Raw genomic sequence first — 46,595 nt, 5'->3', positions numbered from 1 at the left:
TAAAAGGTGGATGTGACTCTCGTGTGAACATAGAGTGAAAGATATGGGGATTTGAAAAAGGATACATATAAAATTACTGTTGCAAGGGTTGTAGAGTGAGAAGAATTATAATAGAAAGTTTCCTGTCATAAAATGAAATGAAGTCCGAATATAAATAAAAGTTGAAATCTATGAAAAAAAGGATTATGCTCAACTATATTATGAGAATATAAGGTTTATCCCACAATTTGAGGGCTCTTGAAAGCCTTTATGTATAAGGGGAAAGGTTCACTATATTAAGGGAGTTAGTGATATGGAAGTAACAAAAAAACAAAGGCTGTATAATCGTTTTATACGATTAAGCCCACCGCAAATATTAGCATTAGGTTTTTTCTGCTTAATTGTCATTGGTGGTTTGCTATTAAAGTTACCATTCGCAACGAAAGTACATATTAGTTGGGTAGATGCTTTCTTTACGGCAACGTCAGCAGCAACTGTAACGGGTTTAGGAGTAGTAGATACTGCAAGTACGTTTACGATGTTTGGCGAAATTGTTATTCTGTTTTTAATTCAAACAGGTGGCCTAGGTCTTATGACGATTGCCATTTTAATTGTTTGGGTATTAGGTAAAAAAATTGGCTTGCGTCACCGATTATTAATTGGAGAAGCATTTAATCAAACGAATATAGGTGGTCTTGTAAAGTTAGTAAAGCGTGTCTTTATATTTTCGATTTGTATTGAGCTTATTGGAGTCATCTTTTTATCGTTCCGCTTTATTCCAGAGTTCGGTTTTGGAAAAGGTTTATACTATAGTGTTTTCCATGTAATTGCATCCTATAATAATGCGGGATTTGCATTATGGCCAGATAATTTAACAAGGTATGTAGGAGATCCTATTATTAATATTGGAATTTGTTCCTTAATTGTAATAGGAGGCCTCGGATTTACGGTATTAATTGATATATGGTATAGTCGTAGTTTTCGAAAACTATCGCTTCACTCCAAAATTATGATTATTGGAACAGTAGCACTAAATGTTATAGCAATGATTGTGATTTTTGTATTGGAATATAATAATGTGAAAACGTTAGGGGATCTATCTTTAAGTGAAAAATTATGGGCTTCTTTCTTCCAAGGCATTACACCTCGGACAGCTGGATTTAATACAGTTGACTATGGAGGTATGGAAGAATCAACTATATTATTTACGATGGTTTTAATGTTTATTGGTGCAGGAAGTGTATCAACAGGTGGAGGGATTAAATTAACAACGTTTGTTATTTTAATTACATCTGTCCTTTCTTTCTTTAGAAAGAAGGAGGAAATCGTTTTATTTCAGCGTACAATTAAAATGGCGACAGTAACGAGAGCGTTAGCAATTGTCGTTGCCAGTCAAATACTCATTTTTACAGCGGTATTTGTATTAATGCTTACAGAAGACTTCAGTTTTATTCAGTTATTATTTGAGACAATTTCAGCTTTTGGTACAGTGGGATTAACAATGGGGATTACTGCGAAGTTATCGGCGTTTGGAAAATGTATTATTATGTTTGTTATGTTTTGCGGATTAATTGGACCATTAACACTTGTTTTTTCTTTAGCGCGACCAGCAAAACAAAAAATTAAATATCCATCGGAAGATGTATTTACAGGATAAGGTATCCCGCAAAAAGCGAGATACCTTTTTCTTTTTAAAAAAGGGAGAACAATAAACCGATAAGCGCTACGCGGAATAAAATCGCGATAAGTGCAGCAATACCACCGACAATCGCAGCAATACTACCAGTTACAGTAGCTCCGCGATTATAAGCGTAAATTCCTAGTAACACAGAAACAAGGCCAAATAGTGTTGGGAATGTGAAGAGTGATAATATAGATAAGGCAAGAGCGATAAAGCCAGCAGTTGATCCAGCAGCTGATGACCTTACATCGTCTTTATGATCTTTGTCATCGTAATCAATACGCTGTGGTGCAACCTCAGCAGCATATTCTTCACTATAGTCACTATAGTCACTATCTATTCTATCTCTTCTTTTATAATCATCAAATTTCTCAGTCAAAGTCATGACTCCTTTCGTAACAAGGTTCAATAGTAGTATGTGTTTATTTTTTATTTTTATCCCGTTATTTGCGGGCAGTAAGACTCCGACCTCATAATTCGATTTGGGAGAAAAAGTTAGGCAGGAGTCCGGCTGCCTGTAAACGCCCGATTGGTGAGGGTTAATAATCAGTGGGTGATGAACAAAGCCAAACATCCCCACTGATTAAAGTTTCACTTTATCCGAGCATGTACAGGGAGTAATGTTCATTTAGAAGATGGAATTTGTTTTTTTGAAATAGGAAAAGTTAGTATGACTTCCTCTATTTTGGAAAGTATAAAAAAGAATAATGAGGAAAGGGTGCAGTACATAATGGAACATCCAATTGAAAATTTAATGAAAACAGCAATGACAAATTTAAAAGAGATGGTAGATGTAAATACGATTGTTGGAAGTCCGGTTTCAACAGCTGACGGAAATGTAGTATTAACAGTATCTCAAGTTGCTTTTGGTTTTGGTGCTGGTGGAAGTGACTTTAAAGGGGATTTTACTTTCGAAAAACATAATAGTGGACAAGGTCAACATAAAGAGAACAAGCAAGGGCATCCATTTGGAGGCGGGAGTGGGGCTGGGGTTTCTATTAGCCCAGTTGCTTTTTTAGTGGTTGGTTCTAACGGTGTACAAGTATTGCATCTCAATAGTAGTACACATTTAATTGAAAAAGCTTTAAATACTGTACCGAGCACTGTGGATAAATTTGTAAATGGTCGCTAAAAGTGAACTTGCATTTTTTAGGAATTATGATATATTAGAAAAAGTGCGCTTTAAGATGATCGGAATAATTGACATGTAAATATATATGATGTGTGAAATAAGGGAGAGGAATTTATGATTAATATCAAAAACTTAGTAGTTGGCTTATTTATGTTAGTAAGCGGCTTTGTTGTATATGTAATAAAAGAAAAAGCTCCGTTCTAAAACAGACAAACCGTTACTGTCTGTTTTTAATTTGCAAAAAATATTGACGTGTTTCGGTATTGGTGTTATAATATTAATTCGTGTCTCGGTTACAGCTAGTGTAAAGTGAATATCTCTTATGAATACAATACGAAAAGTTTGCGAAAGATCGGGTAATTTTATCAACAACTTTTGTGAACAAACCCTATAAATTGTATTTGTAAGATTTATATGTATACTAGTGAATCAAGGAGCGGTCAGTGGAGCCGTAATGATGAGAGAGAGGTAGGGCTTTCATCCAGTATATGTTACTTTCCCGTTAGGTGAATATAAAAAAGAGGACTCCTTTTTAAAAGGAGTCCTCTTTCATTTTTTAAGTGCGGTTGTCAACTTGTTGACAAATTTCATCAGTTGTTAAACCATGGGCTGTAATTACTGATCCTTTTATTGATGCATCTGCAATACCCATCATATTAGAATCTTGCCCAGTTACAACACAACAATCGCACCCTTGTGCATCATGTTCTGAGTTAAGTGTAACGACTTCATGTCCCTGTTGCTGAAGAGCTTGTTGAACATCTGTTAATGAGTTTTCAACGCCAATTCTAGCCATAATTCTCACCTCCTACCATCTAGTTGCTAGTATGCGCAAGTCCATCGCATATATTTATGGAAAGATGGTAGGAAGTATATGTTTATTTAATCGTTATACACGCCAGTAAGCATTTGACTAACGAATTGATCGTTTAATGTATCTTGGGCAGAAGGAGTATTTGAATGAATGTCGATTGAAGCAATGAAGTTATTTTGTTCTTTCGTATTTGGTTCTACCTCTACATAATTATTGAATTTACAAAAACCTTTCGTATCCATTAGATCGAATAGTTGTAGCATTTCTACTACCTCTTGTCTTGTTCCTTTAATTTGTACACACGCCATATTTATTTCCTCCTTCATTTTGACAAATTGTTTTTTAAAAATAGGATTATGATTCCGGAATGAAAAATATGAATGTTATTTTTAAACAGTGTTCCTTTTTTTATTTTCCCCCTTTTTCAGCAAAATTCGTTATATATTCCCGAATTTGTAAAATCGGATGTCCGTTTATTGAATACAATAGATTCGTATTAATTGACGAAATTCCTTCTTTTACACAAATATTTTTTTTAGTGAAAATTGGCGAAAAAATTTTTTTGACTTTTTGTAACCGTTAACAATGTTGTTAAATCAATATAATCAAAGATGTACGTACGAATAAAAATTATAAATTTTCTAAAAATTCACTTGATTTATTTGGAAAGGAGAGTAAACTAGGAAACAATAAAAAATTCATAGAACATAGGGGGCGCTTTCCAGTGAACGAGCAATGGATTTTCTTAAATGGAGAATTTGTTCCAAAAGACGAAGCAAAAGTTTCAGTATATGATCATGGTTATTTATATGGCGATGGAGTGTTCGAAGGAATTAGGGTATATAGCGGTAATGTTTTCCGTTTGAGAGAACATCTTGTCCGGTTATATGAATCAGCGAAATCCATCATGTTAGAAATCCCATATACGTTAGAAGAAGCAACGAAAATCGTTGTTGAAACGATTCGACAAAACAAACTATCTAATGGATATATCCGCCTCGTTGTATCAAGAGGATCTGGGAATCTTGGATTAGATCCTGATTCTTGTAAGAAACCAAATGTAGTAGTAATCGCAGAACAATTATCTTTATTTCCACAAGAATATTACGAAAAAGGGATTCCGGTCGTAACAGTTGCAACGCGCCGAAATCGTCCAGATGTTTTATCACCTCAAGTAAAATCTTTAAATTACTTAAATAATATTTTAGTTCGCATCGAAGCGAAATTAGCTGGCGTGCAAGAAGCACTTATGTTAAATGATCAAGGGTACGTAGCTGAAGGATCAGGAGATAACGTATTTATTGTAAAAGGAAATAAATTAATTACACCACCAAGTTCTGCTGGAGCGTTAGAAGGTATTACTCGAAATGCGATTTTAGAAATCGGTGAAAAACTTGGATATGACGTTAGAGAAGAGTTATTTACAAGACATGATGTATATGTAGCTGATGAAGTCTTTTTAACAGGAACGGCTGCTGAAGTAATTGCTGTTACGACAGTAGATGGTAGAACGATTGGTTTAGGGCAAACGGGTCCACATACGAATCGCCTATTAGAAGAATTCCGAAAGTTAGTTGTAGCAGATGGAGAGAAAATTTACGAAGAAAATAAAGTTGGATAATAACTCTTTATAACATAAGAAAGCGTTGATAGGGAGGAGTAGTTGATTGTGAAGCCTCACAGAGAGTCGGTGGTTGCTGAAAACCGATGGTTCACGTCGACGAACATCGCCCTTGAGTGCTAAGCTGAAGCGTTTGTCTAGGCTTAGACGGTAGCTCCGTTATTAGCTAGACTCATCCCGAGTCACTGAGGCAAGAGTATTCTTGCAAAGAAGGGTGGTACCGCGAAATCTTTCGTCCCTTCAGCACATAGCTGGAGTGTGGACGTAGGATTTTTTTATTGTATAAAAGTGTGAAAAAGGGGGCTTATAAGAAAAATGTCTTCAAAAACGGAAGAGAAACTAGCAACTGGTGCACAGCTATTGTTAGAAGCGCTTGAAAAGGAAGGAGTAGAAGTGATTTTCGGTTATCCAGGAGGTGCGGTTTTACCTTTATATGATGCAATTTATGACTGTGAAATTCCGCATATTTTAACGAGGCATGAGCAAGGTGCGATTCATGCTGCTGAAGGATATGCCAGAATTACTGGAAATCCAGGAGTTGTCATTGCAACGAGCGGGCCTGGTGCTACAAATGTTATTACCGGTTTAGCTGACGCAATGATCGATTCCTTGCCACTTGTAGTATTTACAGGGCAAGTAGCAACAACGTTAATTGGAAGTGATGCTTTCCAAGAAGCAGATATTATGGGGCTTACGATGCCGGTGACAAAACATAATTACCAAGTACGAAAAGCATCCGACTTACCTCGAATTATTAAAGAAGCATTTCATATTGCTAGAACAGGACGACCAGGCCCAGTCGTTATTGACCTTCCGAAAGATATGGTAGTAGAGCAAGGGGAACGATGTAATGACGTACAAATGGATTTGCCAGGTTACAATCCTAATTATGAACCGAACTTACTTCAAGTAAACAAATTATTACAAGCAATTAAGGTTGCAAAAAAGCCGTTAATTTTAGCTGGAGCAGGTGTATTGCATGCGAAATCCTCAAAAGAATTAACAAGTTTTGCTCGGAAATATGAAATTCCTGTTGTGCATACATTACTTGGTCTTGGTGGTTTTCCACCAGATGATGAACTATTTTTAGGAATGGGAGGAATGCATGGTTCTTACACAGCGAATATGGCGTTATATGAATGTGACTTATTGATTAATATAGGTGCAAGATTTGATGATCGTCTTACTGGAAATTTAGCTTATTTTGCTAAAGAGGCGACTGTCGCACATATCGATATTGATCCAGCAGAAATAGGGAAAAATGTGCCGACTGAAATTCCTATTGTTGCAAGTGCTAAGCGGGCGCTGGAAGTATTACTTCAGTCAGAAAGAGAAAAAGAAAATCATCATGAATGGCTTTCTTTATTAAAGAGTAGAAAAGAAGAATATCCATTATCTTACAAGCGGAATTCTGAAAGTATTAAACCTCAATATGCGATTGATATGTTATATGAAATTACGAAAGGAGAAGCGATTGTAACAACAGACGTTGGGCAACATCAAATGTGGGCAGCGCAATATTATCTGTTGAAAGATCCAGATAAATGGGTAACTTCTGGAGGATTAGGAACGATGGGGTTTGGATTTCCAGCAGCAATTGGTGCACAAATTGCAAAGCCTGATGAACTAGTTATTGCAATTGTCGGTGATGCTGGATTTCAAATGACATTGCAAGAATTAAGTGTATTAAAAGAACATTCTTTGCCGGTTAAAGTGTTTATTTTAAATAATGAAGCTTTAGGAATGGTAAGGCAGTGGCAAGATGAGTTTTATAATCAAAGGTATTCACATTCTTTATTGCCATGTCAACCAGATTTCGTCGCTCTTGCGAATGCGTATGGTATAAAAGGGGTTCGTATTGATGATCCACTTCTTGCAAAGAAGCAATTGAAACATGCGATTGCATTACAAGAACCAGTCGTAATTGATTGCCGTGTACTTCAATCTGAGAAGGTTATGCCAATGGTTGCACCAGGGAAAGGTGTTCACCAAATGGAGGGAGTGGAAAAAAGGTGAAGAGAATTGTTACAGCGACAGTCCGAAATCAAAGTGGTGTGTTAAACCGAATTACAGGTGTTATGACAAGAAGGCATTTTAATATTGAAAGTATTTCAGTAGGGCATACGGAATCGTCGGACATTTCGCGGATGACAATTGTTGTACATGTTGAAAGTGAACAGCAAGTTGAGCAGTTAATTAAACAACTGCATAAGCAAATCGATGTTCTGAAAGTATCAGATATTACAGAAGAAGCGATGATTGCTAGAGAGCTTGCTCTTATTAAAGTAGCAACTTCTGTAGCAAGGGCGGAATTATATAGCTTAATTGAACCATTTCGAGCCACTGTAATAGATGTTGGGAAGGATTCCATAGTTGTGCAAGTAACAGGTACACAGGATAAAGTAGAAGCTTTAATTGAATTACTTCGACCATACGGTTTGAAAGAAATTGCTAGAACAGGTGTAACAGCCTTTACACGTAGTATGAAAAAACAAGATAAGCAAGTTATGTTAATTCAATAATCATTTAAATATAGGGGGAAAAGAAAATGGCAAAAGTTTATTATGAAAAAGACGTAACGGTAAATGTATTAAAGGAAAAGAAAGTAGCAATTATCGGATATGGTTCACAAGGTCATGCGCATGCGCAAAACTTACGTGATAACGGATTTGATGTAGTAGTAGGTTTAAGAAAAGGGAAGTCTTGGGATAAAGCAAAAGAAGATGGGTTTTCTGTATATACAGTAGCAGAAGCGGCGGAAAAAGCTGATGTAGTAATGATCTTACTACCAGATGAACTGCAGCCGGAAGTATATGAAGCGGAAATTGCACCAAATTTACAGGCAGGAAATTCCCTCGTTTTCGCACACGGATTTAATGTTCACTTTGATCAAGTAAAGCCACCAGCGAATGTAGATGTATTTCTAGTGGCGCCGAAAGGTCCAGGACATTTAGTGCGCCGTACGTTTGTTGAGGGCGGAGCTGTTCCAGCACTATTTGCAGTATATCAAGATGCAACAGGAGTTGCGACTGAAAAGGCACTTTCTTATGCTGATGGAATTGGAGCGACGAGAGCTGGTGTATTAGAAACGACGTTTAAAGAAGAAACAGAAACAGACTTATTTGGAGAGCAAGCTGTACTTTGCGGTGGGGTAACTGCACTTGTAAAAGCAGGATTTGAAACGTTAGTCGATGCAGGATATCAGCCTGAACTGGCATATTTTGAATGTTTACATGAGCTGAAACTCATTGTTGACCTTATGTATGAAGGTGGGCTTGAAAATATGAGATATTCAGTTTCAGATACAGCGCAGTGGGGAGACTTCGTATCAGGACCACGTGTTGTGACTGAAGATACGAAGAAAGCGATGGGTGAGGTACTAGCAGAAATTCAAGATGGTACATTTGCAAAAGGCTGGATTGCAGAGCATAAAGCAGGAAGACCAAATTTCCAGGCGACAAATGAGAAAGAAAATGAACATGAAATCGAAGTAGTTGGACGTAAATTACGTGAAATGATGCCTTTCGTACAACCGCGAGTAAAGGTAGGGATTAAATAATATGAAGCAGATTTTGTTCATGGATACGACGCTTCGTGATGGCGAACAATCACCAGGAGTTAATTTAAATGAACAAGAGAAATTACAGATTGCAAGGCAACTAGAGAGACTTGGTATTAATGTAATGGAGGCCGGATTCGCAGCAGCTTCTGAAGGAGATTTTCAGTCAGTAAAACGAATTGCGAATACTATTCAAAATGCTACAGTTATGAGTTTAGCTAGAGCGAAAGAAAGTGATATTCGAAGAGCATATGAAGCTGTGAAAGGTGCTGTATCTCCTCGTCTACACGTATTTTTAGCTACGAGTGATATTCATATGAAGTATAAACTTTGTATGTCGAAAGAAGATGTGTTAGATACCATTTATCGCTCGGTTACGCTTGGGAAATCATTATTTCCAACTGTACAATTTTCAGCAGAAGATGCGACAAGAACTTCAAGAGCATTTTTAGCTGAAGCAGTAGAAGTTGCAATTGGAGCAGGAGCGAATGTAATCAATATTCCAGATACAGTGGGATATACGAATCCAGAAGAATACTATTCTCTATTTAAATATTTACAAGAATCTGTTCCGTCCTATGAAAAAGCAATTTTCTCTTGTCATTGTCATGATGATCTTGGAATGGCGGTAGCAAATTCGTTAGCTGCGGTTGAAGGTGGAGCATTGCAAGTAGAAGGAACAATTAACGGAATTGGAGAAAGAGCAGGGAATGCGGCGCTAGAAGAGGTCGCAGTTGCTCTTCATATTAGAAAAGATTTCTATAAAGCGGAGTCTTCTATGACACTAAAAGAAATTAAATCGACGAGTACGTTAGTAAGTCGTTTAACAGGTATGGTTGTACCGAAAAATAAAGCAATCGTTGGAGCGAACGCATTTGCTCACGAATCAGGTATTCATCAAGATGGTGTTTTAAAGGAAGTAACGACATATGAAATTATTGAGCCGTCACTTATAGGAGAATCTCAAAACTTATTTGTACTTGGTAAACATTCTGGGCGTCATGCGTTTACGGAAAAAATGAAAGAACTTGGTTATGAGTTTACAAATGAAGAGCGCGATACGGTATTTGAAGCATTTAAAACATTAGCAGATCGCAAAAAGGAAATTACGGAAGAAGATTTACGTGCACTTATGCTTGGTGAAACAGCATTTGCGGCGCAGCAATATAACATTAAACAATTGCAAGTACATTTCGTCTCAAATAGTACACAATGCGCGACAGTCGTACTAAAAGATGAGGAAGGAAATGTATACGAAGATGCAGCTACTGGTTCTGGTAGTATTGAGGCAATTTATAATGCAATCCAAAGAATTTTAGGGTTAGAATGTGAATTGGCGGATTATCGCATACAATCTATTACACAAGGTCAAGACGCACTGGCTCATGTTCATGTTGAATTAAAAGAAGGAACTCATCAAGTATCAGGTTTTGGAGTTGCACAAGACGTATTGGAAGCGTCGGCGAGAGCTTATGTCCATGCAGCAGGGAAATTAAAATCTTATATATCACTTGTAAAGTAAGTGTTTGATAGGTGAGGGGAACTTTCCTCATCTATCAAATTAAAGTTCTGAAAATTCAGTTAAAAGGAGTGTTTACATTGAAAAAACGTATTGTTTGTTTAGCTGGTGATGGTGTTGGTCCGGAAATTATGGAAAGTGCGAAGGCAGTATTGCATATGGTAGAAAGGCTATATGGACATCAATTTCATTTGCAAGAGGAGTACTTTGGCGGTGCTGCTATCGATTTGACCGGTCAGCCACTACCACAGCGGACGCTTGCCGCCTGTTTAGCGAGTGATGCGGTTTTACTTGGAGCAGTTGGTGGACCTCGTTGGGATAGTGCGAAAGAAAGGCCGGAGAAAGGATTATTAGCTTTAAGAAAAGGACTTGGTGTATTTGCGAATGTTCGACCTGTAACGGTAGAAAGCGCAACTGCACATTTATCGCCATTAAAAAATGCTGACGAAATTGATTTCGTTGTCGTTCGTGAATTAACAGGTGGTATTTATTTTTCTTATCCGAAAGAACGAACGGACGAAGTAGCAACAGATACACTTACGTATCATCGCCATGAAATTGAACGTATCGTTTCTTATGCTTTTCAATTAGCGAGTAAGAGAGAGAAAAAAGTAACGTCTATTGATAAGGCGAATGTTTTAGAATCTAGTAAATTATGGAGAACTGTTACGGAAGAAGTAGCTCTTCGTTATCCTCATGTTGAATTAGAGCATATTTTAGTAGATGCAGCTGCTATGGAGTTAATTCGTAATCCTGGACGTTTTGATGTAATTGTAACCGAAAATTTATTTGGTGATATTTTAAGTGATGAAGCTTCTGTATTAGCTGGATCACTAGGGATGTTACCATCAGCAAGTCATGCTGAAAATGGCCCTTCATTATACGAGCCTATTCACGGATCAGCACCGGATATTGCTGGGAAAAATAAAGCAAATCCAATTGCGATGATGCGTTCTGTTGCAATGATGCTTGGGCAATCATTTGGATTAACGCGAGAAGGGTATGCGATTGAGGAGGCAATTTCTGCAGTTCTTAAATCAGGAAAATGTACAGCAGATATCGGGGGAGATGAGACGACAACTTCATTTACGAAGGCGGTTATGCAAGAAATGGAAGAGCAAGCACTAGTAGGGAGAGGACGATAATGGGGAAAAGGTTACTAGATAAGCTTTGGGAAAGACACGTAGTTGCGACAAACGAAAATGGATTGGATTTATTATATATAGATCTTCATCTCGTTCATGAAGTAACGTCACCGCAGGCCTTTGAAGGCCTGCGGCTTGCAAATAGAGCTGTTCGGAGACCGGAATTAACGTTTGCAACGATGGATCATAATATTCCAACGAAAGATGTTTGGAATATTACAGATCATATTGCGAAGCAGCAATTAGATACACTCCGTGAAAACTGTAAACAATTTCAGGTGCCATTAGCGGATATTGGTGATGAAGAGCAGGGGATTGTTCATGTTATTGGGCCGGAACTTGGACTTACACAACCTGGGAAAACGATTGTTTGTGGCGATAGTCATACAGCAACGCATGGTGCTTTCGGCGCGCTAGCATTTGGTATTGGTACGAGTGAAGTGGAACATGTATTAGCAACGCAAACGCTGTGGCAACGAAAGCCGAAAGCAATGGGCATTGAGTTAAAAGGAAAGTTACCGCAAGGTGTTTATGCTAAAGATATTATTTTGCACCTCCTTTCAAAGCACGGTGTAGCAGTTGGAACAGGTTACGTAATGGAATTTTACGGAGAGACCATTCATGCTATGGATATGGAAGAAAGGATGACACTTTGCAATATGGCAATTGAAGGGGGCGCAAAGGCTGGCATTATTGCCCCAGATGAAAAAACATTTTCTTACGTAAAAGGACGTAAATATGCGCCGAAAAACTATGAATCTATTAAGAAAAAATGGTCGGAACTTTATACAGATTCAGATGCGACTTATGATTTACATATTTTGATAGACGTGACGGATTTAGCGCCATACGTTACGTGGGGAACAAATCCGAGTATGGGTGTTCGTATTGATGAAAAATTGCCAGAAAAACATGATGCAAATGATGAAAGAGCATTTTCTTATATGGGATTAAGTCCGGGACAAAGTACGTATGACATTCCAGTTCAGCATGTTTTCATTGGATCTTGTACAAATTCCAGGCTTTCTGATTTAGAAATTGCCGCATCTGTCGTGAAAGGTAAAAAGGTAAAAGAAGGTGTGCGGGCACTCGTTGTACCTGGATCTCAAAGGGTAAGAGAAGCGGCGATGCATAAAGGATTACATCGCATATTTGAAGAGGCGGGATTTGAATGGAGAGAGCCAGGATGTTCAATGTGTCTAGGAATGAATCCAGATCAAGTACCTGAAGGAGAACATTGTGCATCTACTTCAAATCGTAATTTTGAAGGAAGACAAGGAAAAGGAGCGCGAACGCATTTAGTTAGCCCAGCAATGGCGGCAGCGGCTGCTTTATACGGTCATTTTGTTGATATTAGGAAGGAGAGTTATGATGGAGCCATTTCGTATTCATAGGGGGACTGCTGCAGTACTGATGAATGATAATATTGATACAGATCAAATTATTCCGAAGCAATATTTAAAGAGGATTGAAAGAACCGGGTTTGGAAAGTTTTTATTTGATGAATGGCGATATGATAATAACCGTCATGAAAACCCTAATTTTCCGCTTAATGCACAAGAAAGAAAAGGAGCTAGTATATTAATTACTGGGGATAATTTCGGGTGTGGTTCTTCAAGAGAACATGCTCCGTGGGCACTTGCTGATTATGGTTTTCGTGTTATTATCGCGGGTGGATTTGCAGATATTTTTTATATGAATTGTATGAAGAATGGCATGTTACCGATTGTGATGGATAAAGATATGCGTGAACAACTTGCTAAGACGGATGCGAGAGAGCAAATAGAGATTGATTTAGAGAATGAAGTAATTATTACGAACACACACAGATTCCATTTTAAGATTGAGAAAATGTGGAAAGAAAAATTAGTAAATGGCTTAGATGAAATCAGCATTACAATGCAATACGGACAAGAAATTGAAGAGTATGAAAGAAAAATAGCTGTATATTAAGAGATAACGGAATATTAAAAATGTATTTACATTCAGAATTAACTGTTATATACTATGTGAAAATCAGAGGAGAAAGGGAGTAAGTATTATGAATATCGTGCAATCTATTAAAATGCTTACACAACTACATCATCATACATGAAACCCTTGAACCTAGCGTGAAAACGTGTAGGTACAAGGGTTATTCCCATTGTACCTACACTCTACTAAAAGAGTCTTGTAGGTATTTTGTCTACAAGACTCTTTTTATTTTCGGTTTAGGTGAATGAAATAGGCATACATTAAAAAGGGAAAGGTGTGAGAATTTAGATGACAAAGTGGAAGAGGGCAAATCCGAATGGAACGAGAGATTATTTATTTGAAGAGTGTACGTTAATCGAGGAAGTGGAACAAAATTTAAGGCGTACGTTTTTAGAGAGAGGCTATGAGGAAATAAGGACACCTACAATTGAGTTTTATGATGTGTTTGCTTTTCAAAATCGGCCGATAGATGAAGAGAAGATGTATAAATTTTTTGATGAAAAAGGAAGAATTATTGTTTTGCGCCCAGATATGACAATCCCTTTAGCGAGGGTAATTGGAACGCAGAGGTGGGACACTCCGCTTAAACTGACGTATAGTGGAAATGTATTTCGGGCGAATGAGTCTCTGTCTGGAAAATATAATGAAATTGTACAAAGTGGTATTGAAATTATCGGGATCGATAATGTAAGAGCTGAAATTGAATGTGTGATAAGCGTAATGCAAGCACTACAAAAATTGAAGGTACAATCTTTTACAATCGAAATCGGGCAAGTAGAGCTATATAAGTGTATTGTAAAAAAGCTCTCCATTTGTGATGAAGAAGAAAGAGTACTTAGAACATATATTGAGAGTAAAAATTATGCTGCCCTCTCAAATTTTATTAGAGAAAAGAAATTAAATCGGAGTGATGAAACGGTAAGATTACTTGAGAAGTTACCAAGGTTATTTGGGAATTTAGAGGTTATAGAGGAAGCAGAAAAACTTGCCTCAAGTCATGAAATGAAAATGGCCATTGCAAGAGTGAAAGAGATATATGAAGCGATTGAAAAATTAGGATATGGACCTTACATATCCATTGATTTAGGGATGATTCAACATTTGGATTATTATACGGGTGTTATTTTCAAAGGGTATATATATGAAATTGGAGAAGAAATTGTGAGTGGCGGAAGATACGATGAATTAATTGGCAATTTTGGAGAGATGGTGTCAGCAGTTGGACTCGCGGTGCAAGTAAATCAAATAGTTAAGGCATTGCAAGAGCAACAAGTATCGTATGAACGAGAGCGAATAGATATTATGATTCATTATGAGTTAAATAGATTAGCGGAAGCAGAAAGATTACGAACTTTACTTCGAAAGGATGGAAAGAATGCTAGGTTATCTCTATTTTCTAATTTAAACGACACCTTTCAATTTGCAAGAAAAAATAAAATCGTAACGGTCGTTGAGGCAAGGAATGAATCATTAGTGGAATATGTATGGAAAGAGAAATGGGTCGTTCAGAAAGAAGGGGAGACTTCATGCGTAACATTCAAATTGCGTTAACGAAAGGAAGACTAGAAAAGCATGTGATTCCATTGTTTGAGCAAATTGGAATTGATTGTTCAGAGCTTAAAGATAAAGGGCGAAAGCTTGTCTTTCAAAGTAAGAATACAAATATTTCCTTTATTTTAGTGAAAGCGGTAGATGTTGCTACGTATGTAGAACATGGCGTGGCTGATATTGGTGTTGTTGGAAAAGATATTTTAATGGAAAACGAGAAAGATATTTATGAAATGTTGGATTTAGGAGTGGGTGTATGTAAATTTTGTGTCGCTTCTATCCCTACATATAATCCGAAGAGTTACCGCAAGAAACGAATTGCTACGAAATACCCGAACCTTACCTCTACTTATTTTCATGGTAAAGGAGAAGATATAGAAATTATTAAAATAGAAGGCTCTGTAGAAATCGCTCCGCTTCTTGGTTTGGCAGACGCAATTGTGGATATTGTTGAAACAGGAAAAACATTACAAGAAAACGGGTTAATTGTATTTGAGGAAATGTGCACAATATCAGCTCGAATGATTGTAAATAAGGCAGCCTTAAAAACTAAAAAAGACGAAATATTCAGCATTATAAATATGATGGAGAAAGAAATTTTGTCAGAGAAATAGGAGGATTGAAATGGAAATCATTTATGAAGATTTCAAAGAGGCAGTAACCAAAATAAAAGTGCTAAGGGAAAGAGCTAATATAATAGAAGAAACTGTTCAAAGGAATGTTAGAGAAATTGTTCAAAACATAAGAGAGAGTAAAGATGAGGCTTTATCTTTATACACCAAAAAGTTTGACGATGTGGAGGTTACAAATTTTCGTGTAAGTGAGGAAGAAATAAAAAAAGCAAGTATGTTAGTGGAACAGTCTTTTTTAGAAGCGTTACAAGAAGCGAAGAGAAACATTGTTTCCTATCACGAAAAGCAAAAGAAGCAATCGACGTTTGACTGCGTGAGTGAAGGGATAATTAGAGGGCAGCTTCTTCGACCGTTAGAAAATGTAGGTGTATATGTGCCGGGCGGGACTGCTTCTTATCCTTCATCTGTACTAATGAATGTATTGCCAGCCAAAATCGCTGGTGTGAAAAAAATTATAATGGTAACACCGCCGAGAGAAGGTGGAATTGATCCACATATATTAGTTGCTGCAAACATTGCGGGGGTAGATGAAATTTATATGGCTGGTGGTGCCCAAGCGATCGCAGCTTTAGCATACGGAACGGAATCGATTCCGAAAGTAGATAAAATAGTTGGGCCGGGAAATTTGTATGTTGCTCTAGCGAAGCGAGAAGTATACGGAATAGTAAATATAGATATGATTGCTGGGCCATCAGAAATTGTAGTTATCGCTGATGAAACAGGAAACGCCAAATATATCGCTGCGGATTTATTATCGCAAGCAGAACATGACGTAAGAGCAACAGCAATTTGCATTACAACGAATATAGAGCTAGCAAAAGGAGTAGAAAGAGAGATTGAGAGACAGTTAGGGACATTACCAAGAAGTGAGATTGCTCGTGGGGCTATAAAAAGAAATGGAGCAATTTGTGTTGTTTCATCTTTAGAAAAGGCGTTCCAATTATCAAATGAAATTGCTCCCGAACATTTAGAGTTACACATAAAAGACCCGATAAATGCTCTAGCGTATGTAAAGCATGCGGGTTCTATTTTCCTTGGACCATATGCTCCTGAACCGCTCGGTGATTATTTGGCCGGACCGAATCACGTATTACCGACAAGTGGAACGGCAAGATTTTTTTCTCCGTTATCAGTCGATGATTTCGTGAAAAAGTCAAGCTTTGTTTCTTATACAGAAGAAGCGTTAAAGAGTGTACAACATCATATTGTAGAACTAGCAAATAAAGAAGGTTTACATGCGCATGCGAGAGCAATCCAAATTAGATTTGAGGAGGAAGAATAATGCGTGAGTCCAGTCAAGTACGTGAGACGACAGAAACAAAAATTAAACTAAGTTTGCAGCTTGATAAAAGCACGAATGTTTCTGTGCAAACGGGAGTGGGTTTCTTTGATCATATGCTAACTTTGTTTGCAAGGCATGGAAGATTTGGTTTGCAAGTTGAAGCGGAAGGGGATGTATTTGTTGACGCTCATCATACAGTTGAAGATGTTGGAATTGTACTTGGAACTTGTTTGAAAGAAGCATTGCAAAATAAAGAAGGGATTAATAGGTATGGATCGGCATATGTACCGATGGATGAGTCTTTAGGGTTTGTTGCAATTGATATAAGCGGGCGCTCCTATATCGTGTTTCAAGGAGAATTAACAAATCCAAAACTAGGCGATTTCGATACAGAATTAACAGAAGAATTTTTTAGGGCAGTTGCTCATGCTGCCAATATTACGTTACATGCTCGCATTTTATACGGAAGTAATACACATCACAAAATTGAAGCGTTATTTAAAGCGTTTGGTCGAGCGCTTAGAGAGGCAGTCGATAAAAATATCAATATTACTGGTGTAAATTCAACGAAGGGGATGTTGTAATTGATTGCCATTATAGATTATGGAATGGGAAATATTCGTAGTGTAGAACAAGCATTAAAATATGTTGGAGCAGAGTATGTCGTAACGAGTGATAAGGAAGAAATACTGAGAAGTGATGGAGTTATTTTGCCAGGAGTAGGTGCATTTCCGAAAGCGATGGACGTATTGGAAGAGAAAGATCTAGTACGTGTGTTAAGAGAAGTTGGAAATTCAGGAAAACCACTTCTGGGCATTTGCTTAGGAATGCAGCTTTTATTTGAAAAAAGTGAGGAATTAAAAGAATGTAGTGGGTTACATTTATTGCCTGGTGTTATTCGGAAGTTAAAAGTTCCTTATAAAATCCCGCATATGGGGTGGAATGAATTAACGAAAGAAAGGGAGTTTCCGCTTTGGAACGGGATAGAAGATAGTCCCTTCGTATATTATGTTCATTCTTACTATGCAGATTGTCCAGATGAAATTGTATGCGGGGCAAGTGAATATGGAGTGCGAGTACCTGGTTTTGTGGCGAAAGGAAATGTATTTGGTGCACAGTTTCACCCTGAAAAAAGTGGAGAAATTGGAATACGCATCTTAAAGAATTTTAAAGGAGTGGTAGAAGAATGGAAATTTTCCCAGCTATCGATTTAAAAGAAGGACGATGCGTTAGACTTTATCAAGGAGAGTTTAGTAAAGAAACTGTCATGAATGAAGATCCGGTTGCGCAAGCGATCATATTTGAAAAACTTGGAGCGAAAATGCTACACATTGTTGATTTAGATGGTGCAATTGCTGGAGAGTCATTAAATTTGTCCGTTATTGAAAGAATATGCAGGGCGATACGTATTCCTGTGCAAGTTGGAGGAGGGGTTCGATCACTCGCAGCAGTGGAGAAGTTATTAGTAGTCGGTGTAGATAAAGTTATTTTAGGAACAGCTGCTCTATATGATAAGTCATTTTTAGAAGAAGCAATTCGTCTATATGAAGAGAAAATCATCGTCGGAATTGATGCGAAAAATGGTTTCGTAGCAACGAGGGGCTGGCTCGATGTATCTGAAATTTCTTACATTGATTTAGCGAAACAGATGAAAAATTTGGGTGTTCAAACACTTGTATTTACGGATATTTCGAAAGACGGGACGCTTGCAGGACCGAATTTTGAGCAATTGGAGTCATTACAAAACAGTGTTGATATTCGTCTTATTGCTTCTGGAGGAGTGGCATCAATTCAAGATGTGAAAAAATTAAATGATATGAACATTTATGGCGTCATAATTGGAAAGGCACTTTATGAGAAAACGATTGATTTAGAAGAAGTGTTACAGGTAACGAAGTTATGTTAGCGAAACGAATTATTCCATGTCTAGATGTGAAAGAGGGGAGAGTCGTAAAGGGTGTGAATTTTATCGGATTACAAGACGTTGGTGATCCTGTCGAAATAGCCGCTTTATATAATGATGCGGGAGCAGATGAAATTGTATTTTTAGATATTACTGCGACGCACGAAGGAAGAAAAACGATTCTAGATGTGGTAGAAAAAACGGCCTCAAAAGTATTTATTCCTCTTACAGTCGGCGGAGGGATTTCTAATGTTCAAGATATATACAATTTGCTAAGATGTGGTGCTGATAAAATTTCAATTAATTCAGCAGCTGTACGAAATCCAAGGCTAATTCAGGAAGGGGCAGAACATTTTGGCTCACAATGTATTGTCACAGCAATTGATGCTAGAAAAGTAGCGGAAGATAGGTGGAATGTATACGTGAACGGAGGAAGAGTTGATACGGGAATGGATGCAATAGAGTGGGCGAAGCACGTTACCGATCTAGGAACAGGTGAAATTTTGTTAACGAGTATGGATGCAGATGGAACGAAAAATGGATATGATCTTCGTTTAACAGAAGAAATTTCAAAAAGTGTTTCCGTTCCAGTCATCGCATCAGGTGGATGCGGTCATACTGATCACATTATAGAAGTCTTTCAAAAGACAACAGTTGACGCAGCATTAGCGGCATCCATCTTTCACTATGGTGAGGAAACTGTACAGAGTGTAAAGAGAAAGTTAAAAGAAGCTAACGTTGAGGTGCGGCTATGAAACCTAACTTTTCAAAAGGATTACTACCAGCAGTTGTAATCGAAGAAGATACGAAAGAAGTTTTAATGCTAGCTTATATGAATGAAGAAGCGTATGAAAAGACACTAGAAACGAAAAAAACATGGTTTTATTCCCGTTCGAGACAATCGTTATGGAATAAAGGAGGTACATCCGGAAACGTCCAATATGTTCAATCCTTGTATTTAGACTGTGATCAAGATTCAATCGTTGTTGTCGTAAAGCAAGTAGGACCTGCTTGTCATACGGGAGAGAAAACGTGTTTTCATTACAAAATTATATAGGGGGATACATATGGAAAATGTCTTTAAGTTATTGTACGAAACAATTGAGGAACGAAAAGAAAATCCACTTCCTGAATCTTATACAAATTATTTATTCTCAAAAGGAGAAGATAAAATTTTGAAGAAAATTGGTGAGGAGTGTACTGAAGTAATCATTGCTTCTAAAAATAACGATAAAGAAGAACTAGTAAAAGAAATGGTCGATGTGTTGTATCACTGTTTTGTTCTATTAGCTGAAAAAAATATTGCACTGGAAGATGTCATGCGAGAAGTGAAAGAAAGAAATGGAAAGCTTTCGAGAGTAGGAGATCGAAAAGAAATAGATACATTATAAGGGGGAATACATATGAAAGTGGATTATCACCTTCATTTAGAAGAAGGACCGTATTCAATAGGGTGGCTTGCTAAAATAAATGAAGCAATGGAATATTATGAGCCGCTTCCAGAAGAAAGGCATTCTATCGATTGGCTTATGAAAACACAAGAGCGTTTGCAAAGACGTGTGAAGGAAGGGGCATTTACAGCCAAGTGGATCGATTTATATTTAGAAGAAGCGTTGCAAAAAGGTATAAAAGAAGTTGGGATTGTTGATCATTTATATCGTTTTCATGAGGCGAAAGGATATTATGAAAAATATGTAGATATTAGTGATTCGAAGCTTGGTCGTTTACAGAAGGAATGGTTGGACCAAGTAAGAGTCGTTTCACTAAACGATTTTACAAAGGCGATTGAAGAGGCGAAAGAACGTTGGAGTAAAAGGGGCGTCACGCTTAAACTTGGAATTGAAGCGGATTATTTTATTGGTTGTGAAGAAGAGCTGAAAAAATTATTAGCGCTAGGAGATTTTGATTATGTAATTGGTTCTGTTCATTTTTTAAACGGCTGGGGGTTCGATAATCCAGATACGAAGGAGTATTTTGAGGAACACGATTTACATGCATTATATGATACGTTTTTCAAAACTGTTGAGCGAGCGGTTCGTTCTGAGCTATTTGATATTATAGCTCATCTTGATAACATAAAAGTATTTAATTACAGGTTGGATGAGAATGAACAGCTTTCTTATTATAAGAAAATTGCTCGTGCGCTAGTAGAAACAAATACCGCAACAGAAATAAATGCAGGATTGTACTATCGCTATCCAGTTCGTGAAATGTGTCCAAGTCCGCTCTATCTACAAGTATTAGCTAAACAGGGAGTTCCTATTACGATTTCTTCGGATGCACATTATCCGAATGATTTAGGGAAATACGTAAAAGAAAATGTGCAAACATTACGAGCTCATGGCATTTCTCATATCGCAACATTTACGAAACGAGCAAGGGTAATGAGACCGCTTGAAGAAGAAATGACAATTTCAAAATGAAATGCAATTTTTTGATGAAAACCTTTCTTTTTGTTCAAAATAAGAAAGAACAAAAAGGAGGGTAAAAAATGGCGAAACAACAAAATAAACAAAATGTACAAGGGATAGAGCAACAAGCTTACACTTCTGAAACGAATGCTGCATCTCAATCATCTCAATCATCTCAATCGGTTATTGAGGAGCAAATTAGTGATACAGTTGCAGAAGGAACAATTGATGTGAAACTTGGAAAAGAATCACAAGAAAAAGCGTAAAAAGAGGGGAGAGTCACATCTCCTCTTTTCTTATGGATAAAAAAGTGTCGATTTTCAAAATTATAATCAAATTCCTTGGTTTTTATATGTGGATTTCTTACAATAAAAGATAAGAGATGTCTTATTTTTTATAGAAGAGGTGTTAGTAGTGGCAAAAATATTAGTAGCAGGTAAAATCCCAAAAATTGGATTAGGACTATTAAAAGATCACGATGTAGAAATGTATGATAAAGAGGAGTTAATTTCTTTAGATGAATTAACAGAGCGTGTACAAGATAAAGATGCATTGTTAAGTTTACTTTCTACAAAGGTGCCGAAAGAAGTTATTGATGCAGCACCTCATTTAAAGATTGTTGCAAACTATGGTGCTGGTTATGACAATATTGATTATACGTATGCGGGCGAAAAAGGAATTGTAGTATCGAATACACCGAAAGTATCAACTGAAGCGACAGCAGAATTAACATTTGCACTTCTTTTAGCAGCGGCACGTAGAATTCCTGAAGGAGATACGTTATGTCGTACAATTGGATTTAACGGATGGGCACCGTTATTTTTCTTAGGCCGAGAAGTACATGGTAAAACAATTGGAATTATTGGTCTTGGAGAAATCGGGAAGGCAGTTGCAAAACGTGCGAAGGCATTTGGAATGGATGTTTTATATACAGGGCCAAATCGTAAGCCTGAAGCTGAGAACGAATTAGGAGCAACGTATGTAACATTAGAAGAATTATTACAAACAGCAGACTTTATTACAATTAATTGTGCGTATAATCCGAAATTACATCATATGATTGATGAAGAGCAGTTTAAAATGATGAAGAAAACAGCATATATTGTAAATGCTTCACGTGGTCCAATTATGAATGAAGCGGCACTTGCTCATGCATTGAAAACGAATGAAATTGAAGGGGCAGCTCTTGATGTGTTTGAGTTTGAACCGAAAATTACAGAAGAACTAAAAGGATTAAAGAATGTTGTGCTTGCTCCTCATGTAGGAAATGCAACATTTGAAACGCGTGATGCGATGGCTGAAATGGCTGTAAGAAATATTTTGGCTGTATTGAACGGGGAAGAAGCAGTAACACCTGTCAATCAAAACGTATTCGTTACAAAATAAAGTGAAACTTTAATGAGAGAGGGGCTATCCCTCTTTCATTATTAGCTCACACCAATTGGGATAAAAATAAACCTTCCGAAAGCGGAAGGTTTATTTTTCTTTATTCGCTTTTTTAGATGGTCTTTGTCTAAGAAATTGAGATAGCATATACAAAATATACAGTGGAATGGCAATGAATAAGAAAACAGAAAAATTACCAAAGCCTGTTTGATACATTGTGATAATGCTTCCAACTAAAAATAGTGTAATAATGATGCTATATCGTGGAATTGGTACATCCTTTAAACTTGGGATACGAATGCGGCTTACCATTAAAAATGCGAACGTTACAAATACTGTAATAAGAACGATTTTTGGAATGGTATTTGAAAATAATGTTAGGAAAGCGACAAGCCCTCCAGCTGCAGTAATCGGAACTCCAGTGAAATATTTCATAGAAGTAGAAGATGGTGTTACATTAAATCGTGCTAAGCGATATGCTCCGAACAGTGGGAATAGTCCCGCTATGTATAGTCCAATGATTCCGTAGTTGGAAAAAGATGTGTAATACATTAAAACAGCAGGTGCTGCACCAAATGTTACCACATCAGCAAGCGAGTCAAGCTCTTTTCCCATTTGTGAATCCACACGTAATAAACGAGCAACACGACCATCAAGACTATCTAACATCATCCCGATAAGTACTAAAATAGCAGCTGATTTATAATATCCTAAAGATGCATAGCCGATTGATAAAAATCCGCTATATAAATTTCCGAGCGTAAATAAGTTTGGAATAGCTGCTCTATACAAAATCTGATCCCTTGCTTTCTGTAATAAATTCTTAATTAGTGTATGAAAGTTTACTTATTTTATCATACCATAAATTTATTACTCATACGAAAGAAATTCCCAATTTGTGAAAGATTTCGTAGAAGAATAATTCGAAAAATACGTAAAAAAAGGAAGCAACTTCTATGAAGTTGCTTCCTGAACTATTCAAATTTCGTTGTCATCGTTCCAGTGTTTAATCGATTATTAGGATCAAAACGTAATAAATCTCCATAGATGAGTTTATCGGAAAGTTTTAATTCTGTTTTTGCTTTTTCAATATAAGGCTGACAAAGTGTTAAATCAGTTTCTGCCCCCGTATTTCTTCTGTAGCACATGTTTTTTGTGTAAACATAATCTTCCGAGACGAAGCTACCATCACGCATGATCATAAGAGGGTCTTTTTCTTTAATGAATAAATCAGTTCCAAATTCTACGGATTGATTTGTTTTAATACCAAGTAAATGAAGAAGAGTTGGTTTAATATCAATTTGACCGGATACTTTAGAAATGACTTTTCCTTCTTGACCAGGCACATGAATAATGAGAGGGACGCGTTGTAATTGCATAGAATCAAACGGTGTAATTGCGTCTTTCCCAAGGAACTGAGCCATAGCTGCGTTATGGTTTTCGGAAATACCGTAATGATCACCATAAATGACAATAACAGAATTGTCGTACAGTCCTTCTGCTTTCAATTGATTAATAAATAATTTAAGAGCTTCATCTGTGTAACGAACAGTTGGGAAGTAGCGGTTTAAAACGTCGCTTTCTGAATTAAATTCATCAACATATTGATCTTCCGGATTTAGAAGAAACGGAAAATGGTTTGTTAAAGTAATGAATTTTGTATAGAACGGCTGCGGTAAAGATTTTAGTTTTGGAATAGATTGCTCAAAGAACTCTTTATCTTTTAATCCCCAGCCGACAGACATTTGTTCTGTGCCTACGTAATCATTTAAATTAAAGTAACGATCATATCCAAGCGCAGGATACATTACATCACGATTCCAAAACGATTTATCGTTTGAATGGAAGACAGCAGAAGAATATCCGTATTTCTTCAATTGTTCTGGTGTAGCTGTATATTCATTTGTTGCATGAGTAAAGAATACAGAACCACGATCTAACGGATAAAGTGAATTTTCAACGATAAATTCAGCATCAGAAGTTTTACCTTGTCCAGTTTGATGATAGAAGTTATCGAAATAAAAACTATCTTTAATAAAGTCATTTAAAAATGGTGTAATCTCTTTTCCATTTATTTTTTTATTAATAACAAAACTTTGTGTAGATTCCATTGAAATTAAAATTACATTTTTACCTTTTGCAGCTCCAAATAAGTTTTTATCAGCTTGCTTATCTTTTGCGTCTGTATAGTTTTTAATTTCAGAGAATCCGTCTCCGCTTGCAAATACACGTTCAGCCGAAGATTTAGATTGAAGTGTAATATCAAATAGGTGATATGTGTATAAACCTAAATTTTTCACGACAGTTTGACGGTCAAATGAGCGTGAGAACATTTGTGGTTTATAAATAACGGAAACAACAATTTGCAGTGCTAATAATGCTGTTACACCACTAAAGAAAGTTCGCTTCTCAGAGCGGGAAAGTGGTGTTCTATCACAAAATGACGGGTATTTACGCGAAATAAACATTAAAATAATTGCATCTGCAAATAAAAGTAATGTTTTATACGTAAAGAGCTCTTTTATACTCGTCCCTAAGTCAGCCATATTATTCGTTTGGAATAAAACTGGGAACGTAACAAAATCGTTATAAAACCCATAAAACATTGCGTTTCCAAATAAAATAAATGACAGTATAAAACTGATGCCAATTATAATTCGGTTTCGATATTTAGATGCAAGTAAAGCAAAACCGAAAAATAAAAGTAGCGATGCTAGTGGATTAATAAAAAGCATAAATTCTTCAAAGAAGTTATCAATTTTAATATCAAATGCTAGCTTGTACACAATATATGTTTTAATCCATAATAAAACGACTGCAATGAGTGCAAATCGCAGTTTTGGAAATAAACGTTGCAGCATAATATACTCCTCTCCTAAAAAGCATGACAGTTCTTGTGAGCCTATTGAATTAGCGCCTCACTTTATATATACGAACAGTCCTTTGTTATTATGATTATTATACTATGAGTATCATTATACGAAAATAAAAGGGAGTTGTGGACTTTTTTATAATAATTGAGTAGAAAAAGAGTGGTGGGAGACAATAAAATGGAGTTTCTTTGTATGATAATGATCGTGCGCAGAAAGAATCACGTAATAATACGGAGGTTATAATGCGAAAATTATTATATTGTATAGCATGCAGTAGTTGTATCCTTTTTGCTTCACCGAGTGTTTCAATAGCTCAATATGATGCCCCTCTTATGGAAGATGCACTTTATTCTGTTTTATTTCCAAAAATAAATAAAGCAATTGAAAAACAATATGGGAGCTTGAAACCTTATCAATGTCCTAAAATTATTAGTTTAAAAAAAGTGTATAGTGGTGCATATTTATTTCAAGCGAGTATCGAAGTGACGAAGTATGAGCGAATTGGTGGGAAAATTGCTCCACCATTTGAAAAAGTAACAATTACATTTAATAACGATGAAGGCGAATGGGAAGTAACAAAGATTATAGTAAAGCGCTTACCAAATGACACGGAATTAAACTGCAAAAAAACAATATAAAAAATTGTTTGACAAATAAAATGGTCCTTTGGTATTGTTAATAGCAACAATTAGATGTTTGAAAATTAAATAGACTTACCTCATCTACTCTCAAAGGTAGAGGCCGCGATAGGAAAGAGTAAGCTATGGGAGATTTAGTGGAATCTGTGATCATAGGTTGAAAGGGACTATTGCCGAAATATAAGAATGACCACCTTATTCATATATTGGGACTACATTGAATAAATGTAGTACTGTCATAAGATTTATTTTATGGAGAGCTATTTGGAGATGTTGATGCGGTTTCTTATTTTGAGAAGATAACACCTTGTTTATTTTTTCAATATATATTTTTCCTAATAAGAAACGCGTGTGAACATTGTTCCGCGCGTTTTTTGTCTATCTAAAAGCGTGCTGCAATGAATAGAAGATTGGGGTTATGAGTTTTAGAGGAAATAAGGGAGGAATTCAAATGTATTTACACGGCACAAGCCGAATTAATGGGCAAGGACACTTAGAAATTGGAGGGTGCGATACGACGCAGCTAGCAAAACAATACGGAACACCACTTTATGTATACGATGAAGAGTCTATTCGAGGGAAATGTCGTGCATTTCATCGTGCTTTTCAAGAAAGTGGTTTCTCTTATCAAGTAGCATATGCAAGCAAGGCGTTCTTGTGCATGGAGATGTGCCGAGTAGCTCGTGAAGAGAATATGTCATTAGATGTTGTTTCTGGGGGAGAGTTGTATACGGCGCTCCAAGCAGGGTTTCCGGCATCACGCATTCATTTTCACGGAAATAATAAAACAGAAGAAGAAATGATTATGGCTCTTCAGGCGAATATTGGTTGTTTTGTAGTAGATAATTTCTTGGAATTAGAAATTTTACATGATTTAGCAGTGCAATATGGGAAATTTGTGAACATATTAATCCGTGTAACGCCTGGAGTAGAGGCGCACACACATGAATATATTACAACAGGCCAAGAGGATTCAAAATTTGGATTTGGTGTTTCAAATGGTCAAGCGATGCAGGCGATAGATCTTGCTTTACAAAAATCAAATTATAATGTGTTAGGTATTCATTCGCATATCGGATCACAAATATTTGAAACAGCTGGTTTTGTTCGAGCAATTGAAGTTCTACGCCATTTTTTAGAAGAAGTGAGAGAGCAAACAAACTATGTAGTAAAAGTGTTAAACGTAGGAGGAGGATTCGGAATACGCTACACAGATTCGGATACGCCATTAACACTTGAGACATATGTGCGAGCTGTAACGAGTGCAGTGAGAGAACAATTTACAGTCTGTAACTATCCATTGTCAGAAATTTGGGTTGAACCAGGCCGCAGTATTGTAGGTGATGCGGGAACGACACTTTATACAGTCGGATCTGTGAAAGATATTCCTGGTATAAGGAAATATGTTGCAGTAGATGGTGGAATGACAGATAATTTAAGACCGGCCTTATATAACGCTCGTTATGAAGCGATGTTAGCGAATCGAGGAAATGATGAGAACGAGGAAGTTGTTTCGATTGCAGGGAAATGCTGTGAGAGTGGAGATATGTTAATTTGGGATATTACTCTACCGAAAGTTGCTTCTGCTGATTTACTAGCAATTTCTTGTACAGGGGCATACGGGTACTCAATGGCGAATAATTATAATCGGATTCGTAGACCAGCTGTCGTCTTCGCGAAAGGTGGTACATCACAAATTGTTGTAGAGCGCGAAACATATGAAAATATTATTGGGAACGATCGCATACGTATTAAAGAACTTGTTTAAATGAGAAAAGGAGTTGTTCAGATGGGCAATTCCTTTTTTGTAAAATAAAATAATTAAAATATATCGGAAAACTAGGATTGAAAAAAATCAGAATTGTGATAAAATACAAATACAAAGCTTATCAAGAGAAGCGGAGGGAACTGGCCCGAAGAAGCTCGGCAACCTGCTTATAGAAAGCAAGGTGCTAAATCCAGCAAAATGGAATCCATTTTGAAAGATAAGGTAAAATATATTACCGAACAGTCTTTTCGAAATGGGAAAGATTTTTTTTATGAATAAAAGGGGGGCTGTTCGCGTGAGCGTACGGGAACATTTTGATGAAGTATCTGAGAAGATTCAAGCAATGCTTGCTGATATGAAATATGGTTCAATTACAATTGTTGTACAAGATGGAAAAGTCATTCAATTAGAGAAAAGTGAAAAAGTACGTTTAAAGTAAAAAGCGCTGACTAGAAAAACTAGAGGCGGTTTTAACCTATTTTATTAGGTTAAAACCGTCTTTTTGCTTTTACAGGGGGAAAAAACATGTTGACGTATGAAACGTGGGATGAAAATGGTGTTTCATTTTCGGAAGATGATGAAACGAAAGGTGCGCTATTAGTATTAAGTTGGGCTTATAAAGAATATAAAGAAGAAATCGTATATGCATGTAGCTTTGGAGTGGAAGGTATGGTATTACTGCACCTTATAAACCAAGTAAATCCATCTGCTAAAGTTGTATTTTTAGATACAAATGTTCATTTTCAAGAAACATATGAATTAATTCAAAAAGTGCGGGAACGATTTCCTTCATTAAATATTATGGAAAAACAGCCAGAACTTACACTTGATGAACAAGCAAAGTTGCATGGTGACAGGTTGTGGGAAAATAATCCAAACCTTTGCTGTAAGATTAGAAAAATTTTACCTCTAGAAAAATCATTAGCAAATGAAAAGGCTTGGATATCAGGTTTAAGAAGGGAACAATCAAAAACTCGCAAACATACAAACTTTATAAATCAAGATCATCGTTTTCAATCTATTAAGATTTGTCCACTCATTCATTGGACATGGAAAGAAGTTTGGCGCTATGTACACAAACATAGTTTGCCGTATAACCCATTACATGATGTTGGCTATCCAAGCATTGGATGTGAGAAGTGTACGTTACCTGTAGATGGCGGCGACTCAAGAGATGGTAGATGGGCTGGGAAAGTGAAAACAGAATGTGGTCTTCATTACCAATAAGATAAATTGAAAAATAAAGCTAAGAGAGGGTATAGAAAATGAGCACAAGAAACGAATTAGTAAACCGTATAGATGAGACATACGACGTATCGAAAATTGAGAAAGAAATTAAATTAGACAACATTGCATTAAGTGATTTAGAGCTGCTAGCGACAGGAGGATATAGCCCGCTTACAGGTTTTTTAGGAAAGAAAGATTATGATTCGGTCGTAGAAACCCTTCGTTTAGAAAATGGGAGCGTTTGGAGTATACCGATTACATTACCGATAACAGAAGAGGTAGCAGAGAGGCTGGAAGTTGGAGAGGAAGTAAAGCTTGTTAACGACGGAAATATATATGGTGTCATTCAAATAGAAGATATTTTTGTCCCAGATAAAGAAAAAGAAGCATTACTTGTATATAAAACGACGGATGAGGCTCATCCAGGAGTGAAAAAATTATATGAACGACCAAACGTTTACGTCGGAGGAGCTATTATTCTGACAAAACGCTTTGAAAATAATCAATTTCCTTCTTATCATTTAGATCCAATTGAAACGAGAGAAGAATTTAAAAAGCGTGGTTGGAAAACAGTAGTTGGATTTCAAACGAGAAACCCGGTACATCGTGCACATGAATATATTCAAAAGTCTGCTCTTGAAATTGTAGATGGTCTCTTTTTGAATCCGCTCGTGGGGGAAACGAAATCAGATGATATTCCTGCTGATGTAAGGATGGAAAGCTATGAAGTATTGCTTCAAAACTATTATCCGAAAAACCGTGTTTTTTTAGGCGTGTTTCCTGCAGCAATGCGTTACGCAGGACCGAGGGAAGCGATATTTCATGCATTAGTCAGAAAGAATTTTGGCTGTACCCACTTTATTGTAGGGCGTGATCATGCCGGGGTAGGAGATTATTACGGAACATATGAAGCGCAGGAAATCTTTACGAATTTTACGATAGAAGAGTTAGGGATTACACCGCTATTTTTTGAACATAGCTTTTACTGCGGGAGATGTGAAGCGATGGCTTCAACGAAAACATGTCCGCATGGAAAAGAAGACCATGTTATTTTATCAGGGACGAAAGTAAGAGAATTATTAAGAAATGGTGAGATTCCGCCAAGTACATTTAGCCGTCAAGAAGTAGTGGAAGTGCTAATTAAAGGGTTGAAAAAAGGTGTAGTAACAAAATAGGGAGAGAATGAGATGAATACAAATATTACTTGGCATACAGCCTCTGTTTCAAAAAATGAGAGAAGAGTGAAAAATGGCCATCATAGTTTTGCAATTTGGTTTACGGGTTTATCAGCTTCAGGTAAATCTACAGTAGCGAATGCGGTTGCTCGTAAACTATTTGAAAAGAATATCGGAAACTATGTGCTAGATGGGGATAATATACGCCACGGTTTAAATAACGATTTAGGTTTTTCTGAAAGTGATCGCACAGAGAATATTCGCCGTATCGGTGAAGTTTCTAAACTATTCGTAGATCAAGGAACGATTGTACTTACAGCGTTTATTTCACCATTTCGCACGGATCGTAAGCAAGTAAGAGATATTTTATCGGCGGATGAATTTATTGAAGTGTTTGTGAAGTGTCCGATTGAAGAGTGTGAAAAACGTGATCCGAAAGGTCTTTATAAAAAGGCAAGGAATGGTGATATTAAACAGTTTACTGGTGTGGATTCACCGTATGAGGAGCCAGAACGAGCAGAATTAATTGTAGAAACACATAAGTATTCTATTGAAGAATGTGCAGAACAAATTGTGAAGTACTTACAAGAGCGTAGCTTTATCAAGCATTAACGGGCATTACCCTCCCACCTTAAAATTCAGCTAGGCAAAGTAGTTAGGTGGGAGCCCTGCTGTCCGTAAATGCCTGATTCAAGTTTCACTTTATATAGGGGGATTAAAAATGAGTTATGAAAAAGTATGGGCTAACAATGAAAAATTAAATCAGACTGAGAAGAATAAATTAGAAAAAGATGGATTGGAAATCTTTAATGATATTCCTTACTATGCGGAGAATGGATTCGAATCTATTCCGAAAGAAGAGTGGGACGCATTTAAATGGGCAGGATTGTATTTGCAGCGCCCGAAAGAAGCGGGCTATTTTATGATGCGTGTAAATATTCCTTCTGGGATTATTACAAATGCACAGGCAGAAGTGCTTGCTTCTATTGCTGAGGACTATGGACGCGATGTAATCGATATTACGACAAGACAGGCAATTCAGTTTCATTGGTTAGAGATTCAGCAAATTCCAGATATTTTTAAAAGATTAGCGAGAGTTGGATTATCTTCAGCAGGGGCGTGTGGTGATATAACGCGTAATATTACAGGTAACCCACTTGCTGGAATTGATGCAAATGAACTGTTTGATACAACGCATATTGTGAAAGAGGTATATGACTACTTCCAACATAATGAAGAGTTTTCCAACTTACCACGTAAATTTAAAATGTCCATTAGTTCTAACATTTATAATTCAGCAAACGCAGAGATTAACTGTGTTGCATTTACACCTGCTACGAAAGAAATAAATGGTGAGAAAAAAGTTGGTTTTCATATAAAAGTAGGCGGAGGATTATCAGCTCGTCCATATTTAGCGGAAGAATTAGGTGTGTTCGTTCTACCAGAAGAAGTGAAGGGAGTAGCAATTGCGATTGCTACTATATTCCGAGATTTTGGATATCGTGAAAAACGTCATTTAGCACGTTTGAAATTTCTTGTTGCAGACTGGGGAGCGGAGAAATTTAAAGAGAAACTACTAGAGTATACAGGGCCTTTACAAAGTAAAGGAGAAAGTGCACTAAAAGGATGGAATGCAGGTTATTTTTATGGTGTCCAAGATCAAAAACAAGAGGGACTAAAATATGTCGGTTTTAATGTACCTGTAGGGCGTTTACATGCAAAAGAAATGTTTGAGATTGCAAGAATTGCAAAGCAATATGGTAACGGGCAAATTCGTACTTGTAACTCACAAAACTTCATTATTCCGAATGTTCCGCCAAAAAATGTTACGGGCTTATTAAGTGAACCGTTATTTGAAGCAATTTCTGCAAATCCGAAATCATTTATTGGTCATGCGGTTTCATGTACAGGTATTGAATATTGTAATCTTGCATTAGTAGAAACGAAAGAAAGATTACGCAAAATCGCCGAGTACTTAGATACACAAGTTGCACTCGACGTTCCGGTTCGAATTCATATGGTAGGATGTCCAAATTCATGTGGTCAACGTCAAATTGCTGACATTGGATTACAAGGGGTGAAAATGAAAACGAAGGAAAAAGGAATTGTTGAGGCGTTTGAAATTTATGTAGGCGGAACGTTACTAGATGGTGGTGCTTATAATCAAAAGCTAAAAGGGAAAATAGACGGTGAAGATTTACCGGATGTGCTCGCATCATTTATAACTTATTTCAAAGAAAATAAGTTACCAGCTGAAACGTTTTATGATTTTGTTGAACGTATCGGTGTAGATACACTGCAAATAGCGTTAAATAACGTGTTAGAGGAAGTTATAGCGTCTTAAGGAGGGGGCAATATGGATTTATACCGATTTGAAGCTGTATTAGCGAATAATATCGTTCCGATTGTTGTTGTTGCTCAGAGTGAAGAACAGGCATTTAAGCTTGCGGAGATTGAGCTTGAAAAACATTTTTTACCGTTACCGGAAATAAAGGAGATTTCCTTATTTGAAAAAAAGAAGATTCGAAAAAGCGCAGCCTTTGTTATTCATGAGTAAGGAACATTGAAATATGAAGTAATGAAAACTTCCATTCATATATAAGAATGGAAGTTTCACTTTAATAGTAGAAATGAGGAGAGCTGATGGGAAAAGTATATATCGTTGGAGCGGGCCCTGGGGATCCAGATTTAATCACTGTGAAAGGATTGAAATGTATTGAGAAGGCAGATGTTATTTTATACGACCGTCTTGTGAATAAAGAGTTGCTTTCGTACGCAAAGCCTGAAGCGGATTTAATTTATTGCGGGAAGCTCCCGAATTATCACACGATGAAGCAAGAGACAATTCATACATTTCTTATTAAATACGCAAAAAAAGGAAAAGTTGTAACGCGGTTAAAAGGGGGAGATCCGTTTGTATTTGGTAGAGGCGGAGAAGAAGCTGAAGCGCTAGCAAAACAAGGGATATCATTTGAAATCGTCCCAGGTATTTCCTCTGGAATAGCTGCACCTGCTTATGCGGGGATTCCGGTGACACATCGTGATGCAAGTGCAAGTTTTGCTATTGTGACAGGACATAGGAAAGAAGATGCTGAAGAGGAAGTGAAGTGGGAAAATTTAGCGAAAGGTGTAGAGACTTTAGCGGTATATATGGGGGTTAGTAATTTGCCCTACATATGTGAACAACTTATGAAGCATGGAAAAGATAAAAGTACACCCGCTGCTATTATTGAGCGGGGAACGACATCTATGCAGCGCACAGTTGTTGGGACGTTAGGGACAATTGTAGAGGTTGCGAAAAAAGAGCAAATTCAAAATCCGAGCATGATTGTAATTGGAGAAGTTGTCCGTTTTAGAGAAAAGATTCATTGGTTTGAGAAACAAACGGAAAATGCCTATCAAGTAAGTGGAGTGTTGTAAAATGAAGGCTGTTTTATATATATGTCACGGAAGTCGGTTGAAGGAAGCGAAAGAAGAGGCAATTCAATTTGTTACAGCATGTATGAGTCGTATAGAGGAAACGATTCAAGAAGTTTGTTTTTTAGAGTTAGCGAGTCCCTCTATCGAAGAAGGGTTTCGCGCATGTGTGAAGCGTGGTGCGACAGAGATTATCGCCATTCCTGTATTTTTATTAGCAGCAGGTCACGTGAAAAATGATATTCCGTTTGAATTACAAAAGTTAAATGATCAATATCCTCATATTAAGGTGACTTACGGTAATCCATTCGGTGTATCAAGAACACTTATAAAATCGATATATAAAGGAAGTGGCATTGAAGAATATAAAAATAAAGTGACGCTTTTACTTGTTGCAAGGGGCAGTAGCGATCCTGAAACTTTACAAGATATAAATCGGATCGTTACTTTATTTCAAGCAGAAGAAAAAATTGATAAAGTGGAAGTTTGTTTTTTAGCAGCTGCCGAACCGAAGTTTGAGGATAAATTGAAGGAAGTTGTAGAACGAGAAGAAGAGCATATCGTTGTGTTACCTTATTTGTTATTTACAGGATTACTTATGAAACATATTGAGAAAGAAGTGCGTCAATATGAGTTGGTAGGGATAAAAATAAGTCCGTATTTAGGAAAAAATGAAGCGTTCCAAAATATGTTAATCCAAAAAACGAAGGAAATATTGAAGGGGGATCAATATGTATCCACTTACAGTGCGAGTTGATAAGAAACGTGTTGTTGTCATTGGTGGAGGAAAAGTTGCAGGGTTTAAAATTATTCCTTTACTAAAACAAGGTGCGGATATAGTTGTAATAAGTCTAGAATTAGACGTAAATTTAGTGAAACTTGTGGAGGAGAAGAAAATTCGTTGGTATCAAAGAGAATATGAAAAAAGTGATATTAAAGATGCTTTTTTAGTTGTTGCAGCGAGTAGTGATTCCGTATTAAATGAACACGTTGCTGAAGATGCAGCAGAGAATCAATTGGTAAATGTTATTACAAACCCCGAAAGTGGTAATGTTCATTTTCCGGCGGCAATTCATCGTGGTTTGCTTAATATAGCGGTTTCTACTGGAGGAGCAAGTCCAAAGCTTGCGAAAAAAATTCGAGATGATATCGCAAATAAATACGATGAAACATACGAAACGTATTTAGAGTTTCTATATGAAGTAAGAATCAAGTTAAAAGAGTTGCAGTTAGAAAAGAGAGAACGACATATATTGCTACAAGAAGTATTGAAATCAGTATATGTGCAAAACGAGGAAAAAAGAGAAAGTTTTTTACGGGAATTAGAGGGGAAAGTTCTACAATAATAAAAAGTAAATTGCACTTTACAAGTATAAAAATATAATTTATAATCACAAGTAACTTCAATAGATGAAATCGATGAGCAAGAAGAGTACGTATATTTGAGGCGTTCAGAGAGCTGGGGTGAGGTGTGAGCCCGGTACGATAAAATATACAGAATGGGCTTGCGAGAGGTATGCTGAACATTGTAGTAGGCAACCCGGGTTCCGCCGTTAAAAGGATAGAGTATCGGAATTATTCCTGTACTTGAACAAGTGGGATTTATCAATCCAATTGAGGTGGTACCACGGTATTTACATTACATATATCGTCCTCTACATGCATATTTGCGTGTAGGGGACTTTTTTATTTTCTAAAGGAGGTGTGCGAGTATGAAATGAAAGTGTATAATTAGTAAAAGTTTAAATATTCAGAAAAGGAGAAATTATGATGAAAGAAACACAGCAATGGACGTCGAAAATAGGCTTTGTACTCGCAGCAGCCGGAGCCGCAGTAGGTCTTGGTGCAATATGGAAGTTTCCTTATGTTGCAGGTAATGGTGGGGGAGGCGCATTCTTCTTAGTCTTCTTACTGTTAACTTTATTTATTGGAATGCCGTTATTATTAGCAGAATTTGTTATTGGGCGTAGTACACAAAAAGAGGCGGTAACAGCGTATAAGGTGTTAGTGCCAAATAGTAAATTATATCCTTGGATTGGTCGTATGGGAGTTGTTACTTGTTTTAGTGTACTCTCTTTCTATAGTGTTGTAGGCGGATGGATTTTACTGTATTTATACTATAGTGTGACAGGTAGTTTCTGGAATGGTGTTGTCGATTATGGGAAATTGTTTGGTGAAACGATTTCGAATCCAGTAAGTGCGATTGGAGCGCAATTCCTCTTTATGCTTTGTACGATTTTTGTTGTAAGTAAAGGTGTAGAGAAGGGGATAGAGAAGGCAAGTAAGTACATGATGCCGCTATTATTTATTTTATTTATTGCTATCATTATTCGTGCGTTAACGCTTGATGGTGCTATGGCTGGGGTAGAGTTCTTCTTAAAACCAGATTTTTCAAAGCTTACAGCAGATACGATTTTATATGCGATGGGACAATCTTTCTTCTCACTAACAGTAGGTGCCTCAGTAATGGTAACGTATAGTTCGTATTTGAAGAAAGAGGAACATTTGGCGAAATCAGCAACATCTATTGTAAGTTTAACTGTTTTTATTACAGTGCTTGCAGGATTAGCAATTTTCCCGGCAATTTTCGCGTTAGGAGTTAAGCCAACTGAAGGACCTGGACTATTATTTATCGTTCTTCCTGCTGTATTTGCGAAAATACCATTCGGACAATTTTTCTTTGTTATGTTTTTAGTTTTATTCTTCTTTGCGACCTTAACATCAGCAATTTCGATGCTTGAAATTGTTGTAGCATCTGTTGCGAAAGATAATGAGAAGAAGCGTCCGTCCGCATCATTATTAATTGGTATTCTTATTTTTGCAGTTGGAATTCCATCAGCGTTATCATTTGGGGTTATGAGTGATGTGAAAATATTTGGAAAAACATTCTTTGATTTCGTCGATTTTTCGGTAAGCAATGTGTTGCTGCCGCTAGGGGTACTAGCTATTTCGCTATTTGTACCAAATAAAATGAGCAAAGAGTTACTAATGAAAGAATTAGAAGTAACGGAAACGAAAGGGAAAACGCTATTTAACATTTGGTTCTTCTTACTTCGTTATATTATTCCAGTAACGGTAATCATTGTGTTTTTAAATGCGATAGGTGTATTTAAAATGTTTGCATAAAAAAGACGGGGGAATCCCCGTCTTTTTTATGTTGATGAATGCAATAAACGATTATATGCTTTATAAGCTGTGACGACTGCGATGAATGAACCGATTAAAAATAACGCTGAGCCACCAAATGTAAATAACCGGCCAATGTACGTTTCTCTAGCTTCTTCTATTTCTTGTTGTAATTGTGTATTCATATGAACCACCTCGTAAAATGTAGGCATTTAGTTGTATTCTATGTGGAAGGCCTATATTGTGTGAAGTGTAAATAAAAAACTCGGTATGCACCGAGTTTTTTATAATCCGATATAAGGAGATGGATCAACTGCGTTTGTCTTACCGACATTCCATTCCCCAAGGTGAAGTTCAAAGTGTAAATGTTGTCCGTATGATTGACCGGTATTCCCCATAAATCCAAGCTGATCGCCTTGTTTTACAGTTTGTCCATTCGATACAGAACGGCTGCTCATATGAGCATATACTGTCGTATATGTTTTTCCGTTTATACGGTGAGATAAGTACACAACATTTCCATAACTAGATGATAATTCTGAGCGAATAACGACGCCGTCAGCAGCAGCAACAATAGGTACTGTTCCTGAAGCAGCGATATCAATTCCTTTATGGTTATCTAAAGAACGTGTACCAAATCCTGAAGTTTTCGATCCGGCTGCCGGTTTAATAAATCCGCCAATATTTGTATCGTGTGGTGTCGGGGCGGATTGAGCAGATGCGGTAGCGTGTTTACGAGCTTCTTCAGCCTTGCGTGCCTCTTCAGCTTTACGAGCTTCCTCAGCACGTTTTTCTTCTTCAATTGCTTTTTGAACAGCTTGACGCTGGTTTTCTAAAATACTTTTTGTTTCTTCTAATCCTTCAATCTCTGAGTCTACTTTTGCTACTTTCGTATGTAGATCGTTAATAAAAGTTTGTTGCTGCTGTTGGTTATTTTGTAATTCTTGCTGTTTTTGTACTAATTTTTGCTCAGATTCTTTCAGATGCTGCTCTTTTTTCTCAACAGCTTCTTTTTCTGTCGTTACAGCATCTTGATCAGATGTTTGTTTTTTCACAATATCTGTATCGTTGTTTAATATTAAACTTACGGAGTACATATTATCAACAAGATCAGCAATGTTTGTAGAAGTTGTTAATACCTCTGTAATCATATTTGTACGAGGTTTTTCTTGCATAGATTGTAATCGTTGTTTAATAATTTCCTGACGCGTATCTATGTTTGTTTGTAATTGCTCTATATGTTTCTTTTTGTCAGCAATTACTTGTTGTGTTTTGCTAATTTCTTTTTTCGTATCATTTAATTCAGCTTCGTTTTTATTAATAGAAGTAGTTAATTCGTCGATTTTCTTTTGTAATTCTTGAATTTCTTTTTCTATTTGTTCTTTCTCAGCTGATTTATTTTGTAAGTCATTTTGTTTGCCATCTAATTCTGATTGTATGTTAGATAATTTATCTTGATTCGTTTCAGCGTATACAGGTGAAAGTAGGGGAGAAACAAAAATCGTTCCTGCTGCTAAAACACTAAACGCTGCAAATTTCTTTTTCATTGTTGTTTGGCTCCTTTCCCTATGAATGTTATATATCATAAGAAGAGGAGTGTCTATCGTTGTAATCATAATGTAAAGAGAATTTTATAAAATTACTAAGTTTTGTCGGAATTTATCATCTTTTAAGTTTAATTGTCATAGTAGTTACATTTTTTATAAGTGCAGCAAAGAGAATATATCGTTCCTTTTTTTGTAAAATAAAGGGGGGAAGTGCGTTTGTTTTATATAGTTAAATATTATTGCAAAAGCCAATAAAACACTGGTAAGGAATCGTTCTCATGTGAGGTTTTCTGACATGGGTTTTGTTTTTGTCAAGAAAATTATTTGCGTTCGGGCAAACTTATTTAGTTGTCAGATTTTAATTTTTGATTTATGATTTTTAACAGAGGCAAAATGTAGTGAATTGTCGAATAATATGTAATACTCTTAATTTCTTAGTTTTATAGATATAGATAGAATGAGAGATAGATAGAGTGACACATCGAGGGGGGTTACAACAAGTATGAAAAAAATAGGACTTGCATGGCAAATATTAATTGGTCTTGCACTAGGTATTGCAGTTGGTGCGATTTTCTTTGATAATCCAGCAGTTGCGAAGTACTTACAACCAATTGGCGATATTTTCATCCGATTAATTAAAATGATCGTTGTGCCGATTGTTGTAGCAAGTATTGTTGTTGGAGTTGCTGGTGTTGGCGATGTTAAAAAACTAGGCCGACTAGGCGGAAAAACAATTCTTTACTTTGAAATTATTACAACAATTGCAATTATTGTTGGTCTATTAATAGCGAACATTTTCCAACCAGGAAAAGGCGTTGATATGGATCAATTAACAAAAACAGATATTTCTAAATATGCAGAAACAACAGAACAAGTACAAAGTCATTCGTTTGCGGATACATTTGTAAATATTGTTCCAACGAACATCATGAAATCATTAGCTGAAGGTGATATGCTTGCTATTATCTTCTTCTCTGTACTATTTGGTTTAGGTGTAGCAGCAATTGGTGAGCGTGGTAAACCAGTTCTACAATTTTTCCAAGGTGTAGCTGACGCCATGTTTTACGTTACGAACCAAGTTATGAAATTTGCACCATTTGGTGTATTCGCATTAATTGGTGTTACAGTTTCTACATTTGGTCTTTCTTCATTAATTCCATTAGGGAAATTGCTCATTGTAGTATACGGAGCAATGATCTTCTTCGTTGTGGTCGTGTTAGGACTTACAGCGAAAATATTCGGAATTAACATTTTCCAATTCTTTAAGATTTTAAAAGACGAGCTGATCTTAGCGTATTCTACAGCAAGTTCAGAAACAGTTTTACCGAAAATTATGGAGAAAATGGAAAAATTCGGTTGCCCGAAAGCGATTACATCTTTCGTTATTCCGACAGGTTATTCATTTAACTTAGATGGATCAACTTTATATCAAGCAATTGCAGCAATCTTCTTAGCGCAAATGTACAATATTGATTTATCCATTACGGAACAAATTACATTATTACTTGTATTAATGGTTACTTCAAAAGGTATCGCGGGTGTACCGGGCGTATCATTCGTTGTATTATTAGCGACACTTGGTACAGTAGGTATTCCAGCTGAAGGTTTAGCATTCATCGCTGGTATTGACCGTATTTTAGATATGGCTCGTACAGCGGTTAACGTTGTAGGTAACTCTTTAGCAGCTGTAGTTATGTCTAAGTGGGAAGGTCAATATGACGCTGAAAAAGGACAAGCTTATTTAAAAGAGATATCTGAAAAGGGTCAAGCGGCTTAATTATAATATGAAAAAGCTCTCACATAATATGTGAGAGCTTTTCTATATATAGAAGAGGAGCGGACGTAATGAAACGAAAATATGGTGACGGTTCTTCGTGGAAGCGGCTAATAGAGAAAAATTATATAGTCAAGCAAGTTAAAGCAGGTATGTTAGGGATATTAGATATAAAAAAAGTGAGAGAGCCTAGTTATAAAGAATACAATGGTAAAGAGCTTTGTATTGCAGATGACGGGTATACATGGATGCAATATTTTATAAGCGGGAAAAACTTTGCTATTACAGCTATGTTAGACGATCAACAAAAATTAGTGCAATATTATATTGACGTAGCGAAGGAATATGAAATAGACGAACGTGGTTTACCTTATTTTGATGATTTATATTTAGATGTAGTATTGTTACCAAATGGTGAAATATATGTATTGGATGAAGATGAGTTAGAGGATGCTTATAAAAATGACGATGTTACAAAGGAAGAATATGAGTTAGCTTGGCATACAACAAAATGGATAATAGATACAATAAAAAAGAGTGAATTTTATTGGATTTCAATATTGGAAGAAGAAATAAAAAAGTTAAAATGATTATTGCATTCAAATTTTTGTATAATTACCAAAAAAATCTATACAAAAAATAATTGACTTTTGTTTTGTAAGCAAGTAAAGTTAGGGAAGAAATTATTATTAAAAAATAAATATGAAACCTTCTTATAAAGAGAGGCGGAGGGACTGGCCCTACGATGCCTCGGCAGCGGACTCGATTTCAGAGTGCTGTGCCAAATCCAGCAAGCATGTGCTTGAAAGATGAGAAGAGTGTTTCTTATAGATGTATAAGACCTCTTCTCATTGGAAGAGGTCTTTTGTTATTCATTAGAAAAAGGTTGAAAATAGGGAGAGATGGTACTTTGAAAGAAACGAGAGGAAATGGTTTGGCTTTATTACCGCTTGGGATATTTTTGGCGCTATTTATTGGTTCTGGAATTATTACAGGTGATTTCTATAAATTGCCGATACTTGTAGCAATTTCAATTGCTGTAGGAGTCGCTTTAGCGATGAATCGTAAAGAAAGCTTTAATGTAAAAGTGGAACGATTTGCTAAAGGTGCAGGGAACCCAGATATTATGATTATGGTTCTGATTTTTGTACTTGCAGGAGCGTTTTCTGAAACAGCAAAAGGGATGGGCGGCGTTGATTCTACAGTTAACTTAGCGTTATCAATTTTACCGCAAGGATTTATCGTAGCTGGAATTTTTGTTATAGGGGCATTTATTTCATTAGCGATGGGTACTTCAATGGGAACAATTGCTGCGTTAGCACCAATTGCTGTAGGTATTAGTGGGCAAACTGATATCTCAATTGCACTTACGATGGCTACGGTTGTTGGTGGAGCGATGTTTGGTGATAATTTATCATTTATTTCAGATACAACAATCGCAGCTGTACGTTCACAAGGAACAGAAATGAAAGATAAGTTTAAAACGAACTTTTTAATTGTATTACCAGCCGCTATCATTACAATTGTACTATTAGTAATGATTACTTTAGGTAATGATACAGACATTAAAGCTCATAGCTTTGACTGGATAAAGATTTTACCGTATGCAGGAGTACTTATTACAGCGCTACTTGGCTGGAATGTACTTATTGTGTTAACTGGTGGAACTGTATTATCCGGCGTTATTGGTCTTTTAGATGGCAGTTACACGTTAGAGAGTTTCTTTAAAAGTGTAACGACTGGAATAGGCGGTATGATGGAGTTAGTATTACTTGCTATTTTAATTGGTGGTATGGTCGAACTGATTCAATATAATGGTGGCATTCAATATTTAATGAATCTTTTAACACGTAATATTCGTTCGAAAAAAGGAGCAGAGTTTGGTATTGCTGGCTTAGTGAGTATGACGAATATGTGTACAGCGAATAATACGATTTCTATTATCTTTACAGGTCCGCTTGCGAAAAACATTGCAGATCAATATGAAATTGATCCTCGTAAATCAGCGAGTGTACTAGATCTTTTCTCATGTTGTGTGCAAGGGTTAATTCCGTATGGTGCGCAAATGTTAACGGCAGCAGGATTTGCGGCTTTATCTCCGATTGAATTGTTACCATATGCGTTTTATCCAATCTTAGTTGGAGTATGTGGAATCATTTCTATATTAATCGGTTTCCCGAGGTTTTCTAAAGTGGCGGGAAAGAAAGAGTATCATAAAACAGCATAATTAAAAATGAAGTTTATTAATAGTAACGAAAGCCGTACAGGGAATATTCTCTGTACGGCTTTTTATGTGTAATAAAAAAGTAAATCAGTCTATCCCGCCATATGTTTTTACGAAAGGCTGAATGCAACTCGGTCTTAAGTCTGAGTCGAAAACGGTTCTTAAGCTCGTTATGGAAAGATGAAAAAATAGTTAAGATAAGAGTATCAAATCGAAGGGAGGCAAGCACAAGATGAAACAATTTCTAGCGTTTATCGCGGCCGGTATTTTGGCTCTAATTGCTCTTGGTAGTCTTGCTGGTATTGTAGGATTCGCAATCGGAGCAGGAGTAGTGTACTGGAGCTACAAATCATTTGTGCGAGCACAATCATTTTTTGGAAAGTTAGCTTGGGGTATTGTCGGTTTAATCGGCTTGTCAATTGCCCTATCACATTCACCAGCATTAATCGGTATCGCTGCTTTAGTAGTTTTATACTATGGATACCGTGAGTGGAAAAAAGAAAAAAATGTAGTTGTTGACGCTGCTTCAGAAAGTTCTAAACCATATAGCAACTTTGAAGATGAGTGGAACAAATTAATGAAAAACTAAAACAATAAATCAAATTATAAATAAAGTAGAAGAGAGGAAGATTTATAATGAAACAATCTTTATTCGGACGTGTACGCGATGCAATTTTAGCTGATTTTCATAACGTGTTAGATGAGAAAGAAAGAAAAAATCCAATTGCTATGTTAAACCAATATTTACGTGATAGTGAGCGTGAAATAACAAAAATTGAGAAGCTAATTCAGCGTCATAAAACATTAAAATCTAACTTCGCTCGTGAGCTTGAGCAAGCACGCTATTTTGTTAATAAAAGATCAAAGCAAGCTGTTATTGCTCAAGAAGCAGGCGAATTACAATTGCACGAGCGTGCGTTAGAAGAGGTAGCTTATTATGAAGGGCAAGTAACTCGATTAGAAGAAATGTATGCAGGTGTTGTAGAGCAGATTGATGAGTTAGAGCGTCGTCTTTCCGAAATGAAAAATAAATTAAAAGAAATGCATGCAAAGCGTATGGAACTAATGGCACGTGAAAATATGGCACATGCAAATCGTCGTATGAATACTGCTATGCATAAAATGGATGAAAATAATCCGTTCTTACGATTTGAAGAAATTGAAGATCACATTCGTGACTTAGAGACTCGTATGAATGAGGAGCATGAGCGTGACACATTTGATATGAAAATTGCAAAGCTTGAGCGTGAAATGAAAGAAAAAAGTGAAGTGTCGTTAACGAAGGAAGTAACAAAATAATTGTAGTATATTATAAAACAGGCTTATGATATAGTGATAGGAGAAAAGGTGTTGGAAAGCAATGCCTTTTCTTCTATGTATATGTAACGAAGAGGGGAGGAGCTGAAATGAAAAAGCAATTTTCAAAAACGCAATTAATGGGGATGCTCCTCATCATATTTGGATTCGGTCTTTTTCTTGATATGATACTTGGACATTTTGAACCAGGTGGTCTAATTTTTGCATTTATTATGATTATGTTTGGAAGGCATTATCGTAAGAAAAATCGTTATGTTAGGGGAAATGTATTTTTATTTGTTGGCGGTATAGTATTCTTATTCTTTTTATTCTCATCAGCAGCCTTTGTACTCGTAGTATTTGCTTGTTTAGCTTTAATTGGTTATCAACTGATTCAGCAAGGACAGCAGCAAAAAGCAATGAAGGTTGAAATTAAAGAAAAAGGATATATAAATGAAGAGAAGCAAATATATCGCACAGAGCCATATTTGAAAAATATGTTTGTAGGTAATGTCCGAATGATGGATCATATTTATGAACTTGAGGATATTAATGTTCAATATGGTGCTTGTGATGTTGAAATTGATTTAACGAATGCGATGATTCCAGAAGGAGAGACAGTAATTGTTATTCGAGGTGTTGTTGGGAACATTCGTTTATATGTGCCGTACGATATTGAATTGTCTTTAAACCACTCTGTTATTGTTGGACGGGTGTTATTACCAGGACATGAAGAAACAGGATTTAACCGTAATGTTACATTTAGAACAGAGCAATATAAAGAAGCTCCTCGCCGTATTAAAATTATTTCTTCGCTTGTCGTAGGCGATACGGAAGTGAGGAAAGTATAATGAAGAAACAAAAAAATATTTCGTGGATGTATATTCGTTATTCTATGTTGTCCTCTGTTAGTATCGCACTTATCTGTATAATTGTATATGTATGGAAAAGTGAACAACAAGTTTATGATTTACTATGGAAAGAATCCATCGCTTCTGTTCCAATTGGCTTGTTTATTATGACTACAAGTTTACTTATCGGGGGAATTGTAGGGTATGCAATCGGTTATTATATAGAGCAGCGTATACAAGGATTAAATACGTTTCTATTTGAAGTAGAACGAGGGAATTTTCCGAGTGATGTTTCGTTTACTGCGGACGATGAATTTCATGAAGTGGAACGAAAAGTAATTGTTCTTGCTCGTCGATTAGAGGAGCAAGCGGGACTATTTCAAAAAGTAACGAATGAACGAGCTCATTGGAATGAAGAGATGAGGCAAGAAGCGATTTCTCAAGAAAGGCATCGATTAGCGAGGGAATTGCATGATTCAGTAAGTCAGCAGCTTTTTGCAATGTCGATGATGATGTCAGCGATTAATGAACAAGTGGTTGAATTTCCAGATACGACAAAAAAACAATTACAGCTTGTTGAAAATATGGTTGTAAATGCCCAATCAGAAATGAGGGCATTATTGCTTCATCTACGTCCTGTACAATTAGAAGGTAAAAAACTGACTGAAGGTATAGAAGAGTTGTTAACGGAATTATCGCGAAAACAACATATGAAAATTGAATGGCTTATCGAACCTATTGAATTAAAAAAAGGTGTAGAAGACCATTTATTCCGTATTGTGCAAGAAGCGCTATCAAATACGTTACGACATGCGAAAGCAAAGAAAACGGAAGTACGTCTTCGGAAAATTGATCAATATGCGATATTAAAAATCATTGATGATGGTGTTGGATTTGAAGTAGGAGTTAATAAGGCAGGTTCATATGGTTTAAGATCTATGCAAGAGCGTGTTCACGAAATCGGTGGGACGCTAAAAGTGCTTAGTTTTCCAAAAAAAGGTACGCAAATTGAAGTGAAAGTACCAATTATGATTGAGAAAGGGGGAGAAGTATGATTAAAGTGTTGTTAGTTGATGATCATGAAATGGTTCGCATGGGTGTATCAGCGTATTTATCAACCCAGCCAGATATTGAAGTAGTTGGAGAAGCCGAAAATGGAAGAAAAGGTTCAGAGCTAGCACTGCAATTAAGGCCAGATATTATTTTAATGGATCTTGTCATGGATGATATGGATGGAGTTGAAGCAACAAGGGCTATTATTCAAGAGTGGCCAGAAGCGAAAATTGTTGTTGTAACGAGTTTTTTAGATGATGAAAAATTGTATCCTGTTATTGAGGCCGGAGCAACAAGTTATTTATTAAAAACATCAAGAGCAAGTGATATTGCGGACGCTGTACGAGCTACTTATGATGGAGAAACCGTATTAGAGCCGAAAGTCACTGGTAAAATGATGTCGCGTATGCGCCAGAAGAAGGAACAACCTTTGCATGAAGATTTAACAGAAAGAGAATATGAAATTTTGTTATTAATTGCAGAGGGGAAAAGTAATCAGGAAGTTGCAGATGAACTATTTATCGCTCTAAAAACAGTGAAAACACATGTGAGTAATATTTTAAATAAGTTACATGTAAGTGACCGAACACAAGCGGTTATTTATGCATTTAGACATCAATTGACGAAATGATAAGAGGCTTTGGCTATTCATCTTGCCAAAGCTCTTTATTGACGATAACTTATGTAAGCGTTATCATTATAGTGTTAACAGTACATACAAAGGGGAGAATGTATATGTTAGTCCAAACAATATTTGGAATGGATCAATCGAAAAAATTAGGGGATTATGTGAACGCATTACAAGCGCTTTGTGAGCAATATAATGTTGAGACAGATCGAATTGCTATTATTGAAGCAACAGAAGAGTATTATTTATTTTTAGTAAAGCAAGAAGATTGCTATGATGTTGTTAAAGTAGAAACAGTTGATACAAATATTGATTTTTATACGAAAGCGTATAAAATAAGCAGTTTTAATCATAGTGCTTATCAAATGTAAAAAAACTCCCATAAGGGAGTTTTTTTTCAGGCTGTGGAGAA

52 protein-coding genes, 3 riboswitches and 2 other annotated features are annotated in these 46,595 nt (G+C 36.5%); of the genes, 45 read left to right on the top strand and 7 right to left on the bottom strand.

The window, feature by feature from the left end; translation table 11 throughout:
- Positions 1 to 292 precede the first annotated feature (292 nt).
- A complete protein-coding gene (locus COE49_RS01690) occupies positions 293 to 1,636 on the top strand; it encodes a TrkH family potassium uptake protein (protein WP_098252618.1) in 1,344 nt (447 codons plus the stop codon).
- Between the two features lie 34 nt (positions 1,637 to 1,670).
- Here COE49_RS01690 and COE49_RS01685 read toward each other — a convergent pair whose 3' ends face one another.
- Positions 1,671 to 2,039, bottom strand: coding sequence for an imidazole glycerol phosphate synthase (locus COE49_RS01685; RefSeq protein ID WP_098252619.1), 369 nt, complete (start codon positions 2,037 to 2,039; stop codon positions 1,671 to 1,673).
- A 291-nt stretch (positions 2,040 to 2,330) separates the two neighbouring features.
- Between COE49_RS01685 and ytfJ the strand changes: the two genes are divergently transcribed.
- Entirely contained in the window at positions 2,331 to 2,792 is a 462-nt protein-coding gene (ytfJ, locus tag COE49_RS01680) for a GerW family sporulation protein (RefSeq protein ID WP_088231681.1), read from the top strand.
- A gap of 114 nt (positions 2,793 to 2,906) precedes the next feature.
- Complete coding sequence (locus COE49_RS01675; protein WP_000608227.1) at positions 2,907 to 2,996, top strand: hypothetical protein; 90 nt, start codon at positions 2,907 to 2,909, stop codon at positions 2,994 to 2,996.
- Between the two features lie 352 nt (positions 2,997 to 3,348).
- On the opposite strand, the gene COE49_RS01665 is transcribed toward COE49_RS01675, so the two are convergent.
- Together COE49_RS01665 and COE49_RS01660 are read right to left on the bottom strand one after the other, a co-directional pair.
- Positions 3,349 to 3,588: a YkuS family protein gene (locus COE49_RS01665; RefSeq protein ID WP_140417420.1), complete on the bottom strand. Its 240-nt coding sequence runs from the start codon at positions 3,586 to 3,588 to the stop codon at positions 3,349 to 3,351.
- An 86-nt stretch (positions 3,589 to 3,674) separates the two neighbouring features.
- The gene (locus COE49_RS01660) at positions 3,675 to 3,914 is read right to left on the bottom strand and encodes a DUF3911 family protein (protein WP_088231678.1); all 240 of its coding nucleotides are present in this window, start codon (positions 3,912 to 3,914) and stop codon (positions 3,675 to 3,677) included.
- Between the two features lie 59 nt (positions 3,915 to 3,973).
- Here COE49_RS01660 and COE49_RS28305 point away from each other — a divergent pair, with 59 nt between their 5' ends.
- The 21 genes from COE49_RS28305 (at position 3,974) to COE49_RS01555 (ending at position 22,586) form a co-directional block, all read left to right on the top strand.
- Positions 3,974 to 4,189, top strand: a complete 216-nt coding sequence (locus tag COE49_RS28305) for a hypothetical protein (protein ID WP_088231677.1) — start codon at positions 3,974 to 3,976, stop codon at positions 4,187 to 4,189.
- Positions 4,190 to 4,330: 141 nt separating this feature from the next.
- Entirely contained in the window at positions 4,331 to 5,227 is an 897-nt protein-coding gene (gene ilvE, locus COE49_RS01650; RefSeq protein WP_088231676.1) for a branched-chain-amino-acid transaminase, read from the top strand.
- 16 nt (positions 5,228 to 5,243) lie between these two features.
- Positions 5,244 to 5,470 (top strand) — a binding site (T-box leader).
- 72 nt (positions 5,471 to 5,542) lie between these two features.
- On the top strand, positions 5,543 to 7,243 hold the full coding sequence (gene ilvB, locus COE49_RS01645) for an acetolactate synthase large subunit (RefSeq protein WP_088231675.1): 1,701 nt from the start codon (positions 5,543 to 5,545) through the stop codon (positions 7,241 to 7,243).
- Positions 7,240 to 7,749 carry an acetolactate synthase small subunit gene (gene ilvN, locus COE49_RS01640; RefSeq protein WP_088231674.1) on the top strand — a complete coding sequence of 170 codons (510 nt, stop codon included), beginning with the start codon at positions 7,240 to 7,242 and terminating at the stop codon, positions 7,747 to 7,749. Before ilvB ends, ilvN begins: the two co-directional genes overlap by 4 nt.
- Before the next feature lie 26 nt (positions 7,750 to 7,775).
- On the top strand, positions 7,776 to 8,786 hold the full coding sequence (gene ilvC, locus COE49_RS01635; protein WP_088231673.1) for a ketol-acid reductoisomerase: 1,011 nt from the start codon (positions 7,776 to 7,778) through the stop codon (positions 8,784 to 8,786).
- Between the two features lies 1 nt (position 8,787).
- Positions 8,788 to 10,308 (top strand): 2-isopropylmalate synthase, encoded by a 1,521-nt coding sequence (leuA, locus tag COE49_RS01630; protein ID WP_098945675.1) that lies wholly within the window; start codon positions 8,788 to 8,790, stop codon positions 10,306 to 10,308.
- Positions 10,309 to 10,385: 77 nt separating this feature from the next.
- The gene (gene leuB / locus COE49_RS01625) at positions 10,386 to 11,450 is read left to right on the top strand and encodes a 3-isopropylmalate dehydrogenase (protein ID WP_088231671.1); all 1,065 of its coding nucleotides are present in this window, start codon (positions 10,386 to 10,388) and stop codon (positions 11,448 to 11,450) included.
- Positions 11,450 to 12,844, top strand: coding sequence for a 3-isopropylmalate dehydratase large subunit (gene leuC, locus COE49_RS01620; RefSeq protein WP_088231670.1), 1,395 nt, complete (start codon positions 11,450 to 11,452; stop codon positions 12,842 to 12,844). Before leuB ends, leuC begins: the two co-directional genes overlap by 1 nt.
- On the top strand, positions 12,822 to 13,403 hold the full coding sequence (gene leuD, locus COE49_RS01615) for a 3-isopropylmalate dehydratase small subunit (RefSeq protein ID WP_088231669.1): 582 nt from the start codon (positions 12,822 to 12,824) through the stop codon (positions 13,401 to 13,403). The genes leuC and leuD overlap by 23 nt, the downstream gene beginning before the upstream one ends.
- Before the next feature lie 309 nt (positions 13,404 to 13,712).
- Positions 13,713 to 14,975, top strand: coding sequence for an ATP phosphoribosyltransferase regulatory subunit (locus COE49_RS01610; RefSeq protein ID WP_088231668.1), 1,263 nt, complete (start codon positions 13,713 to 13,715; stop codon positions 14,973 to 14,975).
- Positions 14,951 to 15,586 carry an ATP phosphoribosyltransferase gene (gene hisG / locus COE49_RS01605; protein WP_088231667.1) on the top strand — a complete coding sequence of 212 codons (636 nt, stop codon included), beginning with the start codon at positions 14,951 to 14,953 and terminating at the stop codon, positions 15,584 to 15,586. Before COE49_RS01610 ends, hisG begins: the two co-directional genes overlap by 25 nt.
- Before the next feature lie 10 nt (positions 15,587 to 15,596).
- Positions 15,597 to 16,886: a histidinol dehydrogenase gene (hisD, locus tag COE49_RS01600; RefSeq protein ID WP_088231666.1), complete on the top strand. Its 1,290-nt coding sequence runs from the start codon at positions 15,597 to 15,599 to the stop codon at positions 16,884 to 16,886.
- Entirely contained in the window at positions 16,886 to 17,470 is a 585-nt protein-coding gene (gene hisB / locus COE49_RS01595) for an imidazoleglycerol-phosphate dehydratase HisB (RefSeq protein WP_088231665.1), read from the top strand. Before hisD ends, hisB begins: the two co-directional genes overlap by 1 nt.
- A complete protein-coding gene (gene hisH, locus COE49_RS01590; RefSeq protein WP_098945674.1) occupies positions 17,471 to 18,100 on the top strand; it encodes an imidazole glycerol phosphate synthase subunit HisH in 630 nt (209 codons plus the stop codon).
- Complete coding sequence (gene hisA / locus COE49_RS01585; protein WP_098252621.1) at positions 18,073 to 18,792, top strand: 1-(5-phosphoribosyl)-5-[(5-phosphoribosylamino)methylideneamino]imidazole-4-carboxamide isomerase; 720 nt, start codon at positions 18,073 to 18,075, stop codon at positions 18,790 to 18,792. Before hisH ends, hisA begins: the two co-directional genes overlap by 28 nt.
- Positions 18,786 to 19,544: an imidazole glycerol phosphate synthase subunit HisF gene (hisF, locus tag COE49_RS01580; RefSeq protein ID WP_088231662.1), complete on the top strand. Its 759-nt coding sequence runs from the start codon at positions 18,786 to 18,788 to the stop codon at positions 19,542 to 19,544. Before hisA ends, hisF begins: the two co-directional genes overlap by 7 nt.
- Positions 19,541 to 19,846 carry a phosphoribosyl-AMP cyclohydrolase gene (gene hisI / locus COE49_RS01575; protein ID WP_088231661.1) on the top strand — a complete coding sequence of 102 codons (306 nt, stop codon included), beginning with the start codon at positions 19,541 to 19,543 and terminating at the stop codon, positions 19,844 to 19,846. The genes hisF and hisI overlap by 4 nt, the downstream gene beginning before the upstream one ends.
- 10 nt (positions 19,847 to 19,856) lie before the next feature.
- Positions 19,857 to 20,180: a phosphoribosyl-ATP diphosphatase gene (gene hisE / locus COE49_RS01570; RefSeq protein ID WP_088231660.1), complete on the top strand. Its 324-nt coding sequence runs from the start codon at positions 19,857 to 19,859 to the stop codon at positions 20,178 to 20,180.
- A gap of 12 nt (positions 20,181 to 20,192) precedes the next feature.
- The gene (locus COE49_RS01565) at positions 20,193 to 21,212 is read left to right on the top strand and encodes a histidinol phosphate phosphatase domain-containing protein (protein ID WP_098252622.1); all 1,020 of its coding nucleotides are present in this window, start codon (positions 20,193 to 20,195) and stop codon (positions 21,210 to 21,212) included.
- 68 nt (positions 21,213 to 21,280) lie between these two features.
- Positions 21,281 to 21,466, top strand: coding sequence for a YozQ family protein (locus tag COE49_RS01560; RefSeq protein ID WP_098882529.1), 186 nt, complete (start codon positions 21,281 to 21,283; stop codon positions 21,464 to 21,466).
- Between the two features lie 148 nt (positions 21,467 to 21,614).
- The gene (locus tag COE49_RS01555; RefSeq protein ID WP_098945673.1) at positions 21,615 to 22,586 is read left to right on the top strand and encodes an NAD(P)-dependent oxidoreductase; all 972 of its coding nucleotides are present in this window, start codon (positions 21,615 to 21,617) and stop codon (positions 22,584 to 22,586) included.
- Between the two features lie 90 nt (positions 22,587 to 22,676).
- Here the strand turns inward: COE49_RS01555 and pssA are convergent, their stop codons facing one another.
- Positions 22,677 to 23,378, bottom strand: coding sequence for a CDP-diacylglycerol--serine O-phosphatidyltransferase (gene pssA, locus COE49_RS01550; protein ID WP_002158661.1), 702 nt, complete (start codon positions 23,376 to 23,378; stop codon positions 22,677 to 22,679).
- A gap of 182 nt (positions 23,379 to 23,560) precedes the next feature.
- Entirely contained in the window at positions 23,561 to 25,447 is a 1,887-nt protein-coding gene (locus COE49_RS01545; RefSeq protein WP_088231656.1) for an LTA synthase family protein, read from the bottom strand.
- A gap of 254 nt (positions 25,448 to 25,701) precedes the next feature.
- Here COE49_RS01545 and COE49_RS01540 point away from each other — a divergent pair, with 254 nt between their 5' ends.
- The 12 genes from COE49_RS01540 (at position 25,702) to COE49_RS01480 (ending at position 36,810) form a co-directional block, all read left to right on the top strand.
- Positions 25,702 to 26,097: a DUF3888 domain-containing protein gene (locus COE49_RS01540; RefSeq protein ID WP_140417419.1), complete on the top strand. Its 396-nt coding sequence runs from the start codon at positions 25,702 to 25,704 to the stop codon at positions 26,095 to 26,097.
- Positions 26,098 to 26,186: 89 nt separating this feature from the next.
- A riboswitch (Lysine riboswitch) is annotated at positions 26,187 to 26,368 on the top strand.
- 180 nt (positions 26,369 to 26,548) lie between these two features.
- On the top strand, positions 26,549 to 27,865 hold the full coding sequence (gene lysA / locus COE49_RS01535; protein ID WP_098945672.1) for a diaminopimelate decarboxylase: 1,317 nt from the start codon (positions 26,549 to 26,551) through the stop codon (positions 27,863 to 27,865).
- A 115-nt stretch (positions 27,866 to 27,980) separates the two neighbouring features.
- Positions 27,981 to 28,089, top strand: a riboswitch (SAM riboswitch).
- A gap of 71 nt (positions 28,090 to 28,160) precedes the next feature.
- A complete protein-coding gene (locus COE49_RS01530) occupies positions 28,161 to 28,304 on the top strand; it encodes a YezD family protein (protein ID WP_000116159.1) in 144 nt (47 codons plus the stop codon).
- Positions 28,305 to 28,390: 86 nt separating this feature from the next.
- Positions 28,391 to 29,092 (top strand): phosphoadenylyl-sulfate reductase, encoded by a 702-nt coding sequence (locus COE49_RS01525; RefSeq protein WP_098882527.1) that lies wholly within the window; start codon positions 28,391 to 28,393, stop codon positions 29,090 to 29,092.
- 38 nt (positions 29,093 to 29,130) lie between these two features.
- Complete coding sequence (gene sat / locus COE49_RS01520) at positions 29,131 to 30,267, top strand: sulfate adenylyltransferase (protein WP_098882526.1); 1,137 nt, start codon at positions 29,131 to 29,133, stop codon at positions 30,265 to 30,267.
- 12 nt (positions 30,268 to 30,279) lie between these two features.
- A complete protein-coding gene (gene cysC, locus COE49_RS01515) occupies positions 30,280 to 30,879 on the top strand; it encodes an adenylyl-sulfate kinase (protein WP_098357333.1) in 600 nt (199 codons plus the stop codon).
- A gap of 109 nt (positions 30,880 to 30,988) precedes the next feature.
- Positions 30,989 to 32,611 carry a nitrite/sulfite reductase gene (locus COE49_RS01510; protein ID WP_098882525.1) on the top strand — a complete coding sequence of 541 codons (1,623 nt, stop codon included), beginning with the start codon at positions 30,989 to 30,991 and terminating at the stop codon, positions 32,609 to 32,611.
- A 12-nt stretch (positions 32,612 to 32,623) separates the two neighbouring features.
- Positions 32,624 to 32,824: a DUF3906 family protein gene (locus COE49_RS01505; protein ID WP_071709835.1), complete on the top strand. Its 201-nt coding sequence runs from the start codon at positions 32,624 to 32,626 to the stop codon at positions 32,822 to 32,824.
- A gap of 86 nt (positions 32,825 to 32,910) precedes the next feature.
- Positions 32,911 to 33,687, top strand: coding sequence for a uroporphyrinogen-III C-methyltransferase (gene cobA / locus COE49_RS01500; protein ID WP_098882524.1), 777 nt, complete (start codon positions 32,911 to 32,913; stop codon positions 33,685 to 33,687).
- 1 nt (position 33,688) lies between these two features.
- Positions 33,689 to 34,441 carry a sirohydrochlorin chelatase gene (locus tag COE49_RS01495; protein ID WP_088231647.1) on the top strand — a complete coding sequence of 251 codons (753 nt, stop codon included), beginning with the start codon at positions 33,689 to 33,691 and terminating at the stop codon, positions 34,439 to 34,441.
- Positions 34,416 to 35,030, top strand: coding sequence for an NAD(P)-binding protein (locus COE49_RS01490; protein ID WP_088231646.1), 615 nt, complete (start codon positions 34,416 to 34,418; stop codon positions 35,028 to 35,030). The genes COE49_RS01495 and COE49_RS01490 overlap by 26 nt, the downstream gene beginning before the upstream one ends.
- Positions 35,031 to 35,094: 64 nt before the next feature.
- Positions 35,095 to 35,343 (top strand) — a binding site (T-box leader).
- A gap of 111 nt (positions 35,344 to 35,454) precedes the next feature.
- Positions 35,455 to 36,810, top strand: coding sequence for a sodium-dependent transporter (locus COE49_RS01480; protein ID WP_140417418.1), 1,356 nt, complete (start codon positions 35,455 to 35,457; stop codon positions 36,808 to 36,810).
- Positions 36,811 to 36,836: 26 nt separating this feature from the next.
- On the opposite strand, the gene COE49_RS27475 is transcribed toward COE49_RS01480, so the two are convergent.
- Positions 36,837 to 36,995 (bottom strand): hypothetical protein, encoded by a 159-nt coding sequence (locus COE49_RS27475; RefSeq protein ID WP_170933774.1) that lies wholly within the window; start codon positions 36,993 to 36,995, stop codon positions 36,837 to 36,839.
- A gap of 99 nt (positions 36,996 to 37,094) precedes the next feature.
- Positions 37,095 to 38,357 (bottom strand): murein hydrolase activator EnvC family protein, encoded by a 1,263-nt coding sequence (locus tag COE49_RS01475; protein ID WP_088231644.1) that lies wholly within the window; start codon positions 38,355 to 38,357, stop codon positions 37,095 to 37,097.
- A gap of 502 nt (positions 38,358 to 38,859) precedes the next feature.
- On the opposite strand from COE49_RS01475, the gene gltP reads away from it, so the two are divergent.
- The 9 genes from gltP (at position 38,860) to COE49_RS01430 (ending at position 46,554) form a co-directional block, all read left to right on the top strand.
- Positions 38,860 to 40,134, top strand: coding sequence for a glutamate/aspartate:proton symporter GltP (gltP, locus tag COE49_RS01470; RefSeq protein WP_088231643.1), 1,275 nt, complete (start codon positions 38,860 to 38,862; stop codon positions 40,132 to 40,134).
- Between the two features lie 68 nt (positions 40,135 to 40,202).
- Positions 40,203 to 40,721: a ribonuclease FAU-1 family protein gene (locus COE49_RS01465; protein ID WP_098357332.1), complete on the top strand. Its 519-nt coding sequence runs from the start codon at positions 40,203 to 40,205 to the stop codon at positions 40,719 to 40,721.
- A 120-nt stretch (positions 40,722 to 40,841) separates the two neighbouring features.
- Positions 40,842 to 40,947, top strand: a riboswitch (SAM riboswitch).
- Between the two features lie 94 nt (positions 40,948 to 41,041).
- Positions 41,042 to 42,358, top strand: a complete 1,317-nt coding sequence (locus COE49_RS01460) for a Na+/H+ antiporter NhaC family protein (protein WP_098252625.1) — start codon at positions 41,042 to 41,044, stop codon at positions 42,356 to 42,358.
- A 229-nt stretch (positions 42,359 to 42,587) separates the two neighbouring features.
- On the top strand, positions 42,588 to 42,944 hold the full coding sequence (locus COE49_RS01455; RefSeq protein WP_088231640.1) for a lmo0954 family membrane protein: 357 nt from the start codon (positions 42,588 to 42,590) through the stop codon (positions 42,942 to 42,944).
- A 47-nt stretch (positions 42,945 to 42,991) separates the two neighbouring features.
- A complete protein-coding gene (locus COE49_RS01450) occupies positions 42,992 to 43,654 on the top strand; it encodes a PspA/IM30 family protein (protein WP_088231639.1) in 663 nt (220 codons plus the stop codon).
- Between the two features lie 107 nt (positions 43,655 to 43,761).
- The gene (gene liaF, locus COE49_RS01445) at positions 43,762 to 44,502 is read left to right on the top strand and encodes a cell wall-active antibiotics response protein LiaF (RefSeq protein ID WP_088231638.1); all 741 of its coding nucleotides are present in this window, start codon (positions 43,762 to 43,764) and stop codon (positions 44,500 to 44,502) included.
- Positions 44,502 to 45,557 (top strand): sensor histidine kinase, encoded by a 1,056-nt coding sequence (locus COE49_RS01440; RefSeq protein ID WP_088231637.1) that lies wholly within the window; start codon positions 44,502 to 44,504, stop codon positions 45,555 to 45,557. The genes liaF and COE49_RS01440 overlap by 1 nt, the downstream gene beginning before the upstream one ends.
- Positions 45,554 to 46,186, top strand: coding sequence for a response regulator (locus COE49_RS01435; protein ID WP_088231636.1), 633 nt, complete (start codon positions 45,554 to 45,556; stop codon positions 46,184 to 46,186). The genes COE49_RS01440 and COE49_RS01435 overlap by 4 nt, the downstream gene beginning before the upstream one ends.
- The gene (locus COE49_RS01430; RefSeq protein ID WP_140417417.1) at positions 46,183 to 46,554 is read left to right on the top strand and encodes a DUF3922 domain-containing protein; all 372 of its coding nucleotides are present in this window, start codon (positions 46,183 to 46,185) and stop codon (positions 46,552 to 46,554) included. The genes COE49_RS01435 and COE49_RS01430 overlap by 4 nt, the downstream gene beginning before the upstream one ends.
- Positions 46,555 to 46,595: the final 41 nt, after the last annotated feature.

The organism is Bacillus sp. AFS029637 (assembly GCF_002584985.1).
GTDB lineage: Bacteria > Bacillota > Bacilli > Bacillales > Bacillaceae_G > Bacillus_A.
This window is presented reverse-complemented; position numbering and strand designations above follow the sequence as displayed.

Excerpts from the sequence above, each read along its gene's own strand:
- COE49_RS01690 (WP_098252618.1), top strand. The coding sequence starts at position 293 with ATGGAAGTAACAAAAAAACAAAGGCTGTATAATCGTTTTATACGATTA.
- ytfJ (WP_088231681.1), top strand. The coding sequence starts at position 2,331 with ATGACTTCCTCTATTTTGGAAAGTATAAAAAAGAATAATGAGGAAAGG.
- COE49_RS01675 (WP_000608227.1), top strand. The coding sequence starts at position 2,907 with ATGATTAATATCAAAAACTTAGTAGTTGGCTTATTTATGTTAGTAAGC.
- COE49_RS01665 (WP_140417420.1), bottom strand. The coding sequence starts at position 3,588 with ATGGCTAGAATTGGCGTTGAAAACTCATTAACAGATGTTCAACAAGCT.
- COE49_RS01660 (WP_088231678.1), bottom strand. The coding sequence starts at position 3,914 with ATGGCGTGTGTACAAATTAAAGGAACAAGACAAGAGGTAGTAGAAATG.
- COE49_RS28305 (WP_088231677.1), top strand. The coding sequence starts at position 3,974 with ATGAAAAATATGAATGTTATTTTTAAACAGTGTTCCTTTTTTTATTTT.
- ilvB (WP_088231675.1), top strand. The coding sequence starts at position 5,543 with ATGTCTTCAAAAACGGAAGAGAAACTAGCAACTGGTGCACAGCTATTG.
- ilvC (WP_088231673.1), top strand. The coding sequence starts at position 7,776 with ATGGCAAAAGTTTATTATGAAAAAGACGTAACGGTAAATGTATTAAAG.
- leuA (WP_098945675.1), top strand. The coding sequence starts at position 8,788 with ATGAAGCAGATTTTGTTCATGGATACGACGCTTCGTGATGGCGAACAA.
- leuC (WP_088231670.1), top strand. The coding sequence starts at position 11,450 with ATGGGGAAAAGGTTACTAGATAAGCTTTGGGAAAGACACGTAGTTGCG.
- leuD (WP_088231669.1), top strand. The coding sequence starts at position 12,822 with ATGGAGCCATTTCGTATTCATAGGGGGACTGCTGCAGTACTGATGAAT.
- COE49_RS01610 (WP_088231668.1), top strand. The coding sequence starts at position 13,713 with ATGACAAAGTGGAAGAGGGCAAATCCGAATGGAACGAGAGATTATTTA.
- hisG (WP_088231667.1), top strand. The coding sequence starts at position 14,951 with ATGCGTAACATTCAAATTGCGTTAACGAAAGGAAGACTAGAAAAGCAT.
- hisD (WP_088231666.1), top strand. The coding sequence starts at position 15,597 with ATGGAAATCATTTATGAAGATTTCAAAGAGGCAGTAACCAAAATAAAA.
- hisB (WP_088231665.1), top strand. The coding sequence starts at position 16,886 with ATGCGTGAGTCCAGTCAAGTACGTGAGACGACAGAAACAAAAATTAAA.
- hisA (WP_098252621.1), top strand. The coding sequence starts at position 18,073 with ATGGAAATTTTCCCAGCTATCGATTTAAAAGAAGGACGATGCGTTAGA.
- hisF (WP_088231662.1), top strand. The coding sequence starts at position 18,786 with ATGTTAGCGAAACGAATTATTCCATGTCTAGATGTGAAAGAGGGGAGA.
- hisI (WP_088231661.1), top strand. The coding sequence starts at position 19,541 with ATGAAACCTAACTTTTCAAAAGGATTACTACCAGCAGTTGTAATCGAA.
- hisE (WP_088231660.1), top strand. The coding sequence starts at position 19,857 with ATGGAAAATGTCTTTAAGTTATTGTACGAAACAATTGAGGAACGAAAA.
- COE49_RS01565 (WP_098252622.1), top strand. The coding sequence starts at position 20,193 with ATGAAAGTGGATTATCACCTTCATTTAGAAGAAGGACCGTATTCAATA.
- COE49_RS01560 (WP_098882529.1), top strand. The coding sequence starts at position 21,281 with ATGGCGAAACAACAAAATAAACAAAATGTACAAGGGATAGAGCAACAA.
- COE49_RS01545 (WP_088231656.1), bottom strand. The coding sequence starts at position 25,447 with ATGCTGCAACGTTTATTTCCAAAACTGCGATTTGCACTCATTGCAGTC.
- COE49_RS01540 (WP_140417419.1), top strand. The coding sequence starts at position 25,702 with ATGCGAAAATTATTATATTGTATAGCATGCAGTAGTTGTATCCTTTTT.
- lysA (WP_098945672.1), top strand. The coding sequence starts at position 26,549 with ATGTATTTACACGGCACAAGCCGAATTAATGGGCAAGGACACTTAGAA.
- COE49_RS01525 (WP_098882527.1), top strand. The coding sequence starts at position 28,391 with ATGTTGACGTATGAAACGTGGGATGAAAATGGTGTTTCATTTTCGGAA.
- sat (WP_098882526.1), top strand. The coding sequence starts at position 29,131 with ATGAGCACAAGAAACGAATTAGTAAACCGTATAGATGAGACATACGAC.
- cysC (WP_098357333.1), top strand. The coding sequence starts at position 30,280 with ATGAATACAAATATTACTTGGCATACAGCCTCTGTTTCAAAAAATGAG.
- COE49_RS01510 (WP_098882525.1), top strand. The coding sequence starts at position 30,989 with ATGAGTTATGAAAAAGTATGGGCTAACAATGAAAAATTAAATCAGACT.
- COE49_RS01505 (WP_071709835.1), top strand. The coding sequence starts at position 32,624 with ATGGATTTATACCGATTTGAAGCTGTATTAGCGAATAATATCGTTCCG.
- cobA (WP_098882524.1), top strand. The coding sequence starts at position 32,911 with ATGGGAAAAGTATATATCGTTGGAGCGGGCCCTGGGGATCCAGATTTA.
- COE49_RS01495 (WP_088231647.1), top strand. The coding sequence starts at position 33,689 with ATGAAGGCTGTTTTATATATATGTCACGGAAGTCGGTTGAAGGAAGCG.
- COE49_RS01490 (WP_088231646.1), top strand. The coding sequence starts at position 34,416 with ATGTATCCACTTACAGTGCGAGTTGATAAGAAACGTGTTGTTGTCATT.
- COE49_RS01480 (WP_140417418.1), top strand. The coding sequence starts at position 35,455 with ATGAAAGAAACACAGCAATGGACGTCGAAAATAGGCTTTGTACTCGCA.
- COE49_RS27475 (WP_170933774.1), bottom strand. The coding sequence starts at position 36,995 with ATGAATACACAATTACAACAAGAAATAGAAGAAGCTAGAGAAACGTAC.
- COE49_RS01475 (WP_088231644.1), bottom strand. The coding sequence starts at position 38,357 with ATGAAAAAGAAATTTGCAGCGTTTAGTGTTTTAGCAGCAGGAACGATT.
- gltP (WP_088231643.1), top strand. The coding sequence starts at position 38,860 with ATGAAAAAAATAGGACTTGCATGGCAAATATTAATTGGTCTTGCACTA.
- COE49_RS01465 (WP_098357332.1), top strand. The coding sequence starts at position 40,203 with ATGAAACGAAAATATGGTGACGGTTCTTCGTGGAAGCGGCTAATAGAG.
- COE49_RS01455 (WP_088231640.1), top strand. The coding sequence starts at position 42,588 with ATGAAACAATTTCTAGCGTTTATCGCGGCCGGTATTTTGGCTCTAATT.
- COE49_RS01450 (WP_088231639.1), top strand. The coding sequence starts at position 42,992 with ATGAAACAATCTTTATTCGGACGTGTACGCGATGCAATTTTAGCTGAT.
- liaF (WP_088231638.1), top strand. The coding sequence starts at position 43,762 with ATGAAAAAGCAATTTTCAAAAACGCAATTAATGGGGATGCTCCTCATC.
- COE49_RS01440 (WP_088231637.1), top strand. The coding sequence starts at position 44,502 with ATGAAGAAACAAAAAAATATTTCGTGGATGTATATTCGTTATTCTATG.
- COE49_RS01435 (WP_088231636.1), top strand. The coding sequence starts at position 45,554 with ATGATTAAAGTGTTGTTAGTTGATGATCATGAAATGGTTCGCATGGGT.
- COE49_RS01430 (WP_140417417.1), top strand. The coding sequence starts at position 46,183 with ATGATAAGAGGCTTTGGCTATTCATCTTGCCAAAGCTCTTTATTGACG.